Below are 56,414 nucleotides of genomic sequence, written 5' to 3'. Positions count from 1 at the left end.
AGCGCGACGAAGGTGCCGGCGAACGACGCGGGTTTGAAGCGTACGGCCGCGCGGGCGAGGCCGTTGGGGGCGAACCTCCTCACGCCGCGGCCCCTGCCATCGCGCCCGTACGGGAGGTGAGGGCGGCCATGCGCGCCGCGATCTGCTTCGCCGAGCCGCGGTCGAGGCCGCCGGCGAAGACGCCGCCCGCGAGGAACAGCACGCGGTCAGCCCAGGCGGCCGCGGCCGGGTCGTGGGTGACCATGACGACGGTGGCGCCGAGGGTGTCCACCGCGTGCCGGAGCAGGCCGAGGACCTCGGCGGCGGTGCCGGTGTCGAGGGCGCCGGTGGGCTCGTCGGCGAAGACCACGTCCGGGCTGGTGACCAGGGCGCGGGCGATGGCCACACGCTGTTGCTGGCCGCCGGAGAGCTCGCCGGGCCGGCGCTTCGCCTTGTCGACGAGGCCGACCTGCGCGAGCACCGCGTCCGCCCGGCGGCGGTCCTGGCGCTGCCCGGCGAGGCGCATCGGGAGCAGCACGTTCTGCTCCACGGTGAGGGAGGGCAGCAGGTTGAAGGCCTGGAAGACGAAGCCGAGGCGGCTGCGGCGCAGCTCGGTGAGCTGGTTCTCGCGCATACCGGTGATCTCCGTACCGCCGAGGCGCACGGAGCCGGCCGACGGCCGGTCGAGGCCGGCGGCGCACTGCAGGAACGTGGACTTGCCGGAGCCGGACGGGCCCATGACGGCGGTGAATGTGCCGCGCGGCAGGCCGAGATCGATGCCTGCGAGGGCGTGCACGGCGCCGACGCCGCGGCCGTACTGCCGCCGGACGCCGCGCAGTTCGACGGCGATACCGGGTGTGCCCTGGGCCTCCGGTCGGTCGTCCGTCTTCTGTCGTTTGCCGCCGCGCAGCCTCATGTCCGTCCTCTCGCGATCTTTTCGAGCCGATGACTCGAAGCTACGGATCACGGTCATTGCGGACCATGGCGGCTGCTGGCGGATCCGGGGTGGGGATAACCCGAGGCCGGGCGGGCGTTCCATGTGTTCACCGCCGAGCTGCCCCACAGCTGCTCCAGGGCCTCGCCGATCTCGTCGTCGGCGACCGCGGCGAGCGGCCGGGTCTCGCCGGGGCACTTGTACGAGCTGCGGTACGAGTTCACGGCCGAGTGAACGCGTTCGGCATGAAGTGATCTTCGTAGCGCCCGCCCCGTGCCGTCAACGATCGTTCTTGAACCGGGAACGATCGTTCGGAAAACGTGGCGCGGGTCGCCCCCGGCCCGTAGTCTCGGCCCACGAAGCGGCAATGTGACGAGTCAACTACCGGGAGTGCCTTGGTGAGTGGGTTCTTGGTGAGTGAGTCGTCCCTGCCTCCGCTTCACGAGACACTCGCGCGACTCGACACGCAGATCGCCGAGAAGGGCCTCGAGCGCGGCGAAGTCCTCGACGTGGCGGCGCTGTCGAGGGCGACGGCTCTCGCGCAGGACGACGTCCGGGGCCTGCTCGACGGCGGGGCGGCTCGTGAGGAAGGGGTCGGCGACCGGATCCGGGGGCGGGTGCGCGCGCTGTACGAGGCGTATCTCGCCGAGAGCGGGAGGCGGCCCGCGGATGTCTGCCGGGATGTCGCCTCCGGGCTCGGGATCAGCGACAAGTGGGCCCGTAGCCTCCTCAGCGGCGACAAGATGCCGAACGTGCCGGACCTCACCCGGCTCGCGGAGTTCTTCCACATCGAACCGGGCACGAAGTTCTTCACCGACCCGGCCCCCGTCGTCCTGAACGGCGCGCTGCAGGGCGTTCTGAGGGAGCTGGAAGGCGGGCTGGAGGACGGGCCGCTGCTCAGGTTCACGATCAAGCACGGTGTCGTCACGCTCGCCCTGCGGGGCAGGCAGCTGACTCCCCGCAAGCAGGAAGCGCTCGCCCTCATGCTCGAAGGCCTGCTGAGCGGTGAGGAGACGGAACGATGAGGAGGGGAGGGGGAGCGGCGCGGCGGGCCGGCTGGCTGTGGGCCCGTACGGTCGCGTTGTTCTCCCGCCGGGCCGACTCCGAGATGCGCGGCCTCGCCGTGGAGCTCGCCCGCACGTTGCGCAAGCGGCTCGACGCCCCGGTCGACGTACGGGAGTTGGCCCAGGCTCTGTGCCAGGAGATGAGTGCACGCCGCGACGGGCGGCCCATTCAGCTGCGCTTCGAGCGCTTCCCCGACGAGATCGAGGTCACCGGACTGTGGATGGAGTTCCACGACTTCGACCTCGTCGTCGTCGAGGAGCGCGCCGAGACCGTGCAGCAACTCGTCATCCTCGGCCATGAGTTGTGGCACATGGCAGCGGGGCACTCGCACTCGCACCACCACTTCGCCGGTGCGGCCGCCGCCCGCGCCCTCTCCGACGACCCCGGCTGGCAGGAGATCGCGCTCACCGTCGCCGCCCGCAACGGTTCGCACGAGGCCGACGAGGCCGAGGCGGAGGACTTCGGCCTCCATCTCGCGAGTGTGTTCCGGTCCTGGGTGACCGGGTCCCGTACCCAGGGCCCGGTCGACCCGGTCGGACGGGCCATCCAGGCCGCCCTGGGCTACCGCGGACCCCAGGACTGACCGGCGATGAATCCTTCCCGCTTCTTCGCCGGGCTCTACATCTCGTTCTGGATCCCGACGGCGGTCCTCACCGCCGCCCTGGCGATCAAACTGCCCAGCATCGTCAAGCTCTGGAAGGACCCGCTCCTTCGTGCCGTCGGCGGCCTCCTCGTCCTCGCCTGCGCGGTCTTCGTCTTCGCGGCGCCGCAGACCATCGCCTGGACCAACCGTGTCACCGGCGTACCGAACATCGCGGCGCCCCTGGTCTACAGCCTCATCACCGCGTTCTGCGGGTCCTGTCTGCTGCTGATCACCGCCTGGCGCAACGGCATCTCCGACCGTTCGCGCACCACCCGCCGCGCCACCCGCTGGGTGGTCACCGTCTACGCGGGCGTGATCGTCGCGCTGTGGGTGCTGTTCGCGCTCGCCGACGCGCCCGTCGAACGGGTGCGGGACCTCGACACGTACTACGCCCGCACCGCTTTCATGCGCGAAGAGATCGTGCTCTATCTGCTCGCGCACACCGTGGCCTGTGTGATCACGTCCAAGCTGATCTGGAACTGGATCCGCACCGACGGACTCGACGTCTGGCTGCGCAGCGGTCTGAAGTCCCTGGGCGTCGGCTACGCGATGAACCTGATCTACGACAGTGCGAAGATCGCGGCGGTCGTCGCCCGCTGGACCGGCCACGACCTGGACTGGCTGAGCACGGGCCTGGCCCCGCCGGTCGCCGCCGTCTCCGCCATCCTCATCGCGGTCGGCTTCATCCTGCCGCACGCCGGCCAGTACCTGCACCGCCGTGTGCGCACCCGGCTCTCCCACTGGCACCTGCGCCCCCTGTACCGGCTGACGCGGACCGTCACCGGCGGCCGTATCCCGCTCAAGCTCCGGGCCACCCCCGAACTGCGGCTGACGCGCCGCGAGACGTTCATCCGCGACGCGCTGCTCCATCTCGCCCGGTTCATCGACGAGGACCTGTGGCGCAGGGCGTACGACGCGGCCGGCGGCCTGGGATTCGAGGCGGGCCGGGCCCGCTCGCTCGCCCACATCGTGACGATCAAGGACGCCATCGAGACCAGGAAACGAACCCGGGAGGAGGACGCCACCGCTCCCCTCAACAGTCCTGATACGGAGAGCCTGCTGGCGGAGATCGAGGCCGTGTCCCGAACCCTCCGCCGCACCGACGACATCAGGGCGGTCCGCGACGCAGCGGCCGCCGCAGCAGAGAGCGTGCCAGCCCCATGAGTGCCAGCCCCAGCCCCACGAGTGTCCCCGCCCGGCCCCTGAGATCAGCCGTCGTCCTCGGCGGCAGCCTGGCCGGCATGCTTGCGGCCCGCGCCCTGGCCGAGTTCGCGGACGTCGTCACGATCGTCGAGCGCGACGTCCTGCCCGACGGACCCGAGCGGCGCAAGAACCTGCCCCAGGCCCAGCATGTGCACACGCTGTGGTCCGGCGGCGTACAGGCGGTCGAGGAACTCGTGCCGGGCGTCACCGAACTGCTCGCCGCGGCCGGAGCGCACCGCCTGCCGGTGCCGACGGACATGGTGGCACTCTCGTCCCAGGGCTGGTTCCGCCGCTGGACCGAGTCCCACTTCATGATCCTCAGCAGCCGCGATCTGCTCGACGCGACCCTCCGGGCGAAGGTCCTCGAAGACGACCGGATCAAGCTCGTCGAACGCGCCGAGGCGCTCGGCCTCGCCGGCAGTGCCACCGCCGTCACCGGCGTCCGCGTCCGCAGCCACGACGACGCCGAACGCACCCTCCCGGCCGACCTGGTCATCGACGCCACCGGACGCGCCTCCCGCACCCCGGAGTGGCTGACGGCCCTCGGCCTCCCGGCCCCCGGACAACGGGAGGTCAACTCAGGTCTCGCCTACGCCAGTCGGCTCTATCGCGCCCCCGAGAAGGCGCGGCACGGCTTCCCCGTCATCAACGTGCAGCCGGTCCCGCGCGACGGAAAGCCAGGCAAGGGGGGCGTCCTGGTGCCCATCGAGGACGGCCGCTGGCTGGTCACCCTGTCGGGCACCCGCGGTGGCGAGCCGAGCGCCGACGAGAGGCACTTCCAGCGCTTCGCCGGCGAGGAGCTGCGCCACCCTGTCATCGGGGAGCTCATCGCCCACGCCGAACCGCTGACCGGTGTGGCCTTCACCCGGACCACCGCGAACCGCCGCCACTACTACGAGCGCGCCCGGCGCTGGCCCGACGGCTTCGTCGTCCTCGGCGACGCACTCGCCGCGTACAACCCGATCTACGGCCACGGCATGTCGGTCGCGGCCCAGAGCGCGCTGGCGCTGCGCGCCACGATCCGCCGCCGGGGCTGGGGCACCCCCGGGCTGGCCCGCGCCGTGCAGAAGGCGGCGGCCCGCCCGGTCAACGCCGCCTGGGACCTCGCCACCGGCCAGGACGTCTTCTACCCCGGCGCGACGAAGACCGGCCCCACCCTCCGGGACCGCATCCTCGCCGGATACGTCGACCGTCTCCTCTACACCGCCACCGGCAACGGCCGCATCGCCCGCCGCTTCACCGACGTCTCCTCCCTCCAACGCGGCGCCCACGTCCTCCTCACCCCCGGCGTCCTCCTCGCCGCCGTACTCGGCCCCCTCAAGCCCCAGCTCACCGAGCCACCCCTCACCCACGAGGAGTGGAAGGCGGCCGAGGGACCGACCACCGACGGCTGAAGCGCTGATTGTTAGCCTCGCCGGGCATCAGCCGTTACGAGGATGGAGTCCGCCGTGGCCCGCACAGCCGCCCGTGCCCGAGTCGCACTTGCCACCTACCGTCCGGCGGAGGGCGAGGTCGGCGCGGACCGGGACCTGCCCGTGCTGAAGGCGGCTCTGGAGGAGGCCGGGGCGGCGGCCACGGTCGCGTACTGGGACGACCCGGCGACCGACTGGGCGGCTTTCGACCTCGTCGTGATCCGGTCGACCTGGGACTACAGCTGGCGGGTGGCGGAGTTCGTGGCGTGGGCCGAGCGGTGCGGGAAGCTCACGCGGCTGGCGAATCCGGCGGCGGTGGTGCGGTGGAACACCGACAAGCGCTACATCGGGGAGCTGGCGGAGGCGGGGGTGCCGACCGTACCGACCAGGTATCTCGCGCCGGGTGACCCCGCGGGTCTCGCCGATCTTCCCGACGGACACGAGTTCGTCGTGAAGCCCACGTCGGGCGCGGGTGCGCGGTTCGCCGCCCGCTACACGCCCGAGGAGCGGGAGACCGCCGTACGGCAGCTCGCGCGCATGCATGAGGAGGGGCTGACCGCGATGGTCCAGCCCTATCTGACGACCATCGACACCGCCGGGGAACGCGCACTGCAGTTCTTCGGCGGACGTCTCCTGCACGCCAGCCGCAAGGGAGCCGTGCTCGCGCCCGGGACGGCGTACGACGCGGACAAGGTCGCGCATCCCCGGCTGGAGGTGTGGGAGCCGACTCCGGCCGAACTCTCGGTGGCGAACAAGGCGTTGGCATCGGTACCCCAGGGCCCCGACGCACCGGAGCTGCTCTACGCCCGCGTCGATCTCGTCGACGGCGACGACGGGGAGCCGTGTGTCATGGAGCTGGAGCTGGTCGAGCCGAATCTCTTCCTGTGGCTGCATCCGGAGTCGGTACCGAGTGTCGTCGAGGCCATCCTGCGGGCAGCGGACGAGCGGTAGGGACAGCGGTGATACGACCTGCCCGGGGAGCCACTGGGTTCTGGGGCCGTGATGACGAGCCACTCCCGAACACGGATGTGGCGTCCTTTCGGCGTGCCTGCGCCGAAGCCGCACGAGGGAGCCGGGCCCGGGTCGGGGAACTGGTCTCCGCCGAGGTGCACACCTTTCACTCGGTCACGATCGCCCAAGGCCCTGTGTCGCACATCGTGCTGTGTCACGCTCACCTGCCGGTCGCCGCCTTCACCGAGACGCCCCCGGTGCCGGGCAAACCGGTGTCGGGCTTCGTGGACCCGCCGCCGTGGGCGGGCGGGTTCGAGGCCGCGGGCCTGCGGATACTGCCGGTCGAGGAACTGAGTACGCCGATGACCCGGGTGGACCTGAGCGAGCTGTCGACAGCGGAGCTGGCCCAGATCCGTCACTGGCACCCGCAGGTGCTCAGCGACCTGCTGTTCAACTGGTGGGACTGACCCGCTGCAACAGCCCCCACGTGAACTCCGCCGCGCACTCCCGCCGTACCCCCGACGCGTCCGGGCCCGTGAACGCCAGGCCCCAGCGGGTCGGGGCGGTGCCCTCCAGGGGGCGGGCGGGGGCGAAGGCGTGGGCGACCTCGTCGACCGTGCAGGACCAGGGGCGGAGGTCGTCCAGGGTCTTCAGGACGGGGCCTTCGGCTTCTGGCGCGCGGACCAGCCACTCGTTCCAGGCCACGCCGTTCGGGGCGACGAGGACCTCGAAGCGGAGGTCCGGCCAGAGGGGAACGGGCCAGAGGTGGGCCTCGCAGGCGAGGTCGCCGATCCGGCGGGGGGTGACCGACTCCGGGGGGCCGAGGATCGAGCGATAGCGTGCGGTCGCGGCGCGGGAGCGCGGGGCGTGCAGCATCGCCTGCCAGCGGCGGTTGGCCTCGCGCATCTCGGCGATGGAGACGCCCAGCTCGTGGCGGGCGTCCTCGACCAGGTCCGGGTTGTGGTCGGCCATGCGGCGCAGCAGGACGAGTTGGAAGTCGAGCGCGGTGAAGGGGCTAGCGGGTCGCTTGGCGGGCATGGGGTCCATGGTCGCGTATCGGGTGGGTGCCCGGGCGGCGGCCGTCCGGCAGGAACAGGACCGAGTTGACGTAGCGGGGGCCGGGCGGGGGGAGGACCCGGCGTAGCAGGCCTTGCGCGACCACGTGGGACCTGCGGGCCTGGTGGGCCTCCAGGGGGAAGGACGCGAGCGGCAGCCAGGTGGTGTCGGGGAGGACCCATCCCGCGTAGCCGCGCTCCGAGAGGTACGTGATCACGGGGGCGATCGGCTGGATGCGGGACTCCAGTTCGATGAAGAGGGCGGGGCGGTCGCGGGCCAGCAAGGCGTCCGCGCCGCGCAGGACCGCCGGCTCGTTGCCGTCCACGTCGATCTTGATGAAGCCGACGTCGCGGAGGTTCAGGCCGTCGAGGGTCACACAGGGGACTTCGAGGGCGCGGGCGTGGATGTCCCGGCGGACCAGGGACGAGACGCCCCGGTCGCCCGCGTCGCCCGGCGGCAGCCAGAGGCGGGCCGTGCCCGGGTGGTCGGAGGCGGCGGCGCGGACCACGCGGACGTTCGCGGGGGTGCCGGAGGCGAGGAGCCCGGCCAGGTGGGGGACCGGTTCGATGGTCACCACGCGGTGGGCCCGGCGCGACAGACGGTGCGTCCAGGGGCCGTACCAGCCGCCCACGTCCACGGCCGTGCCGCAGCCGGGCGGGCAGAGTTCGGCGAGGCGGGCCAGCTCGGGTTCGAAGCGCGGGTAGAGGAGCCGGGCGGTGGCGGCGACCAGGCGGGTGGGGAGGAAGGGGGCGAGGCGGGCGGCCAGGGTTCTCGTCGCGCGGCTGGTCATGGGGCCATCCGCTTGAGGAGTTCCTCGTGTTCGTCCTCCGTGACCTGCTCCCCGGAGGACGGCAGCAGTTGCGGAATGCCGTCGACGATCGGGTAGCGGCGGTGCAGGCGCGGGTTGTAGAGCGCTTCCTCGGAACTCGGGGCCTCATCCGGGACCAGCAGGTGCAACGGGCCCTTGTCCAGGGGACAGGCCAGGATCTTCAGCAGGGGGTCGTCGGGGTTCATGGGGCATCAACTCCTTGGCCAAGACGGTGGGTTCGGGTGCCGTGTCGTGCCTGGGCATGGCGAGCAGTACGGACACCGCGAGGGCGGTGCCCGCCAGGCGCAGTGCCAGCCGCACCGGATCCTGCGGCAGCGCCTCGCCGAACGCGAGCGTGCCGAGCACCGCCGTGAACAGACACGTCACTGTCGTACAGACCGGCACGATCAGCGAGGCCCGGCAGCGCTGCAACGCCGCCTGCGACATGACCAGGCCGAACGCGCCGGTGAAGAGGAGGAGATAGGGGTACGGAGAGCGGAGAACGGCAACGACCGCCCCCGCCAGGTCGGTTGTCGACAGATAGCTCGACACGCCTTTGATGGCCAGCGAGCTCACCCCGTACAACAGACCCACCGCCACGCCGTATTCGACCCCCGTCGACGGCATCCGGTGCCGGTGTCGCGCGCGGCGCTCGGCGGCCCGGTACAGCCACACGCCCGTCGCCAGCGTCGGCAGGCAGACCGTGAGGACGAGCGGGGCGGGCGCGCCGCGGCCGACCGTGTCCGAGCCCTCGCTCAGGGAGAGGACCACCATCAGCAGGGCCAGGAGGATCGCGCCGAGCGCGTACCGCTCGCGGCCGGTCGTCTCCTCGCCGAGCAGCCGGGAGGAGAGCAGCACCAGCAGGACGAGTCCGGAGACGAAGATGCCCTGGGCGGCGGCGATCGGCAGGGTGCGGTAGACGGCGAGTTGGGCGCCGAAACCGGCGGCGAGGGCGAGCGAGCCGCCGATCCACAGCGGGCTGCCCAGAACGAGCCGCAGCAGGTGGGCGGGGCGGCGGATGTCCACCACGGGGAGAGCGGCGAGCGCGCGCTTCTCCAGGACGAATCCGGTGCTGTACAGGACGTTCGCCAGCAGGGCCGCGGCCACTCCCCACCACATGGGCTACGTCCTTCGGGCGTGCAGCAGGAGGATCGAGGCCGCCGACGGAACCGCGCAGGCCAGCCGGTCCAGGGGGCGCAGCGGGCGCGGTACGCCGTGGAAGGGCGCCCCGCGCAGTTCTACGATCTCGAAGCCCGCCGCCGACACGAACTCCCGTAGCGCACGGGCGGTGTAGAGCCGCAGATGGCCCACGACCTCCCTGCCCGGGCGCCCGTGGATCGCGCGCAGGCTCACCTCGGAGAAGACGGGCTGGACGCCGGCGAGCAGCAGGGCGCGGTTGTACCAGGCGGCGAGGTTCGGCGTGGAGAGCATCAAGTGGCCTCCGGGGCGCAGGACCCGGCGGATCTCGTCGAGGGCGCCGTCCGGGTCCACGAGGTGTTCGATCACCTCGCTGAACAGGACCGCGTCGGCGTTGGCGGACGCGAACGGCAGCCCCCCGTCGGTGAGTTCGCCGCGGATCGCGTACGGCAGTCGGGCATGGGCGCGCCTGAGGGCGTCCTGCGACCAGTCGACGCCGACGAGGCGGTGGCCGACGAGGAGGGGCGCGGCGGTGGCGGCCGCGGTGCCGTCGCCGCAGCCGATGTCCAGGACGGTCCGGGCGCCGTCCGTGGCGGGGCCGAGCGCGGCGGCCAGCATCCGGGCCTGGCGCAGGCTGCGCGGGGTGCCGGAGGCGACGGGGACGGCCGGATCCTCGTAGAAGTCGCGAAGTTCCGTGCGGGCAGGGGTCGTTGTCGTCATCCCGGGTCCTCCTGCGTCCTGTGCAGATAGTGCTCGAAGAGGTCGCGGAGGTGGGCGCCGTCGCCGTGGCTGAGCAGGGTGCGCGACCAGCGCAGGGCGACGTGCAGGCGGCCCGCGGTGGACGCCGTCGTCACGGTCAGACCGCGGGGCATACGGGCGGGCGCCGAGAACCACACCGCGTGCGCGCGGCCCGCCTCCCCGCCGAAGTCCAGCGCGTACGGGATGCGGCCGATGTTGCTCAGCAGCGTGGTGGACGTCCAGGGCGCGGCCGCCCGGCGCAGGCCCCGGGTGAGGGCGGCGCGCCAGGCGACGGGGACCACGGGGGCGGTCAGGACGGCCGCCCCGTGGCCGAGTTGGGGGCGCGGGAGCGACTTGAGCGCGCGGGTCCGGTCCGCCGTACGGCGCAACAGCTCGCCCAGCCGGTTCTGGTCCAACTCCGCGGGGGTGAAGGGGACTTCGACGAGCCGCGTCCCGTTGCCGATGGGCATGTCCGTACCCCGGGGGCGGTCGTCGACCGGCATCGTGATGCGCAGGGGGCGGCGCGAACGGGCGCCGTGTTCCCGGTTCCAGTGGGCGATCATGAGCGCCGTCGCGACCATGAGCTGGTCGTTCACGGTGTACGGGGAGCCCTGGGGGCGGCGCGGGACGGCGAACTCGGTGACGAGCAGGCCGTTGCCCGGGGAAGGTTCGGGGGTGCCGTGGGCGACTCGGGCGGGCGGGGTCCACGTGGAGGGGGTGTCGACCGGTCCGGTCGCCGGCGCCGGGGCGGGCGTACGCAGGGGTGGTGCGGCCGGGGAGTTGTCCTTGCCGCCGTACAGCTCCGCGGCGGTGGCGAGGATGCGGAGGCAGGCGGGGCCGTCGAGGGCGGTGTGGTTGACGGTGAGGAAGAGGACGGTGCCGAGGTGGGTGTGCGGGTGGGGTGCGCGGCTCGGGGTCGACGTGCCGGTCCCGGTGGTACGCAGCCCCACCGAGTCCGTCGCCGCGCTGCCCACCGGCGGGCCCGCGCCCTCGACCACCTCCAGCCGGATGGGAGGCGAGGCGGACAGCGACGGGGCTGTCACCAGGGCTCTGGTCCGCGCGTGCTGGAGGGCGTCGCGGTCCGGGGGCGGGAAGGACACGACCGGCACGTCCGGGTCGGGGGTGAGTTCCCACTCGTAGCGGCGCCGGTACCAGGGGCGCGCGGCCTCGCGCATCAGGACGCGGGGGTGGCGGTGCAGGGCCTCGGTGAAGGCCGTGGTGAGGCGGGCGGGGTCCAGGCGGCCGGGGAGGTGGACCTCGATGTGGACGGTCTCGGGCTCCTCCTCCTGGAGGCAGTGCCGGGCTACTTCGTCGACGACGGGGAACGGGACGCGGGCGGGGGGCAGCGGCGGTCCGTCGTCCGCGTCCCGTGCCGGGTGCTCGATGGCGGTCATGTGGCTTCGCCCTTCCCTGCGACCTTGCCCTTTCCTGTGTCCTCGCCCTTCTCTGCGTCCTTGCCTTTCCCCGCGCCCTCGCCCCTCCCCGTGTCCTCGTCGGCCGGGTTCCCCGTGGCCTTCGGCGGTGTCGCCCGGAACCTCGGCCTGCGGAAGGCGATACGGGCGGTCGGCGGGTCGGCGGCGACCTCGGGTGGAGGGGCTCCAGGGCCCCGCGCGGAGATGGTGGTGCCGGCGACGGGTTTGGTCTCCGAGGCCTGTGCGGTGGGTTCGGCCCCGGTGGTTCGCGGGCCGTGTCCGGACTCCGCGCCCGGTTCCTCCTCGAGGGCCCCGGGTCCGCCGTTCTCCCCTCGTACCCGGCGCGGCAGCGGTCCCGGCGGGGCCGGCGGGAAGGGGAGGGGTGCTCCGGAGGTCCCCGCGCCCAAGTCCCGGGCGCCGGGGTGCGCGGCGCCCTGTCCGGACGGCGCCTCCCCGACGCTCACCAGCGCCGCGAACAGGCCGATCAGCGCCAGCAGTTGAGCGGCGGACCCGAACGCCCCCTCGCCCGAGGCCGGCGCCGACCCGTTACCCGTGGCCGCGGCGATCCCCGCCCCCGCGAGCGCGAGGAACGCGATCGGTACGAGCAGGGCGTGCCGTTTCCAGGCGAGCAGGGCCAGTGCCGGGACCAGCAGGGCGAAGAACCCGCAGATCACCACCCCCACCAGCGTGAGCGCCACCGTGCCGAGCCACAGCCCGGGCCCCGGCACCGCCGGCACCGGCTGCGACGCGTCGGGGTCGGGCTCGCGGCGGCGCCACAGCGCGAGGCCCGCGAGAGCCGCCACGCCGACCCCGCCGCCGATCAGCCCGGCCTCGTACGTCGTCGAGGGCTCGTACGACAGGGTGACCGTGCCGCCCGCGCCCGACGGGATCCGCCAGCCCTGTTGCCAGCCGTCGAGCCGTACCGGCGACAGTTTCTTGCCGCCCAGGGTGGCCTGCCAGCCGTCGTTGTAGTTCTCGTACGTGGTCAGGTACGAGGCGGCGCCCGAGCCGACCGTCACCTCGCGGCGGTCGCCCAGCCAGTCCACGATCCGCAGCTCGCGACCGGCACCGGCGGCCGCCGTGACCGTGCCGCGGGTGAGGGTCACGTCGGTGACGGAGAGCGGCCCGGCGTCGCCCGCCTCGACCCGGTGTGAGCCGGAGCCGAGGTCCAACGCCGTTGCGTTACGCCCGTTCTGGCAGAGCGTCAGATCGACAGCGCGCCGTTCCGTCAGATCCCGTACCGTCCCCCGCGCGCTCGTCTCGTACAGCTTTCCGTCGACCGCGAGCACCGGTCCCTTCCCGCAGGGGAGGGAGAACTCCTGGGTGTCGAGGGCCTGCGGGCTGCGGTACTGGGCGAGGGCGGGGATGTGCGCCTCGGTCAGGCCGACCGGCAGTTGCAGGTCGGCGCCCGCGACCGGGTTGTGGACGGTCAGCGGCGCCGTCTCGGTGACGGTGATGTCGAGGCGGTCGGTGGTGATCGGCTCGAAGCGGGCCCAGCCGTTCTCGTCGACCGCGGCGACGGTGTCCCCGTCCGGGGTGCGGATGTCGATCTTCGTCGGGCGGGTCGACAGCCCGCCCGCCGGGGCCAGCACGATGGACGAGACGGGCTGCTTGTCGGGCCAGCTCAGGTGGATGGTCGGGTTGTCGCCGGCGATCCACGCCGTGGTCAGGTTGCCGTCGGTGAGACTGCGCGCCGACAGGCCGGGGCCGAGCCGCGTCGTCGAGTCCGCCGTGGCGGTGATGCGGCTCTGCTGCTCGGGCGCGACGTCGTAGAGCAGCTTGTCGAGTTCCTCGCCCGTGATCGCGACCGCGCTCGCCTTCACCTCGTACGATCCCGCCGTCGTGGTCGAGAAGGTGCGGTGCAGGCCCGCCTCCGTGCCCGTCGGGGCGAGTCCGGTGGGGTCGGCGGTGCGGTGCAGGGAGATGACCTCGGCGGAGGCGTCCGAGTCGGCGGCGTCGGTCGGGAGCTTCAGCAGGCGGGTCACCTGGACGTCCGGGAGGTCGATCTCGGAGAAGCCGGCGCCGGTCAGCCCGGTGCGCTGCTCGGTCGAGCCGACGATCGTCAGCTTCATCCAACTCGTCGACCCGGCCCGGGCCTTGATGGACTGGGCCATGCCGTTGGGCTGGAGGTAGCTGGTGACGGACCCCTTCTCCGTCTCCACTCGCACCCGTGTCGCCGCGGACCGCACCCCGTCCTGCGGCAGCGGAGTGACCTTGAACGACGACGGTATGTCCACGGACCCCTCGAAGCGGATCCGCAGCCACTGTCCGTTCGCCGAACCGGCCGCGCCCTCCGCCCACGCGGTGTCCGGGTTGCCGTCGAAGGCGTTCACGGGGTCGTACTGCGGGAGATGGAAAAGCCAGTTGCCGGTGGAGGACGCGGTCACCTCGCGGGCGCCGCGCAGTTCGGCCACCGTCTGGTGCTCGATGCCCTTCGTGGGCAGGATCTGGTGCGGCTTCTCGCCCGGGTCCTGGGCGCTGTCGCTGTCATTGCGCTGATCGGGTGTGTACGTGTACGAGGTGTTGGAATTGACCAGCCCGAAGCGGGTGTCGGCGCGTCGCAGCCCGTCGCCCACCACCTGGACCTCGGGGGTGCCGAGGCCCGGATGGTTGTCGCCGGTGAGGACGGTGGCACGGCCCCGTATCGACGGGTCGGCGGCCAGCGGCAGCAGGGCCTCGGGGCCGCCCGAGACGACCGCGGTGTCCGCGATCGCGCTGAGCCCGGCCTGTCCGGGCCGCGGCACGTCCTGGCCCGCCGGTTCGTAGATCTCGACCGCGCGCTGACGCGGGTACAGGCCCTCGACCTGCAAGGGAGTGTCGTTCGGGATGCGTCCGCCGGTCATCACAGGGCCGAACCCGGTGACACGCCGGTAGCCCGACTGCTCCAGGGTCCGTTTCACGGTGGTGGTCGGGGCGTAGCCGAACTGGTCGGGGTCGAGGTCGTTGCGTACGACGACGTAGTAGAGGCCGGAGCGGATCAAATAGTCCGCCAGGCCCGGGACTTCACTCCCCGTCAGCAACGCCTGGTCGACCGCGTCCATGGCCCGGCGGTTGCCCGGGGTGCCGAACGGGACGTAATCCCGTTGTGCCCAGCGGGAGTCGGCGAGCACGTCGAGGGGCTGGTCGATGGGGGAGCCCCAGGTGTAGATGCCGTGCGCGGTGGCGGGGACGACGAGGGCGCGGGAGTCGGGGGAGTACGTCCTGAGCCAGTCGGCCGTGGTCTGCCAGTACTTGGGCAGCTCCTGGAACGAACCCGGGTTCAGGATCGACCCGTTGAGATACGGCCAGGCGAGCCCCGGGAGCACCAGGACGGCGGCGATCAGCGGGGCGAAGCGGCGGCCGCGTACGGGACGGGCCCCGCGTTCCGTGGCGGCGATGCCCACCAGATGGGCCAGCCCGAACACCAGGGCCAGCGCGAGCCCCGGCTGGAACTTGTAGATGTTCCGGAAGGGGACCAGCCAGCCGTTCAGCCAGTCCTGGACCACGCCGTGGAAGGGCGCCCCGAACGAACCGCCGTACCCGGCCAGGGTGATGAGTGCGACCGACAGCACGATCAGGACGAGCCAGCGGCGCTCGGGCATGTCCCGTCGCGCCAGCCCGGCGAGGCCGAGCCCGGCCGCGAGCGCCGAGCAGACGATCACGACGACGGAGGCGGCGACGGTCCAGCCGGCCGGCAGCCAGGCCTCTCCGAAGTGCAGATAAGCGACCCAGTTGCCCGCACCGCGCAGGCTCTCCACCGCGGACATCGTGTCGGTCGTGGTCTGCGAAGTCTCCACGTACGGCAGGAAGTTCTCGCCGTAGATGCCGAGCATCAGCAGCGGGACCACCCACCAGGCCGTCGCCAGGATCACGCCCGGCACCCACCAGACGATCAGCTTGCGCCGCCGGGGCCCACGCGGACGGGAGAGGAGATACAGCCCCACCGGGAGCAGCGACGCCAGGGTCGCCGCCGCGTTCACGCCGCCCATGAAGGGGATGATCAGCGCGGAGCGGAGGGCGGCGACACGGGCGCTGTAGCGCGCGTCGGCCAGCGGCAGCAGCACCCAGGGGAGAAAGGCGCCGGGGAGCGCGGCGGCGGAGGTCGAGCCGATGACGACGGTGAACACCGGCCACAGCGCGTACGCCACGGAGCCGAGCAGACGGGACGCCGGAGTGCCGATCCGCAGCCGCTCGGCCAGCCGCAGCGCGCCCCAGAAGGCGACGGACACGACGAGCGACAGCCACAGCCGCTCCGCCAGCCAAACCGGGAGCTGGATCAGCTTGCACAGGCCGTAGAACGGCAGCATCGGCCACACGTAGCCGACGTACTGGTCCTGGATGCCGCCGAATCCACCCCGATCGTGCCACAACTGGCCCAGATCGGAGAGGAACTGCCATGGATCGAGCACGACGCCGAGCTTGGTGTCGAAGGTGGTCCGCCCGGGGTGCACGGCCAGGAACAGCACGAACACCACGGCCCAGAATCCCAGCAGCCAGCGCCGGGACCGCGGTCCTTCCGGCGGACCGGAGGTGGCCCTGACGGGGCGGGCGGCTGCCGGGGGAGGAGCCTGGACCGTGGTCGTCATGGTGGACACCGCCGGAGGATGAGGAGGAGGTTCCAGGTGGCGAACTCGCGCAGCCCCGGCGTCTTCGTGACGGCGGAGGCGAGGAACGGCCAGTAGCGGGAGCGCGCCGAGACGACCGTGACGTCGTCGCGGGCGCGCACCTGCCGCAGGGTGGTGCCGATGTGCACGGCGAAGAGGTTCTCGCCGAGGGTGTGCTTGGCGGTCTTTCCGGTACGGCGGTGATAGCGGGCCCGCGCCCGCTCGGCGCCGAAGTAGTGCCAGGGCGCCCACTCGTGGCCGCCCCACGGGGAGAGCCAGTTGGTGAACGACACGTAGATCAGCCCGTCGGGCCGGGTGACCCGCGCGAGTTCACTGAGGAACGTCTGCGGATCGGCCACGTGCTCGAGCACGTTGGAGGAGAAGGTGACGTCGGCGACCCCGTCGCCCAGCGGCAGCAGATATCCGTCGGCGACCACGGACGCGACCGGCGGCTTTTGTCCCAACTCCCTTACGTCCGGCTCGAAGAGGTACGCGTGGGCGCCGCGCCGTCGGAACTCCTCGGTGAAGTACCCACTGCCGCCGCCGACGTCCACGACGGTACGGCCGCCGACCGGACCGTCGTAGGCCTCGACCTGATCGGCGGCGTCACGAGCCAGCAGTGAGTAACAGGTCTCCGGGTCGTCCTGCTCACGCCGGAAGGCACGGAAGAGGGTGAGGGAGCGACGTATGGAGGGGTCCTTGAGACGCGTGCCGGTCCCCTCACCATGGGGGGCGGTCATGGCGCCCAGCCCCTCACCGCCTCCCCGGCCACCGCTCTGAACTGGCGGACCGTGTTCTTCCAGTGGTACTGGGCCGCACGCTCGCGAGCGGCCTTGCCCATGAGGGTGCGGCGGTGGGTGGACAGGGTCAGGGCGCACCACGCCGCCGCGAAGGAGGACTCGCCGCGGGCCAGTACGCCCGTATCGCCGTCCACCACCGAGTCGCGCAGCCCGGGTACGTCGAAGGCGACCGCCGGGGTCTCCCGGGCCGCCGCCTCCGTGACCACCAGGCCCCAGCCCTCGACCGCGGAGGGATGCAGCAGCAGCCACGCGGCGCACAGCAGACGGTGCTTCTCGGCCTCGGAGACATGGCCCGCGAACTCGACATCGGCTCCCGCGAGTTGCTCGAGCCGCGCCCGCTCGGGTCCGTCACCGACGATCACCAGCCGGCCGCCGGTGACCGGGCGGACCCGCTCCCACAGCCGCAGCAGCAGATCGATCCGCTTGTACTCGACGAGCCGCCCCACCGCCACGAACAGCGGCTCCGGTGAGCGCTCGGCCCGCGGCCCCGGCTCCTCGACCCCGTTGTGCACGACCCGGATGCGCTCCCGCTCCACCCCGATCGCGCGCAACGCGTGGGCCGTCGACGGCGAGACGGCGACCAGGAGATTGCTGCGCCGCGGGCCCGCCAGCGCCCAGTGTTCGAGTCTTCGGCCGATCCGCGCGGCGGGCGCCAGCGGTCCGCCGAACCGCATCCTCCACATATCCGTGTGGACGTGGTTGACCAGGCACAGCGTGGGGCCGTGGTGCCACATCGGCGCCAGGTACGGCATGCCGTTGCACACCTCGACCAGGAGATCGCAGTCACCGACCTGCCGGTGGAAGGTGGAACGGGCGCGCAGAAAGTGCCCCAGGTCGCCGCCGGCCGAGACGACCCGGTAGGTCCGCTCCCGGTGGTCGGGGCAGGCCGCGGGTCCGCCGCACAGCAGCGTGACCTGGTGACCGAGCCCGGTCAGCCCGTCGGCGAGCCGGTCTACGAGGATCTCGGAGCCGCCCGCGGACGGGTTTCCGAGGTCCCGGTGGGCGAGGAAGACAATGCGGCGCGGCTGTGGGCGAAGAAGCGCCGGGAAGGACTGCACGGACTGCGCGGAGCGCGGGAGCGCGGCGCGCAGCGGGGAGGGCACGTGCTGGGGCATGGGTGCTCCAACTCGTCTCAGGGTGCGGAACTCAGCGTGGGGGGGCGAGGCGTGGACAACTGAAGTGGTAGGTGATCCGGTAGTCGGAATCGGATATCGGATATCGGTTATCTGTTATCTGATATCTGAAATCCGATATCTGCTGGTTGGTATCTGTTGGTTGGTATCCGGTGGTCGGTCGTGCGAGAAAACTGCCGATTGTGGGGGATTCGGGTATCGGCTGTAGCGGTGCTGTGGGTGGGCTGTGCTCAGGTGGGGGTGGATAGTTTTCGCCCGGCGGTTCGATGCGGCTACTCACCGAGGTGACAAATTCGGGGGTTTGTGGAGCTGACGCCGCATCACATCGTGAGCGGTGAAGGGGACGTACCGGACGAACCGGGATCCCGTCGCCCGCGTACCACCAAAACGCCCCCCGTCGCGGCGAGGACGAATCCCAGCACGCCGGCCCCCAGGGGCAACGTCTCCCCCACCATGCGCAGCTGACCGCTCTCCTTCTTCGCCTGCTTCACCGCGAACTTCTGGGTCGCCGTGGTGAAGGCCAGCTTCTCGGCGTCCAGGAGCAGCACCGCGTCGTTCTTGGCCTCCGGGGCGCGCAGCGTCCTGCGGGGTCCGACCTGGGCGTAGAGCACCCGGCCGGTGCGCTGGTCGACGACCAGCTCGATGCCGTGGTTGGAGTACCACTCCTCGGCCAGCACCTGGCTGCGCTCGGGTTGGTCGACGATGCCGCCCGGCACCATCCGGGTGCCGACCTTCGTCGGGGCGACCGTGCCGGTGAAGCGGTAACCCGTGTAACCCTGGATTTTTTTGGTGCCGCGGTAGTCCAGCGTGATGGGCGCGCCGAGGGAGCTGTCCCACCAGCGGTACGCGTGTTTCTGCACGTCGAAGGGGAACTTCAGGTAGGCGTCGCCGGCGAAGTACGGGTTCTCCTGGCAGCAGTGCACCGGCTTGTTGGTCCTCCGGTCGGTGACCCAGCGGTGCGGGGAGAACAGCAGCGCGTCGTGCGGATCCGCCGCGGGCAGCGACTTGTCCGTGTCGACCGTCGTCGTGACGTCCCAGACGGCGCGCCCGCTGCGCTCGCTGTCGGCGACATCGCCCCGGACCCGCTGGGTGACGGTGATGCGCTTGTCGTGCAGGGTCTGGACCTCGGCGGCGTCGAAATAGGCGCCATTGCCGGAGTAGACGGCGGTCGTGTCGATGTCGATGGGGTTCACGGCGGCGCGTGGTGCGACGTACCACTCGAGCATCGGGGCCAGCACGAGCAGGAAGGTGCCGAGGCCCAGTAGGACCAGTGCGAGGGCGACTGGAGGGTGCGGCCCGAAGGGCCTCGATGAGGGGTGGTGGTCGGGTGACGGGTGGGCGTTCTGGCGCATCCGGGCACTCCAGGGGCGTGAGGAGGCTCGACGCACAGGTGATACGGGGTGATACACGGTGATACGGGTGCGTCGACACCGGGAGGGAAAGTGCACGTGCGGTATGGGCGGGAAACCGTAGGCGCACCCTTGACGGAGTGTCAACGCATTGTCGAGACTGAGAACTTGCCGGGCGGGACCGGCGAATCGGTGACGGGTGACGGTGGGGACGACCTCCGACAGAGAGGCTGACCCTGCGATGTCCAGACTGCTCGCCGCCGTACTGACCGTCGCGGCCGCCGCCGCACTCGCCGTGGGCGCCGCGTTCGGCATCGTCGCGCTGCTCGAAGCGAGTCCCGACCAGCCGAACACACCGTTGATCACGTACGAGCATGCCGACCAGGCTCGGTGACCGTGAGCGCCCGCCAGGGAACCGTCGCCATGCGCTCGGCCTGGCATGACGTTCCCCGCCTCAAGGTGCGGCAGTTCGCGGCGATCGCCCTGGCCGAGGCGCCCGCGCTGGCCGAGGAGATCCTGCGCGAGATCCGCCGCGAGTACCCGCAGCTGCCCGTCGTCCTCGACGACTCCGGCGAGCCGATGGCCCTCGTCGGCATCCGCCGGGCCATCGAGGTCTTCGTGCAGCACCTGGAGACGGCCGAGGGCAGACCCCGCGTCCCCCCGGAGGTCTTCCAGGACTTCGGCCGCGGCGAGGGCCTGAACGGGCGCAGCCTCGACTCACTCCAAGCGATCTACCGGCTCGGCGTCCGCCTCGCCTGGCGCCGGTTCGCGGAGATCGGGCAACGGGTCGACATCCCGCCACCGGCGATGTACGAGCTCGTCGACGCGGGATACGAGTATCTGGACGGCCTCGTCAACCAGTCGGTCCGCGGATACGCCGAGGCCGCCGCCCGACAGGCCGGGGAGCGCCTGCGCCTCCAGCGCCGTCTGATGGAGCTGCTGCTCGCCGAGCACCACCAGCGGGGCGACCCCGCCGAGGCGCTCGTCGAACGGGCCGCCCGCATCGGCTGGCCGCTGCCCGACAAGGTCGCCGTCGGGGTACTGCTGCGCCCGGCCCGGGAGGCGGTCGCGCCCGCCGTGGGGCAGGGGGTGCTGCTCGACATGGAGTACGAGCAGCCGCGGATGGTCGTGCCCGAGCCGGACGCCGCGGGGCGCCCGGAGCTGCTGCACCGGGCGCTGACCGGCTGGTCCGGCGCGATCGGGCCACCGGTGCCGCTCGCCGACGCGGCGAAGTCGCTGCGCTGGGCGGTCGCGGCGGTACGGCTCATGGAGCGGCGGCTGCTGCCGTGCGGGGAGGTGCTGCACTGTACGGAGCACACGGAGGCCCTGGTGCTGCTCCAGCCCGAGGAGCTGATCGACGACCTCGCGCTGCGCTGTCTGGCACCGCTGGCCCACTGCGGGCCCACACACGGGCGGCGTCTCGCGGAGACGTTGCTGGCCTGGCTGGAGACACGCGGGGGCGCGCCGGAGGTCGCGGCGCGGCTCGGTGTCCACCCCCAGACCGTCCGTTACCGCCTCCGCCAGATCCGAGAACTGTGGGGTGACGAGATCGACGATCCGGACCGGCGCTTCGAGCTGGAGCTGGTGCTCCGCGCGCAGCGACTCCGAGGTGAACTGGGCGACCCCCGCGCCCGCCGCTGACCCGCCGACGGCGACACCGGACCGTTACCCACCCATTGCCCCCGCAAGACCACTATGACTAGCCTGTGTTCGTCATGCCGATCGCCTGTTGAAATTTCGAACACGGCTGTTGTTCGAACGCAGGCACTGAGACACAAGGGAGGGGGCCGGTTGTGGGACGCCTCGTACCTGCCGTGACCCGAGCTCTGGACATACTGGAGCTTTTCCTCGACGGAGACGGGACTCTCTCCGCCCCCGACATCGTGCGCAGGCTGCAGTTGCCCCGTACGACGGTGCACGAGCTGGTCACCACGCTCGCCGCCCGCTCGTACATCGTGCAGGTGCCGAGCCAGCCGGGACGCTACCGCCTCGGTGTGCGGCCCTACCAGCTCGGCAGCCGGTACGCCGAGCAGCTGGACCTCGCCGCCGAGGGTCAGCAGGTCGCCCGCTCCGTCGCCGAGACCTGCGACGAGACCGTCCATGTGGCGATCCTCGAGGGCACGGACGTCATCTACATCGCGAAGGTCGACTCCACGCACGCCGTGCGCATGGTGTCGGCGGCGGGCCGGCGCCTGCCCGCCCACTGCACCTCCGTCGGCAAGATGCTGCTCGCCGCGCTCCCCGACCCGGAGCTGACCGCCCGCATCCCCGACGACGCCGACCTGGTCGCGATGACGGCCAACAGCATCACCGAGCCGTCCGCCCTGCGTGAGGCCCTCGCGGAGATCCGCAGCCGTGGCGTCGCCGTGGAGAGCCGCGAGTCGAACCCGGACGTCAGCTGCGTCGCCGCCCCGGTGCGCGACCGCACGGGGCAGGTCGTCGCCGCGCTCTCCATCTCCGTACCGATGATCCGCTGGAGCGACGAGCGCCGCGTCGAGCTGGAGCAGCTCGCCGCGAAGGGCGCCGTCGAACTGTCCGAGCGCCTCGGCTACCGGAGCGTGGTGAAGTGACGGCCGTCGACGTCGCGGTCCGCGCCGAAGCCGCCCTCGGTGAGGGTCCCACCTGGGACCCGCGCGAGCAGCGGCTGATCTGGGTCGACATACTCGGCTCCCGGGTGCACACCTACGCCCCCGCCTCCGGCCGCCGTACGGTGCTGGCCACCGAGCAGCACGTGGGCGCGGCGAAGCCCCGCGCGGGCGGCGGACTGGTCGTCAACCTCCGGGACGGCGTGGGGCTCTACGGCCCCAGCGGCTCACCCGACGCCTTCCGCTGGCTGCACCGCGATCCCGTCCCCGGCCGACGGGGCAACGACGCCGCCATCGCCCCCGACGGCACGCTCTGGGCCGGCACGATGCGCTACGACGAGGCGCCGGGTGGCGGCACCCTGTCCCGCTTCGCCCCCGACGGCACCGTCCACACCCTCCTCGACGACGTCACCGTCAGCAACGGCACGGGGTGGAGCCCCGACGGCCGGCTGATGTACTACATCGACACGCCGACGCGCCGGATCGACGTGTTCGATGTCGGGGACGATCAACTACCCGTGAACAGACGCCAGTTGGCTGCGGTCGCAGACGGCGACGGCTTCCCCGACGGCCTCACCGTCGATGCCGACGGCTGCGTCTGGGTGGCCTTCTGGGACGGCGGGGCGGTGCGCCGTTACACACCGGACGGCGTCCTCGACCGCGTGCTCGAACTCCCCGTCCGCCGCCCCACCGCCTGCGCGTTCGGCGGCGCCGACCTGACCGACCTGTACATCACCACGGCCCGTACGGGCCTGGAGGCACCGCACCCGCTCTCCGGCTCGCTGCTGGTGGTACCCGGCGCGGGGAAGGGGCTGGCGCAGCCCGCGTTCGCCGGCTAGCGACTCCGCCTGTCAGAAGTCCCCCGTCCAGCTGCCGGTCGCTGAGCGGGGACTTTTGATTTTTGCGCAAACCATTGACTAGAAAGCGCTTCCTATCTACGGTCCCGTTCGAAGTTACGAGCATTCGACGAAATATCGAACACTCGAGCCTGCGAACAACTCGAACCTCACGACAGTAAGGGCAGGGCATGGGACGACCTGACCTACACGGACACCTGAACCGTCGGCACATCCTGGCCGGGCTGGGCGGATTGACGGTGGCCGGCAGCCTCGGCTTCGCCGCGCTCGGGACCGGGGCCGACGCGCTCGCCTCCGGCGCGGACACCCGCGTCCGCTACTGGAACCTCTTCAGTGGCGGCGACGGCTACAACATGATCGCGATGCTGGACGCCTTCCGTAAGGAGAATCCAGGCATCGACGTGAAGGACTCGACCCTCCAGTGGGGCAGCCCCTTCTACACCAAGCTCGCCATGGCAGCGGCGGGCAACCGCGCCCCGGACCTCGGCGTCATGCACCTCGGCCGCGTCACCGGCTTCTCGCCCGGCCGCCTCCTGGACCCCTGGGACGTCGGCCTGCTCGCCAAGTACGGCGTCAAGGAAGCGGACTTCAACCCGGCACTGTGGAAGCGCGCCGTCATCGACGGCAAGCTCTACGCCCTCCCGCTCGACATCCACGTACAGCTCTGCTTCTACCGCAAGGACGTGCTGAAGAAGGCGGGTCTGCTCGGCGACGACGGCCGGATGGTGCCGGTCACGTCGACCGACGAGTGGTTCGACGTGCTGAAGAAGGCGAAGAAGGCCACGAAGAAGGGGCTGCAGACCCTCGGCCTGCACGCCAACGACCAGAACTTCATGTGGTGGTTCTTCGTCGCCTTCTACACCCAGCTCGGCGGCACCTACTTCAACGCCGCGAACACCGAGGTCACCTTCGACACCGACAAGGCGACCCAGGTCCTGGAGTTCCTGCGGCGGCACGTCACCGACGGCTACGCGATCGCGGGCGCCGCCGACGGCGAACAGTTCCTCAACGGCGCTCCCTTCACCTGGGAAGGCAACTGGTCGGTCCCGGTCTTCTCCGGAGCCGAGCTGGAGTACGGCGCGACCCCGCTGCCCCCCGTCTTCGGCAAACAGGCCACCCATGCCGAGTCGCACTCCTTTGTCCTGCCGCACCAGTCCGACCGCGGCGGCGCCGCCAACGAGGCCGCGCACCAACTCGCCGCCTACGTCGTCAAGCACGCCCAGCAGTGGGCGGCCGGCGGGCACATTCCCGCGTACACCTCGACCCTGTCCACGGCCGCGTACAAAGAGCTGACCCCGCAGAACGAGTACGTCACCGCGATGGACCACCAGGCCACCGAGCCCAAGGTGTGGTTCGCCGGGTCCACCGGCATCCTCGCCCAGCGCGTCGGCCCCATCGTCGTCTCCTCGACGATGGGCTCCGCCCGACCGGAGGCCGCCGCCCGCCGCATGAAGGGCGCGCTCGCCCAACTGCTCGCCATGAAGAACCCGATGGACGGCAAGACCGCCGCGCAGGGAGGTGCGGTCGCATGACGACGACCAGCGCTGAGACCGTCATCGCACCCGCGCGGACGAAGACCGCCGCGCAGAGCGCCACCGTCCGCCGCAAGCAGGGCTTCCAGCACGGCGGCTGGTTCGTCGCCCCGTTCCTCGTGCTGTTCGCGCTGTTCGTGATCTGGCCGCTGCTGCGCGGCCTCTACCTCAGCTTCACCGACGCCAACATCTCCGGCGACGGCGCGAGCTTCATCGGCCTCGACAACTACCGCGAGGCCCTCCAGGACCCGCTGATGTGGGACTCGCTCGGCCACAGCGCGTACTTCACCCTCCTGGTCGTGCCCTGCATCACCGTGCTCGCCTTCCTCCTCGCGATGCTGGCCCACCACATCGAGCGCGGCAAATGGCTGTGGCGGCTCTGCTTCTTCATGCCGTTCCTGCTGCCGTCCACCGTCGCGGGCAACCTGTGGCAGTGGCTGTTCAACCCCGGTACGGGCATGGTGAATTACGTCTTCGGCGTCGACACACCGTGGCTCACCGACAAGTCGTACGCGATGCTCGCCGTCGTCATCACGACCCTGTGGTGGACGGTCGGCTTCAGCTTTCTGCTCTACCTCGCCGCGCTCCAGGGCATCCCCGCACACCTCTACGAGGCCGCCAAGCTGGACGGCGCGAACGCCTGGCACCGCATGGTCCACATCACCCTGCCGATGCTGCGCAACATCACGGGCCTCGTCATCGCACTGCAGATCCTCGCCTCGCTCCAGGTCTTCGACCAGGCCGTCGTGATCCAGGACTTCGGGCCGGGCCCCGAGGGATCGACCCGCACCTTCGTGCAGTACACCCTCGAAGAGGGCTTCACCAGCTACCGCGTGGGCTACGCCTCCGCGATCTCCATCATCTTCTTCGTGATCATCGCGGCCGTCGCCCTCGCGCGGATGTGGCTGCTGCGCAACCGTGAGGAGGGCGGCCGATGACCACCGCCGCAGCGCAGACGCGTACCAAGCCCCGCAGGGCGTGGACGCCCAGCCAGATCGTCCTCACCCTCCTCGGCGTCGCCGTCTCCGTCGTCTTTCTGGCACCGCTCGCCTGGGCCCTGTTCACCTCCCTCAAGTCGGAGACCGAGGCCGTCGAGGTGCCGCCGCACTGGCTGCCCGAGGTGTGGACGGCACAGGGGTGGAAGGCCATCTTCGAGACCGGCAACATCACCAACTGGTTCGTGAACTCGCTCGTCGTCTCGGTCTGCGTCACGGCCATCGTGCTGCTGGTCAGCGCGCTCGCCGGCTACGGCTTCGCGCGCACCGAGTTCCGCTTCAAGGGCGCTCTGATGGGCCTCGTCATGGCCGGGCTCATGGTGTCGCCCGCCGTCCTCGGTGTGCCCCTGTTCACCACGGTCCAGCAGATGGGCATGGTCGACACCTACTGGGGCATGATCCTGCCGCAGTGCGCGCCCGCCGCGATGGTCTACATCCTCTACAAGTTCTTCCAGGGGATCCCGAGGGAACTGGAGGAGGCCGCCTTCATCGACGGTGCGGGCCGCTGGCGGGTCTTCTTCACCATCATCGTCCCGCTGTCGCGCCCGTCCCTCTCCGCGGTCGGCATCTTCACGTTCATCGCGTCCTGGAACAACTTCCTGTGGCCGTACATGGTGACCAACAATCCCGACCTGATGACCATGCCCAACGGCATCGCGACCGTCATGAACTCCTACGGCATCCAGTGGGCCCAGCTCATGGCCGGCGGCCTGATGGCAGGCCTGCCGTTGATCATCGTCTTCGTCTTCTTCCAGCGCCAGATCGTCGCGGGCGTGGCCCACACGGGCCTGGCCGGCCAGTGACGAGCATCGTGACCGAGGTGAAGCGCTTCACTCTTCAGGGTGGAAACATGCGCCGGTCCGGCATCGGCATCCCGTCCAGGGACAGCACCACTGCTACAGTCACCCTGTCCGACAACCTGGTTGGCGGACCTACCGCTGGACGGGCGGGAAGTCAGGCCGGTGGAGGCCCGCGTAAGACCACGCCTAAGAACGTGGCAGTGGCCGGTGAAGCAGGAAACCGCGGATGCGCCACAACCTGGTGCAGGCCGAAATCGTCGGCTCTCGGGCAGACGAGGACGTCAATGGCTCTACTACTCCGCCGTCTCCTCCTGGGTACCAACCAGGAGGCGATCGGCGTCGCATCCTCCAACAGCGGCCTCCCGGGCACCTGGACCGACCACGGCCCCGCCTTCACCTCCGAGACCACCGACTCCTGGAACGTCATCGACCCGGCCCTGATCAGGGCGGACGGCAAGCTGTGGATGGCGTTCGGCTCGTACTGGACGGGCATCCGCATGGTCGAACTGAAGGCAAGCACCGGAAAGGCCGTCGAGGGCGCCACGGTCCACCGCCTGGCGACCCGCCCGGACGCTCCGTACGCCGTCGAGGGCCCGTACATCGTCAAACACGGCAACTACCACTACCTCTTCGCCTCGTACGACGCCTGCTGCGCGGGCGTGAACTCCACCTACAAGATCAAGGTCGGCCGGTCGACGTCGGTGACCGGCCCGTACGTCGACAGCACCGGCACGCCCATGCTCCAAGGCGGCGGCGACCTCCTCCTGGCCGGACACGGCAAGTACTTCGGTACCGGCGGTGAGTCGGTGTTCCGCGACAACGGCCAGGACTGGCTCGCGTACCACTACTACGACAGCGACGACAACGGAACCCCCAAGCTCGGCCTGAACAAGCTGAGTTGGGGCAGCAACGGCTGGCCCGTCCTCAAGTGACCGACCCCTTCGGAAAGGAACCCATGTCCAGCACCACCGCCCGCTTCGCCCTGGACCCCGCCTTCACGGTCGGCGAGGTCGACCCACGACTCTTCGGCTCCTTCGTCGAGCACCTCGGCCGCTGCGTCTACACCGGCATCTTCGAGCCCGGCCACCCCTCGGCCGACGAGGCGGGCCTGCGTACAGACGTGCTGGAGCTGGTCCGCGAACTCGGCGTCACCGCCCTGCGCTACCCCGGCGGCAACTTCGTCTCCGCCTACAACTGGGAGGACTCGGTCGGCCCGGTGGAGGACCGGCCCCGCCGCCTGGACCTCGCCTGGCGCTCGACGGAGACGAACCGCTTCGGCCTGTCCGAGTACATCGCCTTCGTGAACAAGGTCGGCCCACAGGCCGAGCCGATGATGGCCGTCAACCTCGGCACCCGCGGCGTGGCCGAGGCCCTGGAACTCCAGGAGTACGCCAACCACCCCGCCGGAACAGCCCGTTCGGACCTGCGGGTGGCGCACGGCGACAAGGATCCGTTCGGCATCAAGCTGTGGTGCCTCGGGAACGAGATGGACGGCCCCTGGCAGACCGGCCACAAGACCGCCGAGGAGTACGGCCGTCTCGCCGCCGAGACCGCCCGCGCGATGCGCCAGATCGAACCGGACCTCGAACTCGTCGCGTGCGGCTCCTCCGGTCAGAACATGGAGACGTTCGCCGCGTGGGAGGCGACCGTGCTGCAGGAGACGTACGACCTGGTCGACTACATCTCTCTCCACGCCTACTACGAGGAGACAGACGGCGACCGGGACTCCTTCCTCGCCTCCGCCGTCGACACCGAGTCGTTCATCGAGAACGTGGTGGCGACCTGCGACCACGTGGGCGCCCGGCTGAAGTCGAAGAAGAAGATCAACCTCTCCTTCGACGAGTGGAACGTCTGGTACCAGAGCCGCCCCAACCCGCACCCGGTCGAGGACTGGCAGGAGGCCCCGCGCATCCTGGAGGACGTCTACTCCGTCACGGACGCGGTCGTCTTCGGCTCCCTGCTCATCGCGCTGCTGCGGCACGCGGACCGGGTGACCGTCGCCTGCCTGGCCCAGCTCGTCAACGTCATCGCCCCGATCATGACGGAGCCGGGCGGCCCCGCCTGGCGCCAGACGACGTTCTTCCCCTTCTCCCAGGCCTCGAAGTACGGCCGAGGCCAGGTCCTCGACGTACGCGTCGAGTCACCGACGTACGAGACGAAGAAGTACGGCGAGACGGACCTGCTGCACGCCACCGCCGTACGCGCCGACGACGGCTCGGTCACCGTCTTCGCCGTCAACCGCAGCCAGACCGAGCCGCTGCCGCTCGAAGTCGCGCTGAGCCGACTCGGGTTGACGACGGTCGTCGAGCACAGCGCGCTCGCCGACGCCGACCCGGACGCCACCAACACCCTCGACGACCAGGACCGGGTCACCCCGCACCCCGTCGAGGGAACCACCCTCCAGGACGACACCCTGACCGCCGTCCTGGAGCCGCTGTCCTGGAATGTGATCAGGCTCCGCTAAAGAGATCGGCCGGGGGAGGCCACCGCCGTCACCGGTACTCCTCCGGCCGCGCTGCCCATCAGCGTCAGCCGTACCTCGCCCGGACCCGAGGGCGTGGTTCCGTCGGACAGGACGGCGAGAGCGAGCGTGTTGAGCCCCCGTGTGTTCAGGATGCCGTTCGGCAGGGCGAAGGTGTGCTGAGGGCCCACGTCGTTGATGTACTGGCCCATGTTCCAGCCGTTCAGGAAGATCTGGACGCGGTAGGCGCGGTCCGGGTCGTCGGTGAACGTGAGCCCGATCGACGCGTCCACGCCGGGGTCGACGGCGAGCCGGAACCCGGTCCGGTACCAGTCCACGCCCTGCCTCCGTGCCGCCCGCGGGAAGTCGACGGCCTGCCAGCCGCCGTCCGCGAACCCCGGCAGATGCCAGCCGCGGCGCTCCCCGTACAGCCCACCGTGGTTGAGCGGCCCGCGCACGGGATCGGGCGCCGCCGCCCCCTGGATCCGCCAGGTGACCTCGGGGGCGGCGCCGTCGAAGGTCACGGCGGTCAGCCCGCGGGCCGCCTTGTGCGTGTCCCGCACCGCGCCGTCCATGTCGTGCTGCATACGGCGCACGAGGACGGAGAGAACACGCGGCCCGTCCCCCTCCTGCACGGGAAAGGTGGCCGTACCCGTCCACGTCCCCTGCCGGACCGTCTTCTTGTCCGGCACCGGCAACCGGTGCGTGCCCAGCGGCTTCCCGTCCAGCCACGCCATCAGCAGCCCCTGCGTACCCGCGACATACGAGAGGGACACCGACCCGGCGCCGCCCGCGTCCGCGAAGTGCCCCCGGTACCAGACGTCTCCGTAGTGGAAGCCGTAGTCGTCGGCGAAGAGGACGGGCTGCCCGGCCGGTACGGGGGTGGTGCTGTACGAGGACGTCCTGTTCGCGACCTTCCAGGCCGAGTCGTCGAAGTCGGCGGCGGACTCGGGGTTTTCGGCGTGGTGGCGCCAGCTTCCCAGTGCGGGGAGCGGAACGCTCGGTACGCCGGGCAGCCGCTGTTCGGTCCGCAGGCTCCCGGACGCCGTGGCGCGTGTCCTGAACGTCCCCCGGTTCCACACCACTTCACTCATCCCGCGCGGGCCCCAGACCTCCAGGTCCGCCGCCTCGACCGTGTCCCCGGTGAGGTGGACGGCGGTGCCGCGCAAGGCGGCCGTGCGCAGCAGCGCCGGGCCGAACACCAGCACCGGGCCCGACGGGGTGTCGTACCGCCACAGCCGCGCGGAGGTCTCGTCATCGGCGAGCAGCAGCAGAAGGGGTGCGGAGGTGCCCCCGCCCTCGATCAACACCCGTGTCAGTCCGTCGGTCCGGGCCACGACACGCAGCGCCCCACCCTTGTACGTGCACGTTGCGGACCCCTCCAGCACGGTCACCGTCGGCTCGCTCGCGCACTCCAGGGCGGTTTCCGTCGTCGTCCCCGCAGGGCCGGTGAGTACGGCGATGTCCTGGCGCCCCGCGGCCAGCCACAGCATGGGCTGCGCGGTGGAGTGGCGCAGTTTCCGCCGGCCGAGGGCGATCCCCGTGGTGAGCAGCCGGGCGTCGAGGCCGGGGAGCGTGACCGGCAGGCCGGAGAAGGGGAGAGCCGAACTCGCCTGTTGCGTACCGTCGTTGCGGAGCACGTAGACATGCGCGTCGGTGTCCGGGTTGACCAGGTGGTAGACCTTGATGTTCGGGTCCGTCGCCGTCACGTCCTCGGCCCGGTCCAGCTTGGCGAGGTCGGGCACGGAGTGCAGGAGCTGCCCGATCTGGTGCATCGGGACCAGCTTCGGGGTGGGCCTGCGGGCCTCGTCCAGGGCGGCACCGTAGTCGTACGACGTGTAGACGCACGGCGCGGGCAGCCAGCCCCAGGAGGTGCCGCCGTAGGTCATGTAGACGTTGTGGACCTTGATGCCGTTGGCGAGGTTGGTGAGGTAGAAACGCCGCTCGTACGCCGCGTCGCGGGTCCGGGCCGACTCGGCGTACCCCTTCCCGTCGAACTCCACCCCGCCCCACGGGTCGAACCAGCCGCCGCCGAACTCGGGCACGAAGCCCGGGGTGTCGGGACTCGCCGTCGACCCGCCCTTCGTGCCGCCGATGCCGAAGTACCCCCAGTCGGGCGGCGGGGCGAAGGGCGAGGGATAGCCGTCGAAGCCGTACAGATAACGCCCGCTCTCCCCGCCCGTGTCGAAGGTGCCGGGCGCCCAATGCCCGTTCCTGCCCTTGTCGTTGTGGAACAGCGGCACGTCGATGCCGTCGGCGCGGACCTTGGCGTAGAGGTGGGCCATGTAGTCGAGGCCGAGGGGGCTGGTGACGTGGTTGCCGTATTCGTTCTCCAGTTGGTAGAGGACGATCGTGCCGCCGCCGTCGGTGTGGAGGTGCCGGACCGCGATGCGGTTCACGGCGGTCAGCCACTCGTCGACGTACGACAGATAGGTCGGGTCGGAGGTCCGGGCGGTGCCCTTGGTGACGGTCAGCCAGCCGGGGAAGCCGCCCGCGTCGACCTCGGCGTTGATGTACGGGCCGGGACGCAGGATGACGTACAGGCCGGTCTCGGTGGCGGTACGCAGGAACAGGTCGAGGTCGCGGACACCCGTGAAGTCGTACTGCCCGGGGGCGGGGGAGTGGTAGTTCCAGGACGCGTAGATGCTGATCGCGTTGTAGCCGTGGGCGCGCAGCTTCTGCAGCACGTCCCGCCACAGGGAGGGGCTCGGCAGGCGGAAGGGGTGGACCTCGCCGGACCACAGGACGACGCGCTCGCCGTCGATCACCATCGAGTACTTGTCAAAGCCGACGGTGTGCCGTGCGGCGGCGTACGCACTGCCGCTCCCGCCCGCTCCGCCCCCGCTCCTGCCGAGGGAGATGCCGAGCGCGGCGGTGCCGGCGAGTGCGCTGAAGGTACGTCTGCTCAACACCATGCGGGGCTCCCAGGGACAGCGGCGCGGGTGTGGTCATTGTCCACAGCGATACGTTCACCATGGTCGTATGAGGATTTCGGCGCGGGCGGATTACGCGGTACGGGCGGTTCTGGAGCTCGCCTTCAGACAGGACGGGGAGCCCGTGAAGGCGGAGACCATCGCCCTCGCGCAGTCCATTCCGCACAAGTTCCTGGAGGGAATTCTGGGTGATCTACGGCGTGGCGGACTGGTCACCAGCCGACGGGGCGGCAACGGCGGCTATCTGCTCGCGCGGGCGGCCGACACGATCACCGTCGCGGATGTCATCCGTACGGTCGACGGGCCCATCGTCTCGGTCCGCGGCGAGCGGCCCACCCAGCTGACCTACACCGGCCCCGCCGAACCGCTGCTGCCGCTGTGGATCGCGGTGCGCGCCAATGTGCGGCGGATCCTGGAGGGCGTCACGCTCGCGGACATCGCGGCGGACGCGCTGCCGGAGCCGGTACGGGAGCTGGCGGCGGAGCCGGCGTCGTGGGAGAACCCGTAGAGCTTGTCGGAGAGCGGTTCTGTTCGGACGATCTCGCTCCGCCTGTGAACGTTCCTCATCCCCTCCTCAGGCTGCCCTCAGTTTCGGCGCCTACCGTCACCTCCCGTTCATCCCTACCGGACCGGTAGGGAACCCAGGGGCGACGGAACGGATCCCATGCGCACGCTGATACTGCTCGCCCTCGCGGGCCTCGGTGCCCAGCTGGTGGACGGCAGCCTGGGCATGGCCTACGGCGTCACCTCCACCACCCTGCTGCTGGCCATGGGGACCAACCCGGCCATGGCCTCGGCCACGGTCCACCTCGCCGAGATCGGCACCACGCTGATGTCCGGCGCCTCGCACTGGCGCTTCGGGAACGTCGACTGGAAGGTCGTCGCCAAGATCGGCGTACCGGGCGCGGTCGGCTCCTTCCTGGGCGCGACGGTCCTCTCCAAGCTGTCGACGGAGGTCGCGGAGCCCGCGATGTCCCTGATCCTGTTCGGCCTCGGCCTGTACGTCATGTCCCGCTTCACCTTCCGCGGCATGCCCAAGGGCAACCTGGGCAAGCCGCTGCGCAAGCGGTTCCTCGCGCCCCTCGGCCTGGTCGCCGGCTTCCTGGACGCGACCGGCGGAGGCGGCTGGGGCCCGGTCGGCACCCCGGCCCTGCTGGCCAGCGGCCGGATGGAGCCGCGCAAGGTGATCGGCTCCATCGACACCAGCGAGTTCCTGGTCGCCATCGCCGCCAGCCTCGGCTTCCTCTTCTCTCTCGGCTCCCAGGGCCTGAACTGGGGCTGGGTCCTCGCGTTCCTCCTCGGCGGCCTGGTCGCCGCGCCCGTCGCCGCCTGGCTGGTCCGCCTGGTCCCGCCGCGCGTCCTCGGCTCGGCCGTCGGCGGCGTCATCATCGTCACCAACGTCCGTACGCTCCTCAAGAGCGACTGGCTCGACGCGTCCGGGGCGGTCAGCACCCCGGTCTACGTCCTCCTCTACGCCCTGTGGGCCGCCGCCCTGACGTACTCGATCCGCGCGTACCGCAAGGAGCAGGCGGAGGAGCCGAGCGCTGTCGAGGAGCGGGAGCCGGTGGCGGCCTGAGGCGCGGGTCAGGCGGGCTTCGCCGCGGACAGGGCGGTGACGGTCACCTTGTCGTCGCACTCGGCCAGAGTGCCGTCCTTCAGGGCGACCTGGTGTGCTCCGGCACCCGGGACGCCCACCACCAGGGTCGGGTAGGTGACGGGCTCGGAGCCGGATTCGCAGTAGCCGTCGGCCTCACCCTGCACCTGGACGAACGTCAGCTTCGTCCACGCCTTCCCGCCCGGCGCGACCCGCAGCGCGGACGCGGAGCCCTTGCGGGTCACCTTGAGCGGACGGTTGCGCTCCGGGGAACCGTTGCCCGCACCCGCCACGGTCGGATGGCCCTGGACGACGCACGGCGTGCCGGACACGTTGGTGAACTCGACGACCACCGCGCCGGTTCCGGTCCCCGCCGGCCGGACCCTGGCCTGGTACATGGACGCCTCGAGGTCCGCCGGGCCGCACTTCTTCGCGGAGGACTTCGTCGCCTCGGCCGGCACCGCCGGCGCCGAATCGGCCGTCTGCGCCCCGTTCTCGGCGGGCTGACACCCGGTCATGAGCAGTGCGGCCGCCGACGCGGTGACCATCGCGATCGCGGCCCTGCGGTGGGCCCTGCGGATGCCTGTCCGGTACTCGCACTGTTCGTCCTGCATGAAGTCCCCCGAAGTCGAAGTCCGAGTGCCTGACCCTGCCCGACACTCGTCGCTTGAGAGGGCATTGCGGGCTTACGCGGTTTGCCTTGCTCACGTTCTGTGACGCAACGGTACTGTCCGCTTACGTAACGGTGACATGGCGGATCCCGGCCCGCACTTCGAGGCCCGCCTTCGTGCCACTGAACCTGGGGGTACGCCGGTTCACCCGCCCCTGGCCGGGGGCCGGGGACGGGTGGACCGGCGATTGGCGGATCTACGGTTCAGCTCGAGGTGTCCACGCCGACCGTGAGGGTTGCCGCGTAGCCGTCGGAGACGGTGCTGCCAAGGGCGGTCAGGGTCAGGAGGCCCGAGGACGCGCCGCCGTCGTCGTAGATGCTGTCGTCCTCCAGCAGGGTCTCCGACGTGGTGTTGTCCGAGTACGGCGAGATGGCCTGGATCTCCGCGTTGATGTCCTGGTCGAAGAAGAGCTGGCCGGTGTGGATGACCTCGCCGCCGGTGTACGAGTCGTCGGTGAGCGTGACGTCCGTGTGCACCCGCATGTGGACGTGGACGGCGCGGGACACATAGTGGCCGGGCCAGATCGAGGTGATGCCGCACTGACCGCTCTCATCGGTCAGCTGTCCACCGCGCAGGAACGTGCCGTTGTCCTCCTCCTCGTGGCCGTTGCCGCCCACGAAGCCGGAGTACTCGCCGAGGTGGTCGCAGTGCCAGATCTCGACGAGGGCACCCTCCAGCGGGGCGCAGTCGTTCGCGAGGTCGACGACGGTGAACGTGTACTGGACCTCGAAGCCCTCCTTGTCCTCACGGATGTCCTCGCGGACGAGGGCACCGTCGAGGGAGTACGGGCCTTCGGTGACCTCGGCGTTGAGGGTGCAGACGGTGGTGGCGGACGCGGACGCGGACGCGGACGCGGACGCTGACGCCGATGCGGACGTGGATTTCGTGGGCTTCGAGTTGCCCTGCTTGGTGGATGTCGGGTCGGCCGAGGCGATCCCCGCGACCGCGAGCCCGCCCGCGACGGCGACGGTGCCGCCGCCGATGAGGACGCGACGGCGCTGGACGCTCTTGTCGCGGCGGTGGCTCGCGGGGTGGGGATTGTTGTTGTGTTGCTCGGGTTGCTCGGGTTGCTCGTGTTGAGCCGGGTTCTCAGTCATGGGCATGGAAAGTAGGGGGGTAACTGAGGAAGTCCTTGATGCGGGGCTGTGAATGCGCTGGGAATCTGAGCGTCAACTGAGCGTGTCAGTACGGGAGTTGGGGCACACGCGGGGCGACCCTACCGAGCACGGCGGTTGGTGAGGCCGTATGGGGTAGGGCCGCCCCTGTCTCTGTGGGGGGAGGTGTGCGGGGTCAGCTCGTCTCGACGCCGACGGTGAGTGTGGCCGCGTAGCCGGACGACGCCGAGCTGCCCAGGGCTGTCAGGGTGAGGAGGCCGGAGGCGGCGCCTCCTTCGTCGTAGATCGAGTCCTGGGCGAGGGTGGTGCGAGTGACCGTGTTGGTGGAGTACGGGGAGATCTTGGCCACCGCCGTGGTGATCGTCTCGTTGAAGAAGAGCTGGCCCGTGTGCAGCTCCTGGCCGCCGGTGAAGGAGCCGTCGGAGGTGAGGGTGACGCCGGTGTGCACCTTGAGGTGGATGTGGATGCAGCGGCCCCGGTACCAGCCGGGGTAGATGGTGGTCAGCTTCGCCACGCCGTCCGTGCCCGTCAGGACGCCGCCGCGCATGAAGGTGCCGCTGTCCGGCTCGTCGTGGCCGTTGTTGCCGACGAACCCGGAGTACTCGCCGAGCGCGTCGCAGTGCCAGATCTCGACGAGCGCGTTGTTGATGGGGGCGCAGGTGTCGTCGTCGACGACGGTGAGCGTCAACTTGAGGGGGACACCCGCTTTGCCTTCGGTGATGTCGGCGCGGACGAATTGTCCGTCGAGGTAGTAGGGGCCTTCGGTCATCTCCTTCGTGAGGGTGCAGACGGCCGCCGCGGCGACGGGGGCCGTGTCGTCGGTTTTCTCGCGCGCGGCGGCGCCCACGGCCACGGTGGCGGCCGCGGCGCCCGTGGCGATCAGGACGGTGCGGCGCCCGACCGGGTGTGTTGCTCCTGTGGTTTCTGTCATGAACACGGCACCGTAGGGAGGGATGCTGTCGATGGGCTGTCAGTACGGCAAAATGACAGACCGTCAAGTTACTTGTGAGACAGCTTGATGCGCCGCGGCCCGTGGAGCGACGTCCCGGGCGGCCGCGGCGAGTACCGCCGCACGCCCTCGAACGGGTCGGAGGCGGTCAGCGTCGCGCGCTCCGGCATCCAGGACGCCGAGAAGAGCGGGCGAGGAGGGCCGGCCCGATACGGAACGCGGGGTAGACGGCGGTCTGGGCCAGGACCAGGAGCGACGGCATCAGTAGGGCGACCACGAGCAGCTGAGTCAGCTCGATGCCCAGGTTGAAGCCCAGCAGGGTGGTCACGAGTGAACCGCGGTCCAGGCGAGGTCGCATGAGCGAGGCGAACGCCAGGCCGTGGACCAGTCCGAACCCGCCGCGATACCAGGCAAGGCAAGGACACCAAGGCGTGTCAACGAACCCGGAACTCGCAACTCCGAATGAGGTCTGGATTCCTGACGTACGCCGCCAAGTGGCCGTTGGGGCCGCCCGCTTCTTGGTCAGTGTCGTGCTTGCGCGAGCCGAGTCAAGGGCGCTGCACTCCGCTGCGCTGCGTTCCGCGTCGGCTTCGCCGATCGGCCTGCGGCCGACCCTTGACACGGCTCGCTCCAGCACGTGGGAGAAGCGAGCGGGCGGCCCGGAGAGACGGGTGGCCCAGGTCGGTTCGCGTCTTGGGCGGGTTGGGTTGCGGGCCGGGGTGGACGGGAGACGCGGTCGCGCCTCGCCTGCACGCCGGGTGGGCTTAGCGGCGGACGGCCGGTGGGTGGTGCGCACTCCCACCTCGGCGGCACGCCGGGCGGGCTTAGCGGCGAGAGGCTGGTGGGGGCTGCGCGCCGACGGGATGGCGCACGCCGGGCGAGCTTAGCGGCGGACGACCGGTGGGGGATGCGCACCGGCAGGTGGTGGCACGCCGGGCGGGCTAAGCGGCGGACGGCCGGTGGGTGGGCGCGCACACGCGGGGTGGTGGCACGCCGGGTGTGTTCGGTGGGTGCGGCTGGTGGTCGGGGGCGGGGCGGGGCTCCGGACGGCGCGGAGTCCCTTCCGGGGGCAGTGCGCGGGCCATGTCCCCGGCAATTGGTTACTTTGTGCCAGCCTGCCCGAGGAAAACCCCAGGTCGGCAGCCATAGGCGTGGCCCAAAGTAACCAATTACTCCCGGAGGCGTGATCGGTGAGGCCGGTGTGGCGGATGAGGTGTGTCACTGGTGAGGGGGTGCCTCGACCCACCTACCCGCTAACTGCAAGACGCCAAGCCCACCGCCATGCCATCACCCCGTCGGCACGCACCCCCGCCGACCGTCCGCCGCCACTCCCACCCGGCGTGCCGCCACTGCGCGCGTGCGCGCGACCCGCCGCCTGTTCCGCCGCTAAGCCGACCCGGCGTGCCGCCGAGGCGCGAGCGCGCCCGTCAGCGCCGGCCCGCAGCCCAACTCGCAAACCCACCTGGGCCACCCGCTCGCTTCTCCCACGTGCTGGAACGAGCCGTGTCAAGGGTCGGCCGGAGGCCGATCGGCGTAGCCGACGCGGAACGCAGCGCAGCGGAGTGCAGCGCCCTTGACTCGGGTCGTGGAAGCACGACACTGACAAAGAAGCGGGCGGCCCCGACGGTCACTTGGCGGCGTACGTTATGAAGTCGGCCCAGGTGGAGGGGGAGAGGGCGAGCTGGGGGCCCTGGGTGTCCTTGGAGTCGCGGACGTGGATGGTGTGGGGGCAGGTGGCCACCTCGACGCAGTCGCCAGAAGCGCTGCTGCTGTAGCTCGACTTGTGCCAGGACAGGGCGACCTCTACGCAGTCGTCGCCCGAGCCGCTGCTGTAGCTGCTCTTGAACCAGGTCAGTTCGATCGTGTTCATAGGTCTCCTCGCATGCGCTCCAACAGGCTCACGGAGTCCCGGATGGTGAGAGCCTGCGAACGCATCCTGGCATACCGCCTCTGAAGCACGCTGACCACTTTCGGGTCGGAGATCAACTGGCCGCTTTCCTGGCCTTCGTTGTAGGCGAACCACTTGTTCTCAGGGGTTTCCGACAGACGGATGGGGCCGTGCAGCCCGGCGTGAGACTCGCGAACCAACGGCATGATTTGGATCTCGACGTGCCGCAACTGCGCGATCTTCAGCACGTGATCGATGAGTTCACGTGTGACCTGCACTCCGCCGGTGCGCCGAAGGAACAAGTACTCCTCCAGGATGAAGCTGAACGCGGTGTTCGGGCGCTCCCGAAGCAACCGCTGCCGCTCGGCCCGTGCTGCCCACTGGGCCTCGATCTGCGCGTCGTCCAGCGGAGGCAACTCGTCGACGAACAACTGTCGCGCGTACGCCTCCGTCTGCAACAGCCCTGGAATCAACCGGCACTCATACGTGTACAACGCGATCGCAATCGCCTCCAACCGCGCCCACTGCCGAAACCAAGCCGCCAACCCCGGCTGCCGGGCGAGATGCCCCGCCGCCCTCCGTAACGCCCCCGTGTTCCCCAGCGCCTCCTCCGCCCGCTCCACGAACGCCGGATCCGGCATTCTCCGCCCCAACTCCACGGACGCCACCGTGTGCTTGGAGAACCGCACCAGGTCCCCGAACTCCTCGCGGCTCAGGCCCGCGTGTTCCCGTAACGCCTGCACCACCGCACCGAACGTCCGCAGACTGTCGGACGACTCCGGTTCCCCGCCCGTGCCCACCACGCCATCGACCACCACGGTCACCTCCCACCCGCAATGGTCACGCCCAGCGATGAGTACCGTCCACTCCGTTACCGCGTACGCCGCCGCAGCGTACGCGGCGCCGACCTGGTGAAGTCCCGGAGTCGACCGCGAGATTGGGTGCATGATCGCACCACCAACCCCCCAGGGCCCGGTTACCGTACGTACGTTCACCCAGCGCCTCAGCGCCACCCCGCGCGGTGCCCGCCTCGCCCGTCACCTGGCCCTGAATCAGTTGGACGCCTGGGGTATCGCGCACGGCACGGACGCCTCCGACACCGCCGCCGTGATCGTCGCCGAGCTGGCCGCCAACGCGGTGACCCACGGCCGGGTGCCCGGCCGGGATTTCGAGCTGCGGCTCTCTCTCGTCACGGCCAGCGTCCGAATCGAGGTGGCCGACACCCGCAGTGGGCCGCGTCCGCCGGGGCCAGGTGACGTACCGCCTCCGCACCCCCTCGGCGACAGCGGCCGGGGGCTGGTCCTCGTCGAGGCGCTCGCCGATCGTTGGGAGGTGCTGGACCGCGAGCCGCCCGGCAAGACCGTCCGGGCCGAGATCGACCTGCCGGGGTGGCTGTCCCTGGTCAGGCTCGGCCCGCCGCCTGCGCGATCGACGACAGCACCGCCGCCGGATCCCCGCCCAGTGCCACCGACGTGCCGATCTGGGCCGTGAGCGCCTCCGTCGTGCCCGCCGACGTGGTGAAGGTGCAGGCGTGTGACGGGAGTTGGGTGGGAAATGGTTTGCGGTCGAGTACCGCCGTACTCGACCGCAAGTCCTTGTCTCAGCCGACCTGGTTGTACGCCGCGCCCGCCGCCGGCCAGCCCGTGGGCTGGGATGCGGGCGGGGGTTCCGGCTGGGTGCGGCCCCGGACCTGGGCGGCGGTCAGGCCGCCGTTGCGCAGGCCCGGCATGCCGGTCTGGAAGGCCCCGAGTCCGGCGGCCGGGGCGGGGGCGATACCGGGCGGCATGGCCGGTGCCGCTGCCGGCGCCTGGGCGACCGCGGGCATCGGCGCCTGTGGCATGGGCGCCTGCGGCATCTGCGCGGCCGCCGGCATCTGCATGGGTGCCGCGGGCTGCGGCGGCATCATGGGCGGTGCCGCGGCGGCCGGAGCCGGAGCCGGGACCAGACCCGGCATGCCCATGGGGGCCTGGGCCGGGGCGGGACCCGGCCAGGTCTGCGCGGGCGGAAGGCTCTGCATCGCGGCGGCCTGCGCGGCCAGTCCCGGCATGCCCGCCCCGTTCGTCTCGCTGACCAGTCTGTCGACGGCCGCCGTACCCGAGCTGTAGCTGGTCCCGTTGCCCAGTTCGGGTACGGCGGCTCCCCTCCTGGTCCCGTAGAGCACCTGCTCCATGCCGGACACCAGGCGACGCACGTCCGTCTGGGGGCGCACCACGAGTCTCAGGAAGCGACTGGACGAGCCGATCTTGTTGCCGCACTCGCGGACGAGGATCCGGTGCTCGGTGAGCAGCCGGTCCCGGACCACGGTGCCTTCGGCGCCCACGGGAAGGCGTACGAAGAGGAAGTTGCCCTGCGAGGGGTAGACCGTCAGACCGGGCAGCGCGGTGAGCTGTCGGGCCATGTCGAGCCGGTCGCGGCGCACCAGGTGCAGGCTCTCCATGTACTCCTGGCCGTGGTTCTTGAGCATGAACACCACGAACTCGGCGAAGGAGTTGAGGTTCCACTTGGGCAGCATGGAGCGGACCTTGCCGGCGAGCGCGGGGTTGGCGACCATGTAGCCGAAGCGGATGCCGTGCAGCCCGAAGTTCTTGCCGAGGCTGCGCAGGACGATGACGTTGGGCCGCAGTACGGCCTCCTCGACGACGCTCGGGTCGCTCTCCGCGTCGGCGAACTCGAGGAAGGACTCGTCGATGACGATCAGGTCCAGGTCCTGGAGCTGGTCCATGAAGTTGACGAGGGCGCGGCGGGTCAGGAAGCCGCCGTCGGGGTTGTTCGGGTTGCAGATGACGGCGGCACGGGTGCCCCGGGCGCGGATGAACTCGATGTACTGCGCCGGGTCCAGGGCGAAGCCCGCGGACTCCTGGAGCGGGAACATGTCGACGCGCTTGCCGGTCTCCATCGGCTGGTCGGTCCAGCGGCCGAAGGTGGGGACGGGGATGGCGAGGGACTCGCGGACCAGCAAGTGGTCGATCCAGGTGATCAGTTCGGTGGAGCCGTTACCCATCGCCACGCAGCTCGGGGGGAGTTGGAGCAGCGCGCACAGCTCGGCCGTGATGGTGTCGGCGCTGCTCGGGTAGTACGTGATGATCTCGCGCAACCGGCCGGACAGCTCTTCGAACATGCCGGGCGTGGGGAAGTACGGGTTGCACGGGATACAGAAGTCGACCGGGCCGACTCCGTCGCTCTCGCGTGCCAGCGCAGCCATCGAGGGGCTGTGCGCCGCAGTGCCGCGGAACAGCGAGGTGACGTTGTCGGCCATGGAACCTCCGTCTCTGGGTGGCCCGTGCGGGGGAGCACGGGCCGCCCTTACATACGGATACGGAGGTGGCGCTGTTCAACTCGTGTGACTTTAGTAAGAGTTATGTTTCGGTGGGAACCGAACGGGCCTCGGCGGCGTCAGGCGCCGAACGAGTGGACCGTCGTCGACCGGTACGTCCGGCCGGGACGCAGCACCGTCGAGGGGAACGACGGCTGGTTGGGCGAGTCCGGGAAGTGCTGGGTCTCCAGGCACAGTGCGTCGCCCTGGCGGTAGATGGCGCCGCCGGTGCCGACCAGGGTGCCGTCGAGGAAGTTGCCGGAGTAGAACTGCAGGCCCGGCTCGGTCGTCGCCATCTTCAGCGTGCGGCCCGAGGACGGGTCCTTGAGGGTCGCGATGTGCTCGGGCTTCGCCGTGATGCCCTTGTCGAGGGCCCAGTTGTGGTCGATGCCCTTGCCGTACAGGAGCTGCTGGTGGGCGACTCGGATGTCCTCGCCGACGGTCTTCGTGCGGCGGAAGTCGAAGGGGGTGCCCGAGACCTTGGCCAGCTCGCCGGTGGGGATCAGACCGGAGTCGACGGGGGTGTAGCGGGCGGCGGCGATCTTCAGCTCGTGGTCGTAGATCGAGCCGCTGCCTTCGCCGGCCAGGTTCCAGTAGACGTGGCTGGTGAGGTTGACGACGGTGGCCTTGTCGGTGGTGGCCTCGTAGTCGATGCGCCAGTCGCCGGCCTTGGTGAGGGTGTAGGTGACCTTCACCTTGAGGGTGCCGGGGTAGCCCATCTCGCCGTCGACGCTGGTGTAGTACAGGTAGAGGCCGACGTCGGAGCCCTTGGTGAAGGGTTCGATGTCCCAGACGCGCTTGTCGAAGCCCTTGGCGCCGCCGTGCAGGCTGTTGGCGCCGTCGTTGACGGAGAGCTGGTAGCGCTTGCCGTCGAGGGCGAACTGCCCCTTGCCGATGCGGTTGCCGTAGCGGCCGATGAGCGCGCCGAAGTACGGGCTGGAGGCGACGTAGTCATCGATGTTGTCGAAGCCCAGCGACACGTTCTTGTACTTGCCGTGCCGGTCGGGGATCTCCAGGGACTGGACGATTCCGCCGTACGTCAGGACCTTGAGCTTCGTCCCGCCGTTCGCCAGGGACCAGCTGTAGATCTTGGTGCCGTCGGCGAGCTTGCCGAAGAGCGACTTCACCGGCTTCCTGCCTCCTGTGGCGTGTGCGGTGCCGACCGTGGCGGCGGTGAGGCCGGCGGCGGCTGCCGCCGCGATGACCGTGCGTCTGCTCGTTTCCATCTCTAGCGGCTCCAGAAATAGGTACGGGGGCCCGCTCGGGCCCCCGTACAGCTTGGATTTACGAACCGACCTTGCGCTTGTTCCACACGTCGAAGCCGACCGCCGCCAACAGGGCCAGGCCCTTGATGACCTGCTGCCAGTCGGAGCCGACGCTGAGGAGATTCATGCCGTTGTTCAGCACACCGAGGACGAGACCGCCGATGATCGCGCCGAGGACGGTGCCGACACCGCCGCTCATGGACGCGCCACCGATGAACGCCGAGGCGATCGCCTCGAGTTCGTAGTTCAGGCCCGCCTTCGGTGAGGCCGCGTTGAGGCGGGCGGCGATGGCCATACCCGCCAGGGCCGCGAGCGCGCCCATGTTCAGGAAGACCAGGAAGGTGACCTTCTTGTCCCTGACGCCGGACAGCTTCGCCGCCGGAAGGTTGCCGCCGATCGCATAGATGTGGCGGCCGAAGACGGCGTTGCGCATGACGTAGCCGTAGCCGACCACCAGGACACCGAGGACCAGCAGGATGATCGGCGCGCCCTTGTAGCTGGCGAGCAGCATCGTGACGACCAGGATCGCGGCACCGATGGAGACGAGCTTGAGCAGGAAGATGTTCCTGGGCACCACGTCCAGCGAGAACTCCTGCTGGCGCTTTCGGTCGCGGACCTCCTGCAGGACCGCGAAGACGATCAGGGCGAGGCCGAGCAGCAGCGTGATGTTGTGGTAGTTGGTGTCGGGACCCGTCTCCGGCAGGAAGCCGTTGCCGAGATCCTGCAGCCCGCCCGGGAACGGGCCGAGGGTCTGCCCCTCCAGCAGGATCTCCGTCAGACCGCGGAAGATCAGCATGCCGGCGAGGGTGACGATGAACGACGGTATGCCGCCGTACGCGATGAAGAACCCCTGCACCGCGCCCGCCAGCGCGCCCATCAGCAGGCACAGCACCACGGCGACCGGCCACGGCACATCGTGCTGCACCGTCAGTACGGCCGCGAACGCGCCCACGAACGCCGTCAGCGAGCCGACCGACAGGTCGATGTGGCCCGCGATGATCACCAGCATCATGCCGATCGCGAGGATCAGGATGTAGCTGTTCTGCAGGACCAGGTTGGAGACGTTGCGCGGCAGCAGCAGGTCGCCGTCGGTCCAGACCGCGAAGAGGGCGACGATCAGGCCGAGGGCGATCAGCATGCCGTACTGGCGCATGTTGCGGCGCAGGCCGTCCAGCATCAGCTGGAGCAGCCCACCGCCGGTGGCCGAGCCGCCGGACTTCCCGGGCGGCGCCGGGGCCGGGGTCTTGGCGGTCACATCCGTGCTCATCGGGATACCTCTTTGTCCTTTGTCATCTGGCGCATCAGCGCTTCCTGCGTGGCCTCGGCCCGCGGGACCTCGCCCGTGAGCCGCCCGGCGGCCATGGTGTAGATGCGGTCGCACATGCCGAGCAGTTCGGGCAGCTCGGAGGAGATGAAGACGACCGCCTTGCCCTCGGCGGCCAGTTTGTCGATGACCGTGTAGATCTCGAACTTGGCGCCCACGTCGATCCCGCGGGTCGGCTCGTCCAGGATCAGGACCTCCGGCCCCGCGAAGATCCACTTGCTGAGGACGACCTTCTGCTGGTTGCCGCCCGACAGCTTGCCCACCGGTTCGAAGACGGTAGGCGCCTTGATGTTCATGGACTTACGGAAGCCCTCGGAGACCTGCCGCTCCTCGTGCTCGTCGACGACACCGCGCTTGGAGACCTTGCCCAGGGCACTGAGCGAGATGTTGCGGTTGATGGTGTCGATGAGGTTGAGGCCGTAGTGCTTGCGGTCCTCGGTGACGTACGCGATCCCGTGCCCGACCGCCTCGGGCACGGTCTTCGTACGGATCTCCTTGCCGTCCCGGAGGACCGTGCCGCCCGTGTACTGGCCGTAGGTGCGCCCGAAGACACTCATCGCGAGTTCGGTGCGGCCTGCGCCCATCAGGCCCGCGATGCCGACGATCTCGCCGCGTTTGACGTTGATCGACACATCGTCGACCACCTTGCGCTGCTGGTCGATCGGATGGTGCACGGTCCAGTTGCGGACCTCCAGGGCCGGGGCCGTGCCCACTTCCCCCTCGTACGGAGTGCGCTCGGGGAATCGGTGGTCGAGGTCGCGGCCGACCATTCCGCTGATGATCCGGTCCTCGGTGGTCTCCGCCGCCTTCACGTCGAGGGTCTCGATGGACCGCCCGTCGCGCAGGATCGTGACCGAGTCGGCGACCTTGCGGATCTCGTTCAGCTTGTGGGAGATGATGATCGAGGTGATGCCCTGGTTCTTCAACTCCAGGATGAGATCGAGGAGTTTGCCGCTGTCCTCGTCGTTCAGCGCCGCGGTCGGCTCGTCGAGGATGAGCAGCTTCACCCTCTTCGACAGCGCCTTGGCGATCTCCACGAGCTGCTGCTTGCCCACGCCGATGTCGGTGACGCGGGTCTCCGGGTGGTCGTCGAGACCGACCCGGCGCAGCAGCTGGGACGCGTGCCGCAGGGTCTCGTTCCAGTTGATGAGCCCGCGCGTGGCGTGCTCGTTGCCGAGGAAGATGTTCTCCGCGATGGAGAGGTACGGCACCAGGGCCAGCTCCTGGTGGATGATCACGATGCCGTGCTGCTCGCTGGCCCTGATGTCCTTGAAGGAGCAGACCTCTCCCTCGAAGAGGATGTCTCCCTCGTAACTCCCGTGCGGGTGGACGCCGGAGAGGACCTTCATCAAGGTCGACTTGCCGGCGCCGTTCTCCCCGCAGATGGCGTGGACCTCGCCCTGACGGACGGTCAGCGTGACGTCCGACAGCGCCTTGACGCCGGGAAAGGTCTTGACGATCGAGCGCATTTCCAGGACGGGTCCCGCCATGGTCGTGCCTTCCAATCCCTAGAGTGCGGCGGTTACTTGAGGTCGGATTCCTTGAGGTAACCGGAGTCGACGACGACCTTCTGGTAGTTGGCCTTGTCGACGCTCACCGGGGTGAGCAGGTACGCGGGAACGACCTTCGCGCCGTTGTCGTACGTCTTGGTGTCGTTGGTCTCCGGCTTCTTGTCGTTGAGCGCCGCGTCGACCATGTTCGAGGCCACCTTGGCGAGCTCACGGATGTCCTTGTAGACGGTCATCGACTGCTCGTCCGCGATGATCGACTTCACCGAGGCGACCTCGGCGTCCTGGCCGGTGACGATCGGCAGCGGCTTGCTCTTGGAGCCGTAGTTGTCCGACTTCAGCGCCGACAGGATGCCGATGGAGATGCCGTCGTACGGCGAGAGCACCGCGTCGACCTTGCCGCTCTTGTACGACTTGGTGAGGATGTCGTCCATGCGCCGCTGCGCGGTGGCGCCGTCCCAGCGCAGGGTGGTGACCTGGGTCAGCTCGGTCTGGCCGGACTTGACGACGAGCTGCTTCTTGTCGATGTACGGCTGCAGGACCTTCATCGCGCCGCCGAAGAAGTACCGCGTGTTGTTGTCGTCGTTGGAGCCCGCGAACAGCTCGAGGTTGAACGGCCCCTTCTTGCTGCCGTCCTTCAGCCCGAGCTGCTCGACGATGTAGGTGCCCTGGAGCTCGCCGACCTTCTCGTTGTCGAACGACGCGTAGTAGTCGACGTTCTCCGTGCCGAGGATCAAGCGGTCGTACGAGATCACCGGGATCTTGGCGTCCGCGGCCTGCTGGAGCACGTTGTTCAGCGACTTGTTGTCGATCGCGGCGACGATCAGCGCGTCCACGCCCTGCGTGATCATGTTCTCGATCTGCGAGACCTGCTGGTCCGGCTCGTCCTCGCCGAAGACCAGCTTGGTCTTGAAGCCCTTGGACTCCAGGTTCTTGACGACGTTGGCGCCGTCGGCGATCCAGCGCTCGGAGGACTTGGTGGGCATGGAGATGCCGACGGTGGCGTCCTTGGCGCTGTCCGCGCCCGCTTCGCTGCCGCCCTCGCTGCTCTGCCCGCACGCGGTGAGGGTGAGGGCGAGGGAGGCGGCTCCGGCTATGGCGGTGAGTGCTGCTCTGCGGTTGCGCATTGTCATCATCCTTGATGTGTGTGCGAGTTCGGTCTGGCGATGCCAGGACGCTGTGGGGATGGCGTGAAGAGGGCCGAGGAGAAGTGTGTGGGATTGTGTGCGGCGGCGTCTTCTTTTGTTAATGGCTTTGTCCGGAACGTTATGCGGGTGCCTCGAACCGCCTGAGCGAGCCCGGCAACCGCGTCCCGAGCGGCGCCATGTCGCCGTCCGCTCCGTGCCGCGCCAGCAGTTCCAGGGCGAGCCGGCCGCGCCGCACCCGTTCCTTGGCGGTGGCCAGGGTCACGTCCCGCATGTGGTGCCCGTACGGGTAGATCCCGGGGGCCTTCGACAAGCCGAACTTCAGGTACAGCGGTGCGCCGCGCCGGATCAACTCGGCGACCTCGTACATCCGGACGTACCCGCCGAGATCGTCGGGGGCCTCGATATACATGTCCATGGGGGCGGCGGAGATCCGCCGGATCTCGGTGAGGTGATCGAGCGTCAGATCGCTCGGCACGTTGATCGAGTCGCCGCCGAGGTTCTCGTACACGGCGAACGCGGCCGGGTTCACAGGTCCCACCAGCGCCGACACCTTCAGGGTCGTGTCCGCCGGGATGATCCCGGCCAGACGCGCCCGGTGCAGCGTCCACAGCACGCCCTCGTCGGCGACGAGCAGGCATTTGACGCCCAACTCCGTTGCCCGGACGGCGTCTTCGACGCAGCCGGCGACCGCGTCGTGGCCGCGGGCGCGCAGACCGCCGCCGCGCGAGTCGCTGCGCACCGAGCCGCCGATGTCCCAGGTGCCGCGGGGGCCCGTGAACAGGCAGAGCTCGATGTCGCGTTCACCGGTGGCCTCGACCATCTCGGTGATCTCGGCGTCGGTCAGCATCCAGACACCGCTGCCCTGGCTGATCCGGTGGATCGGCACATCGAGCCGCGAGGACTCCTTGAGGACCACGGCAAGGGCCTCGGGCCCCTCGACGGACGGGACCTCGGTGCGCCAGCGGCCGCCCCCCGGGAAGGTGTGCGGCGAGGCGTCGGCGGGAGAGAGAGCGGGCGCGCCCAGGCCGAGCGCGGCGAGCGCCTGCTCACCGGGTCGACGGGCTGCCGTAGGGGCGGCGTCGGTCACTAGCTGTCCTTCGCGTTCGTTGGCGGTGCGATGCAATGCGATGCGTTCGATATCTCGAACGTGGTTCGTGTCGGTGGGTGTACGCCGGTACGGAGTCGTCAGGTACCCCGTACCGGCGTACGGCTCGGGTGAGTTACGGCCTCAGCAGGACCTTTCCGACCTTCGGATCGCCGGACCCCACCAGCTCGATGGCCTGGGGGAACTCGGCGAGCGGCAGCTCATGCGTGACCAGCGGCAACGGACTCAGCAGCCCGGCGCCGAACACCCGCACCGTGTGCGCCCAGGCCTCCGGCGGCGCCCCGAACACGGTGTGCACCTCCAGCTGCCGTACGACGAGATCGGTGGGGTCGAGTCCCTCGGCGCCCGGCGCCGGGATCCCCGTGAGGACCAGGCGCCCGCCGCGCCTGAGCAGGGAGGCGGCCGTGCGCGCGGCGGACGCGGACCCGGCGGTCTCGATCACGACGTCGAAGTCGTCGGGGAGTTCCTGGTCCTTGGTACGGAAGTCGGTGGCGCCGAAGTCCTTGGAGAGCGCCGCCCGGTCCGCGCGGGTGCCGACCACGAGCAGCTCCGCCGGGGTGCCCGCCTTCAGGAACTGAACGGCGAACATCCCGAGGGTGCCCGTGCCCACGACCGCGACCCGCTCGCCGGGCCGTGCGTTCGCCTTGAGCGCGGCGGCCGCGATGCAGGCGGCCGGTTCGAGCAGGGCGGCCGCCGTCAGGTCGGCGTCGTCCGGCAGGACATGCAGGAGACGGGCCGGGAGGGTGAGGGTGGTGGCCATGGCGCCCGGCTGGGTGAAGCCGGTCTCCTCGTACCCCGCCGTGCACAGCGTGGTCTCGCCCGCGTGACAGCGGTCGCAGACCTGGCAGTTGCGGAAGCCCTCCCCGACCACCTTGCGCCCTACAAGAGTTGAAGGCACCCCGGCGCCGACCGCCTCCACCGTCCCGGACCACTCGTGGCCCGGAATGAGCGGGTAACGGACGTAACCTTCGGGCCGGTTGCCCTGGTAGACCTCGCGGTCGCTGCCGCAGATGCCGACCGCGTGGACGCGGACGAGGGCCTCGCCGGCGGTGGGCCGCACGGGCTCGTGATCGGTCAGCCGGTGCTCGCCCGGCGCCTCGATGACGACCGCGCTGCTCACTGCGTGCCCTTCGGCTTCCGCTGCTCCCAGCCGTCCGCCCAGAGGTCGAACCGGGCCTGCTGCTGCGGGAATTCGGCGGCCGCGTCGACGTCCAGCTCGACCCCGAGACCGGGCTCGTGGGACAGCTGGAAGTAGCCGTCGACGACCTGCGGGGCGCCCTTCACGACCTTCTTGATCTCCGCGTCCGCGAAGTCGTTGAAGTGCTCCAGGATCTTGAAGTTCGGCGAGGTGAAGCCGACTTGAAGGGAGGCGGCGGTCAGGACCGGCCCACCGACGTTGTGCGGCGCGACGAGCACGTAGTGCGCCTCGGCGGTCGCGGCCAGCTTCCTGGTCTCCCAGATGCCGCCGATGTGACCGACGTCCGGCTGGATGATGTCGACCGCCTGGCTCTCGAACAGCTCGCGGAACTCGATGCGGTCGTGGATACGCTCACCGGTGGCGACGGGGATGTCCACCTTGGCCGCGACCTTCTCCAGGGCCTTGAGGTTCTCCGGCGGGACCGGCTCCTCCAGCCAGGCGGGCTTGAAGGGGGCCAGCTCGCGGGCGAGCCGGACGGCGGTCGCGGGCGAGAACCGGCCGTGCATCTCCAGCATCAGCTCGGTCTCGGCGCCGATCGCGTCGCGGACGGCCTCGATGAGGGAGACGGAGTAGAGGGTGGCTTCGTGGTCGAGCTCGAAGTGCCCGGTCCCGAACGGGTCGATCTTGAGGGCCTTGTAGCCCCGGGCGACGACCTCCTGCGCGGCCTTGTGGTAGGCCTCGGGGGTCCGCTCGGTGGTGTACCAGCCATTGGCGTAGGCCTTGACCTTGTCGGTGACCTTGCCGCCGAGCAGCTGCCACACCGGTACGCCCAGCGCCTTGCCCTTGATGTCCCAGCAGGCCATTTCGATGACTGCGATGCCCGACATCACGATCTCGCCGGCGCGCCCGTAGTCGCCGTACTTCATCCGGCGCACCAAGTCCTCGACAGCGAACGGGTCGGAGCCGAGAATGTGATTGGCCTCCGCCTCTCGCAGATAGCCGAGCAGCGCGTCGGTGTGGCCCAGCATGCGGGTCTCGCCGACTCCGGTGATGCCCTCGTCGGTGTGCACCTGAACGTACGTCAGGTTCCGCCACGGCGTCCCGACCACGTGCGTGCTGATTCCCGTGATGCGCACGGCAGTTGCCCCCTGTGCTCTTGAGCTCTGTTCGAAATTTCGTCACACGTTCGAAATGCTGGCGTGACAGTAAGGACGTGGCACCGGGGGTGTCAATGGGTCGAACACAACGGTCGGCGACGAATTTCGCCGGTATGCCTCGAGTCGTCGCGCGCGCGATCGTGTGAAGTGCGGCCCCAGCATGCCGGAACAAGCTGTTCAGCACATAACTTTCACAGATGTGACTATGAACGTTACCTGTGAGGAACTTAGTCTTCCGGCGTCATGGACTACTGCGACCCGTGCCGAAGGCACCTCAATGGCGCCCTTGCCTGCCCGGGGTGCGGCACATCAGCCGAAGAGCTCCGCAGGCATGCGGAGCGGACCGACACGCCTCCCGAACCGGACGAGGCCGTCACCGACGCGCCGTACGAGGATGACGACGACGGGGCCGGGGACGAACGACCCGGGCGCTCCCGGCGACGGGAGCGGGGGCGCGGACGGGTACGCGGGAGGGCCGCCGCTGCCGAGGAGCCGGTCGGTCCGGCCGGCCCGAGTGTGGGCCGGCGTGACCGGAAGGCCGCGGCGCACCGTCGGCGCCGGCGCCGGGCGCTGTTCATCGCCGCGGGCTTCGTCCTGGCGGCGGGGGGACTGAGCCTCGCCGAGCTCGGCATGGACGGGCCCGGGCTGCTTCCGAAACCGGCCGCCGCCGGGGGCGAGTCGGCCGACGGCGCGGCGGACTCGGAGGTCAAGGAGACGGGCCGGCCGCTGAGCGACGAGGAGAGCTCGGGCAGCCCGTCCGCCTCCGGCTCTCCCGGCTCTTCCGCATCGCCCTCCGCTTCCGCCTCCGCGTCCCCCTCCGAGGAGGACGACAAGAAGACTCAGGACGCACAGTCCGCGACCACGGGCACAGCGCCGCACACCTCCACGTCGGCCCCCGCGCCCACCTCGGCCCCGGAAACATCCGCGCCCGCCACCACCACGCCGACCACGCCCACGCCGACCGCGGATCCCACGCCGTCGCAGACGTGCAATCGGTTCCTGTGGTGGTGCACCTGAGCCAGGACGGCTGGTGGCGCATCTGAGCCAGGACGGCTGGTGGCGCACCGAGGGGGCCGCCGGCCGGCTCGACAACCCGACGTCGAGCGCCCTGGCCCAGAAGCGGCTGGGCCGGCATCCCGAGCGGCCCGGGCTCATCCCGGACCTCGAAGTGGGCCGTTACTTCAGTGAACAAGCGAACAAGCGAATAGGCGACCGGGGGCCAAGGGGCGTCGATCTCCCCGCCTCCCCGCCTACGTGTCGAGCATCCGCAGCAGCAGCTCCCGCAGGGACAGCCGCTCCTCGTGGGAGAGCCCCGCCAGCGGCTCGCGGGCGAAGCGGAGGGAGTCGCGGAGGGATCGGGCGACGTGCCGCCCCTCCTCCGTCGCGGCGGCGAGCTTGACGCGGCGGTCGGAGGGGTCGGGCCGGCGCTCGACCAGCCCGCGCGCCTCCAGCCGGTCCACGATCCCGGTGACGTTCGACGGCTCACACTTCAGCTTCTGCGCGAGCCGCCGCATCGGCAGCGGCTCCAGCGACAGCAGGCTGAGCAGCCGCGCCTGCGCCCCGGTCAGCGCGTGCTCGGCCGCGGCGCCCTCGTACTCCTCGTGGTAGCGGCCCACCACCGTGCCGATGAGGTCGACGACCTCCAGGGTCAACGGGTCGATGCACGGCGTCTTCCGAGGTGTCCGAGGTGTCTTCTGCGTGGGCATGGACTCCAGGCTACCGCGTTACTTGACATCATGAAATATTAAGGCACATGGTTGTTTCAGGTACTGAAGTATTTTGAGGTATCTGGAAGTATCAGGAGCAGTCCGAGCCGCTCGCCGGTCACCACGAAAGGCGCATCCCTCATGTCCGAGACCCCCCAGCTCCCCGCCGTCAGCCGCGAATGGCACCAGGTCGCCCGCCCGGTCGGCTGGCCCAAGCCGGAGGACTTCGCCCTGGTCGAGGCGGAGATCCCGCAGCCGGGTGAGGGACAGGTCCTGGTGCGGAACAAGTACGTCTCCGTCGACCCGTACATGCGCGGCCGCATGAGCGACGCGAAGTCGTACGTCGCCCCCTTCGAGCTGGGCAAGGTCATGCAGGCCGGCGCGGTCGGCGAGGTCGTCGTCTCCAAGGCCGAGGGGATCGAGGTCGGCGACCACATCCTGCACTTCTTCGGCTGGCGCGAGTACGCCGTCGTGGACGCCAAGCAGGCCGTCAAGGTGGACCCGCAGGCCGCGCCGCTGTCGACGTACCTCGGCGTCCTCGGCATGACGGGCCTGACCGCCTACGCCGGTCTGCTGCGTACCGCCTCCTTCAAGGAGGGCGACTCCGTCTTCGTGTCCGGTGCCGCCGGTGCCGTGGGCAGCCAGGTCGGGCAGATCGCCAAGCTCAAGGGCGCCTCGCGGGTCATCGGGTCGGCCGGCTCGGACGAGAAGGTCAAGCTGCTCGTCGAGGAGTACGGCTTCGACGCCGCGTTCAACTACAAGAACGGCCCGGTGAGCGAGCAGCTGCGCGAGGCCGCCCCCGACGGAGTCGACGTCTACTTCGACAACGTCGGCGGCGACCACCTGGAGGCCGCCATCGGCTCCCTCAACCGGGACGGCCGCATCGCGGTCTGCGGCATGATCTCCGTCTACAACAGCACCGAGCCCGTCCCCGGCCCGAAGAACCTCGCCCGTCTCATCGCGACCCGTGGCCGCATCGAGGGCTTCCTCGTCAGCGACCACTACGACCTGCAGCCGCAGTTCGTCCAGGAGGTCGGCCCCTGGGTCCGCTCCGGCGAGCTCAAGTACCGCGAGACGGTCGTCGAGGGCATCGAGAACAACCTGGAGGCGTTCTTCGGAGTCCTGCGCGGCGACAACATCGGCAAGATGATCGTCAAGCTCTGAGTCCCGACACGACGGTGGCCGCACCCCGGGACCTGGGGTGCGGCCACTGCCCGTATACCGGCCGAGGGATCAGGACACGGTCAGCAACGCCCGTCCCACCTGCGGGAATTCACCCTTCGGGTGATCGCGGAAGAGGGGTTCCGTGCCGAACAGGACGGCATGCGGACCGCTGACGACCGAGGCCTGGCCCCCGGCCGCCGCGGGGCCGCCGGTGCCGTCGTCCAGGGGTCGCCAGTGGCCGGAGACCAGCGGATTGCCCGTCGCGTACGCCTGCTCGACGCGGACCCCGGGACCGAGGTCGGTGAACCAGACGGGCGCGTACACAAAGCTGTGATCGGGAGCGCCCGCGGTCACGGAACCACCCGAATTCACCACGCGCACCACGCCGTTGGCATCCCCGTTGCCCTCGACCGGTGTCGCGGCGAGCAGGCCGACGGCGGAGTTGAGCGCGGCGCCGGTGGCTCCGCGGCCGACGAGACCGTGCGTGCCGAGGAACGCGTCGAGGGCGGCCCGCGCGGTCGCGTTCAAGCGGGCGCGATCCAGTCCCGACGACACGAACAGCACGTCCGCCGTGGACCAGTCGAAGCCCGCGTTGAGGATCGCCGTCGACACCGGGACGACGTCGAAGTTCATCTCACGCAGGGCGAAGAGCTCACCCGGGGTGACGGCCGCGGCGACCCGCACGCGGTGCAGCGAGGTCCCCTGCGACACCTTGGTCGCGTCGAAGGAGACGTCGTATGTGCGGGCGAGGGCGGCGGCCTTGGTACGGGCCGACGCGGGCACGACCACACTGCCGTCCGCCTGCTGCCGTACCAAAACTCCTTGCTGGAGAAGGGAGTTGAGGGCCGCGATCTCCTGCGGGCTGTCGAGCCGCAGACGCAGATCGCCGCGCGGGGCGACATGGCCGACCCGCGTGGCCGCCTCCACCGTACGGGCCCCGGCCGCCGACAGACTGCCGTCCTGTACGCGTACGACCGTCGCGCCCCACAGCCGGCCCAGGCTCCAGCCCGAGATGTCGTACATCACCGACACCTTGTCGCTGATGTCCGTCCCGTCCGCGAGCAGGACATTGGCCAGACCGCGTTTGGGCTGGTGCAGGTCGACGAGGTACGACCCCTTCGGGTACGAGCGTCCGGCGAGCCGGAAGTCGCGGGTCGCGCGGGTGACCCGTACGTCCTGGGCGAGCAGATGGTCGACCAGACGCGCGGCGGCCGTGGCCGAGCGCTGCCCGGCGCCCGCCGGAATCACGTACGCGCGCGGGAAGTCGGTCGTGTAGACGTCCTCCGGGCCGATGCCCGGAACGCCCGGGACCGTCTCGGCGGAGACCGGCACCTGGGCGGCGCCCGTCGCGCCGCGCCGGAAGACCTCGATCTGGTCGGCGATGAGGGAGGTCCGGTGCGTCCGCGTGTAGTCGAGGGTCGCGCTCATGGCCGCGCCGGCCACGTCCACGTTGATGGCGGAGCGGCGGCGGAGCTCGTCGACGGGCAGGGTGTTGTACACCGCGTTGTTCACGGCGAGGGGGATCTCCACGGTGTGCGCGGCGACCGTGCCGTGGAACGCCGCGTACTGGGGTGTGAAGATCGGCGGCCAGTCGTCCCAGCCCTCCTGCTGGTCGCGGAACGGGATCTGGGCCGGCTCGACGCCGTCCTTCGCGGGTGTGTAGCCGAGGCCGTTGACGGCCGCTTCCATGCCCAGCGCGTTGGCGTAGGTGTTCTTGAGGAAGAGGTCGTACTCGTAGTTCTCGCCGTGCGGCGGAGTCGTCGGCTCGATGAGGGTGCCGTTGACATAGCCGTGCAGGTCGAGCATGACGGCCGGCTGCTTGTCGATCATGATCTGCCGCATCGCGCGCACCTCGGGCTGGGAGGCGGTGACGAAGTCGCGGTTCATGTCGAAACCGGCCGCGTTGGCGCGGGTGCCCGCGATACGGCCGTCCGGGTTCGCCGTGATGTTGAAGTAGAGGCGGTTGTGGGCGAGGAGATCGCTGGTCTTCGTGTCCTTCGCGGTCGCGAGCTGTTCGATCAGCTCCAGCGCGGCGTCCGTGCCCTCCCACTCGTTGCCGTGGATGTTGTTGTTGAAGAAGACGGGCGTCTTGTACGTCGCCTTGACGGCCCGGTCCTTGGCCGCCGCGCCGGGCGCGTTCTCGATGAGCTCGCGCATCCGCTCCTGGGCGCGGGTCTGGCCGGTGGACTCCGGCGCGGTGACGGTGACCAGGAACAGACGGTGACCGCCCGCCGAGCGGCCCGCGACCTCCACGCTGACCCGGTCGCCGAGTTGTTGCAGGGCGTTCAGCTTCGGGGCGATCGCGTGATACGGCGTCAGGCCCAGCTTGATCGACTTGTCTGCCGGGTCCTCCGGGTCCGGGGCGAGGACCTGTTTGCGGGGGTAACCGCGGGTGGCCGAGGAAAGGTCGGTGACGGAGGCGTCGAGAGCGTTGCGGGTGGCACTCGCGGGGGTTCTCGCGGCGCCTTGCGTCAGGGCGGATCCTTCGCGGACCGGTGGGTTGCGGTCCGCGGTGGCGCTGTGCGGGGAGAGGAGAAGTGATCCGGTCGCGGTCGCGGTGACGGTGGCGATCAGGACAGGTCTCGGCAGGCGCACGCGTCGTACCTCCAGTGGGGGTGCCTGAGATCGGGTCAGAAATCGGGTCAGAAATCGGGTCGGAACTCGGGTCAGTCATCGGGTCGGTACAGGTCGGTATCGGTACGGCGAGGTGTACCTGTTCGACTCCTCCGCAACAAGAGGGCCTTGGCGGCACGGCCGTCCCTGATGCCCCGAATGGCGCATGCCCGGCGGGCCGGAGGGAGCATGCTGGGGCGGAAAACCTCCCCCCAGCCCCCGGTAGAGTGCCCGCATGCGTGATCTCGGGGTGGGCTTCAACTACCTGATAAAGGGCCAGCGATGGGTGGCCAGGCACGGAAGGCAGTACGGGTTCGGCCTGCTCCCGGGCCTGATCACCCTCGTGCTGTACGCGGCGGCACTCGTCGCCCTGGCCATCTACGGCGACGACTTCGTCACCTGGGCCACCCCCTTCGCCGACGACTGGTCCAGCCCCTGGCTGGGCCTCTTCCGCGGCTTCCTCACCGCCGTCCTGTTCGCCCTCGCCCTCCTCCTCTCCGTCCTCACCTTCACCGCGATCACGCTCCTCATCGGCCAGCCCTTCTACGAGTCCCTCTCGGAGAAGGTCGACCGCGATGTCTCCCCGGACGGCACGGCCCCCGAGTCGGGCCTGCCCCTCTGGCGCGAACTGTTGATCTCGGGGAGGGACAGCCTCCGGATCGTCGTGCGGGCGGTCCTCTGGGGCGTGCTGCTCTTCGCGCTCGGCTTCGTCCCGTTCCTCGGCCAGACGGTCGTACCGGTGATCGGCTTCTTCGTCACCGGGTTCTTCCTCACGGAGGAACTGACGGCGGTGGCCATGCAGCGCCGCCGCGTCGAACTCCGCGACCGCCTCACCCTGCTCCGTTCCCGCAAAATGCTGGTCTGGGGCTTCGGTACCCCCTTGGGCGTCGCCTTCCTGGTTCCCTTCGTCGCCGTGTTCCTGATGCCCGGCGCGGTGGCGGGCGCCACGCTGATGGCGCGTGACCTGCTGGGCGAGGAGACCGCGGAGGACGACGACGCCCGCGAAGAGGCGGAGGTCACCCGGTGACCGAGATACTCGCCGTCGCCGTCTTCTTCTCGCACGACCGGATGCGGACGCTGATGCCGCGCGGCCAGAAGGTCCTGAACAAGTTGAATCCTCCCCTCCCTGAAGGGAGGGGATTCCTGGCTCAAGCTGCCTGGCGGACCCGCGGTCCGTCAGGTCTTCCGCTCTCGGCACCAGCCGGGTTGAGACCAGCCCGGATAAGCATCACGCGTGCGGAGTTCTTGTCCCGGGGGGATGCGACTCCGCACGTGGTGCAGGTGTAGGTACGCTCTCCCAGCGGCAGTGCGTGCTTGGCTCTCGCTCCGCAGTGCGCGCAGTCCATCGTGGTGTGCGCGGGGTGTACGAGGTGCACGGTGCGTCCGTGCT

At 70.2% G+C, this 56,414-nt stretch carries 50 protein-coding genes and 2 pseudogenes (1 of these 52 running past the window's edge); 21 read left to right on the top strand and 31 right to left on the bottom strand.

Features of this window, described 5'->3' with window-relative positions; all coding sequences use genetic code 11:
- The 3 genes and pseudogenes from AB0D57_RS18460 to AB0D57_RS18450 all read right to left on the bottom strand — a co-directional run.
- Positions 1-83, bottom strand: partial view of an FtsX-like permease family protein gene (locus AB0D57_RS18460; protein ID WP_362073307.1) — the 5' end (the start) only. It extends 2,413 nt beyond the left edge of the window; only the first 83 of its 2,496 coding nucleotides appear in the window; the start codon lies at positions 81-83; the stop codon falls past the left edge of the window.
- Positions 80-895, bottom strand: coding sequence for an ABC transporter ATP-binding protein (locus AB0D57_RS18455; protein ID WP_362073303.1), 816 nt, complete (start codon positions 893-895; stop codon positions 80-82). The genes AB0D57_RS18460 and AB0D57_RS18455 overlap by 4 nt, the downstream gene beginning before the upstream one ends.
- 101 nt (positions 896-996) lie before the next feature.
- A pseudogene (locus tag AB0D57_RS18450) lies at positions 997-1,104 on the bottom strand (site-specific integrase); the annotation flags it as partial.
- A gap of 207 nt (positions 1,105-1,311) precedes the next feature.
- On the opposite strand from AB0D57_RS18450, the gene AB0D57_RS18445 reads away from it, so the two are divergent.
- The 6 genes from AB0D57_RS18445 (at position 1,312) to AB0D57_RS18420 (ending at position 6,654) form a co-directional block, all read left to right on the top strand.
- Positions 1,312-1,938, top strand: a complete 627-nt coding sequence (locus AB0D57_RS18445) for a transcriptional regulator (RefSeq protein ID WP_362073300.1) — start codon at positions 1,312-1,314, stop codon at positions 1,936-1,938.
- Positions 1,935-2,561, top strand: coding sequence for a toxin-antitoxin system, toxin component family protein (locus AB0D57_RS18440; protein ID WP_362073297.1), 627 nt, complete (start codon positions 1,935-1,937; stop codon positions 2,559-2,561). Before AB0D57_RS18445 ends, AB0D57_RS18440 begins: the two co-directional genes overlap by 4 nt.
- A 6-nt stretch (positions 2,562-2,567) precedes the next feature.
- Positions 2,568-3,785, top strand: a complete 1,218-nt coding sequence (locus tag AB0D57_RS18435) for an MAB_1171c family putative transporter (RefSeq protein ID WP_362073294.1) — start codon at positions 2,568-2,570, stop codon at positions 3,783-3,785.
- The gene (locus AB0D57_RS18430; protein ID WP_362073291.1) at positions 3,782-5,218 is read left to right on the top strand and encodes an FAD-dependent monooxygenase; all 1,437 of its coding nucleotides are present in this window, start codon (positions 3,782-3,784) and stop codon (positions 5,216-5,218) included. The genes AB0D57_RS18435 and AB0D57_RS18430 overlap by 4 nt, the downstream gene beginning before the upstream one ends.
- 42 nt (positions 5,219-5,260) lie before the next feature.
- Positions 5,261-6,187 (top strand): hypothetical protein, encoded by a 927-nt coding sequence (locus AB0D57_RS18425; protein WP_362073288.1) that lies wholly within the window; start codon positions 5,261-5,263, stop codon positions 6,185-6,187.
- A gap of 155 nt (positions 6,188-6,342) precedes the next feature.
- The gene (locus AB0D57_RS18420) at positions 6,343-6,654 is read left to right on the top strand and encodes a hypothetical protein (protein WP_362073285.1); all 312 of its coding nucleotides are present in this window, start codon (positions 6,343-6,345) and stop codon (positions 6,652-6,654) included.
- Here AB0D57_RS18420 and AB0D57_RS18415 read toward each other — a convergent pair.
- From AB0D57_RS18415 to AB0D57_RS18370, 10 genes are all read right to left on the bottom strand, one after another.
- Entirely contained in the window at positions 6,638-7,234 is a 597-nt protein-coding gene (locus AB0D57_RS18415; RefSeq protein ID WP_362073282.1) for a hypothetical protein, read from the bottom strand. The two genes, AB0D57_RS18420 and AB0D57_RS18415, sit on opposite strands and share 17 nt — an antisense overlap.
- Positions 7,203-8,033: an FkbM family methyltransferase gene (locus tag AB0D57_RS18410; protein WP_362073279.1), complete on the bottom strand. Its 831-nt coding sequence runs from the start codon at positions 8,031-8,033 to the stop codon at positions 7,203-7,205. The genes AB0D57_RS18415 and AB0D57_RS18410 overlap by 32 nt, the downstream gene beginning before the upstream one ends.
- Positions 8,030-8,257 (bottom strand): Trm112 family protein, encoded by a 228-nt coding sequence (locus AB0D57_RS18405; RefSeq protein WP_362073276.1) that lies wholly within the window; start codon positions 8,255-8,257, stop codon positions 8,030-8,032. The genes AB0D57_RS18410 and AB0D57_RS18405 overlap by 4 nt, the downstream gene beginning before the upstream one ends.
- Positions 8,178-9,158 (bottom strand): hypothetical protein, encoded by a 981-nt coding sequence (locus AB0D57_RS18400; protein ID WP_362073392.1) that lies wholly within the window; start codon positions 9,156-9,158, stop codon positions 8,178-8,180. Before AB0D57_RS18400 ends, AB0D57_RS18405 begins: the two co-directional genes overlap by 80 nt.
- A 15-nt stretch (positions 9,159-9,173) precedes the next feature.
- Positions 9,174-9,908, bottom strand: a complete 735-nt coding sequence (locus AB0D57_RS18395; RefSeq protein WP_362073273.1) for a class I SAM-dependent methyltransferase — start codon at positions 9,906-9,908, stop codon at positions 9,174-9,176.
- On the bottom strand, positions 9,905-11,320 hold the full coding sequence (locus AB0D57_RS18390) for a condensation protein (protein WP_362073270.1): 1,416 nt from the start codon (positions 11,318-11,320) through the stop codon (positions 9,905-9,907). Before AB0D57_RS18390 ends, AB0D57_RS18395 begins: the two co-directional genes overlap by 4 nt.
- Positions 11,317-15,903: an alpha-(1->3)-arabinofuranosyltransferase gene (locus AB0D57_RS18385; protein WP_362073389.1), complete on the bottom strand. Its 4,587-nt coding sequence runs from the start codon at positions 15,901-15,903 to the stop codon at positions 11,317-11,319. Before AB0D57_RS18385 ends, AB0D57_RS18390 begins: the two co-directional genes overlap by 4 nt.
- Positions 15,900-16,661 (bottom strand): class I SAM-dependent methyltransferase, encoded by a 762-nt coding sequence (locus tag AB0D57_RS18380; RefSeq protein WP_362073267.1) that lies wholly within the window; start codon positions 16,659-16,661, stop codon positions 15,900-15,902. Before AB0D57_RS18380 ends, AB0D57_RS18385 begins: the two co-directional genes overlap by 4 nt.
- Positions 16,658-17,836 carry a glycosyltransferase family 4 protein gene (locus AB0D57_RS18375; protein ID WP_362073265.1) on the bottom strand — a complete coding sequence of 393 codons (1,179 nt, stop codon included), beginning with the start codon at positions 17,834-17,836 and terminating at the stop codon, positions 16,658-16,660. The genes AB0D57_RS18380 and AB0D57_RS18375 overlap by 4 nt, the downstream gene beginning before the upstream one ends.
- Before the next feature lie 338 nt (positions 17,837-18,174).
- A complete protein-coding gene (locus AB0D57_RS18370; protein ID WP_362073263.1) occupies positions 18,175-19,206 on the bottom strand; it encodes a DUF3068 domain-containing protein in 1,032 nt (343 codons plus the stop codon).
- Between the two features lie 238 nt (positions 19,207-19,444).
- Between AB0D57_RS18370 and AB0D57_RS18365 the strand changes: the two genes are divergently transcribed.
- The 9 genes and pseudogenes from AB0D57_RS18365 to AB0D57_RS18325 all read left to right on the top strand — a co-directional run bounded on the left by AB0D57_RS18365 (position 19,445) and on the right by AB0D57_RS18325 (position 28,436).
- A complete protein-coding gene (locus tag AB0D57_RS18365; protein WP_362073260.1) occupies positions 19,445-19,597 on the top strand; it encodes a hypothetical protein in 153 nt (50 codons plus the stop codon).
- A gap of 29 nt (positions 19,598-19,626) precedes the next feature.
- Positions 19,627-20,844 carry a helix-turn-helix domain-containing protein gene (locus tag AB0D57_RS18360; protein WP_362073386.1) on the top strand — a complete coding sequence of 406 codons (1,218 nt, stop codon included), beginning with the start codon at positions 19,627-19,629 and terminating at the stop codon, positions 20,842-20,844.
- A 152-nt stretch (positions 20,845-20,996) separates the two neighbouring features.
- Positions 20,997-21,773, top strand: coding sequence for an IclR family transcriptional regulator (locus AB0D57_RS18355; RefSeq protein ID WP_362073257.1), 777 nt, complete (start codon positions 20,997-20,999; stop codon positions 21,771-21,773).
- A complete protein-coding gene (locus AB0D57_RS18350) occupies positions 21,770-22,627 on the top strand; it encodes an SMP-30/gluconolactonase/LRE family protein (RefSeq protein WP_362073254.1) in 858 nt (285 codons plus the stop codon). Before AB0D57_RS18355 ends, AB0D57_RS18350 begins: the two co-directional genes overlap by 4 nt.
- A 188-nt stretch (positions 22,628-22,815) precedes the next feature.
- Positions 22,816-24,177, top strand: coding sequence for an extracellular solute-binding protein (locus AB0D57_RS18345; RefSeq protein WP_362073250.1), 1,362 nt, complete (start codon positions 22,816-22,818; stop codon positions 24,175-24,177).
- Positions 24,174-25,115: a sugar ABC transporter permease gene (locus tag AB0D57_RS18340; protein ID WP_362073246.1), complete on the top strand. Its 942-nt coding sequence runs from the start codon at positions 24,174-24,176 to the stop codon at positions 25,113-25,115. Before AB0D57_RS18345 ends, AB0D57_RS18340 begins: the two co-directional genes overlap by 4 nt.
- A complete protein-coding gene (locus tag AB0D57_RS18335; protein WP_362073243.1) occupies positions 25,112-25,975 on the top strand; it encodes a carbohydrate ABC transporter permease in 864 nt (287 codons plus the stop codon). The genes AB0D57_RS18340 and AB0D57_RS18335 overlap by 4 nt, the downstream gene beginning before the upstream one ends.
- Before the next feature lie 258 nt (positions 25,976-26,233).
- Positions 26,234-26,904 (top strand): annotated as a pseudogene (locus tag AB0D57_RS18330) (arabinan endo-1,5-alpha-L-arabinosidase); the annotation flags it as partial.
- A gap of 23 nt (positions 26,905-26,927) precedes the next feature.
- Positions 26,928-28,436 carry an alpha-N-arabinofuranosidase gene (locus AB0D57_RS18325; RefSeq protein WP_362073240.1) on the top strand — a complete coding sequence of 503 codons (1,509 nt, stop codon included), beginning with the start codon at positions 26,928-26,930 and terminating at the stop codon, positions 28,434-28,436.
- On the opposite strand, the gene AB0D57_RS18320 is transcribed toward AB0D57_RS18325, so the two are convergent.
- Positions 28,433-31,348: a beta-galactosidase gene (locus AB0D57_RS18320; protein ID WP_362073237.1), complete on the bottom strand. Its 2,916-nt coding sequence runs from the start codon at positions 31,346-31,348 to the stop codon at positions 28,433-28,435. The two genes, AB0D57_RS18325 and AB0D57_RS18320, sit on opposite strands and share 4 nt — an antisense overlap.
- A 67-nt stretch (positions 31,349-31,415) precedes the next feature.
- Here AB0D57_RS18320 and AB0D57_RS18315 point away from each other — a divergent pair, with 67 nt between their 5' ends.
- Together AB0D57_RS18315 and AB0D57_RS18310 are read left to right on the top strand one after the other, a co-directional pair.
- Complete coding sequence (locus AB0D57_RS18315) at positions 31,416-31,874, top strand: Rrf2 family transcriptional regulator (RefSeq protein ID WP_362073234.1); 459 nt, start codon at positions 31,416-31,418, stop codon at positions 31,872-31,874.
- Positions 31,875-32,030: 156 nt separating this feature from the next.
- Positions 32,031-32,942, top strand: a complete 912-nt coding sequence (locus AB0D57_RS18310; RefSeq protein WP_362073231.1) for a sulfite exporter TauE/SafE family protein — start codon at positions 32,031-32,033, stop codon at positions 32,940-32,942.
- Between the two features lie 8 nt (positions 32,943-32,950).
- Here AB0D57_RS18310 and AB0D57_RS18305 read toward each other — a convergent pair whose 3' ends face one another.
- From AB0D57_RS18305 to AB0D57_RS18280, 6 genes are all read right to left on the bottom strand, one after another.
- Positions 32,951-33,574: a DUF4232 domain-containing protein gene (locus AB0D57_RS18305; protein WP_362073228.1), complete on the bottom strand. Its 624-nt coding sequence runs from the start codon at positions 33,572-33,574 to the stop codon at positions 32,951-32,953.
- Positions 33,575-33,834: 260 nt separating this feature from the next.
- Positions 33,835-34,734 (bottom strand): intradiol ring-cleavage dioxygenase, encoded by a 900-nt coding sequence (locus AB0D57_RS18300; RefSeq protein WP_362073225.1) that lies wholly within the window; start codon positions 34,732-34,734, stop codon positions 33,835-33,837.
- Positions 34,735-34,921: 187 nt separating this feature from the next.
- Positions 34,922-35,677, bottom strand: a complete 756-nt coding sequence (locus AB0D57_RS18295) for an intradiol ring-cleavage dioxygenase (RefSeq protein WP_362073222.1) — start codon at positions 35,675-35,677, stop codon at positions 34,922-34,924.
- A 166-nt stretch (positions 35,678-35,843) separates the two neighbouring features.
- Positions 35,844-36,053 carry a HupE/UreJ family protein gene (locus tag AB0D57_RS18290; RefSeq protein ID WP_362073219.1) on the bottom strand — a complete coding sequence of 70 codons (210 nt, stop codon included), beginning with the start codon at positions 36,051-36,053 and terminating at the stop codon, positions 35,844-35,846.
- A gap of 1,269 nt (positions 36,054-37,322) precedes the next feature.
- Complete coding sequence (locus AB0D57_RS18285; RefSeq protein ID WP_362073216.1) at positions 37,323-37,565, bottom strand: DUF397 domain-containing protein; 243 nt, start codon at positions 37,563-37,565, stop codon at positions 37,323-37,325.
- Positions 37,562-38,398, bottom strand: a complete 837-nt coding sequence (locus AB0D57_RS18280) for a helix-turn-helix transcriptional regulator (RefSeq protein ID WP_362073383.1) — start codon at positions 38,396-38,398, stop codon at positions 37,562-37,564. Before AB0D57_RS18280 ends, AB0D57_RS18285 begins: the two co-directional genes overlap by 4 nt.
- Before the next feature lie 130 nt (positions 38,399-38,528).
- Between AB0D57_RS18280 and AB0D57_RS18275 the strand changes: the two genes are divergently transcribed.
- Complete coding sequence (locus tag AB0D57_RS18275; protein WP_362073213.1) at positions 38,529-39,074, top strand: ATP-binding protein; 546 nt, start codon at positions 38,529-38,531, stop codon at positions 39,072-39,074.
- Positions 39,075-39,183: 109 nt separating this feature from the next.
- Here the strand turns inward: AB0D57_RS18275 and AB0D57_RS18270 are convergent, their stop codons facing one another.
- The 8 genes from AB0D57_RS18270 to AB0D57_RS18235 form a co-directional block, all read right to left on the bottom strand.
- Positions 39,184-40,839, bottom strand: coding sequence for a histidinol-phosphate transaminase (locus AB0D57_RS18270; RefSeq protein WP_362073210.1), 1,656 nt, complete (start codon positions 40,837-40,839; stop codon positions 39,184-39,186).
- A gap of 137 nt (positions 40,840-40,976) precedes the next feature.
- Positions 40,977-42,122, bottom strand: coding sequence for an aldose epimerase family protein (locus AB0D57_RS18265; protein WP_362073207.1), 1,146 nt, complete (start codon positions 42,120-42,122; stop codon positions 40,977-40,979).
- 58 nt (positions 42,123-42,180) lie between these two features.
- Positions 42,181-43,428, bottom strand: coding sequence for a multiple monosaccharide ABC transporter permease (gene mmsB, locus AB0D57_RS18260; protein WP_362073204.1), 1,248 nt, complete (start codon positions 43,426-43,428; stop codon positions 42,181-42,183).
- Complete coding sequence (gene mmsA / locus AB0D57_RS18255) at positions 43,425-44,975, bottom strand: multiple monosaccharide ABC transporter ATP-binding protein (protein WP_362073201.1); 1,551 nt, start codon at positions 44,973-44,975, stop codon at positions 43,425-43,427. Before mmsA ends, mmsB begins: the two co-directional genes overlap by 4 nt.
- 32 nt (positions 44,976-45,007) lie before the next feature.
- Positions 45,008-46,120: a multiple monosaccharide ABC transporter substrate-binding protein gene (gene chvE / locus AB0D57_RS18250; protein ID WP_362073198.1), complete on the bottom strand. Its 1,113-nt coding sequence runs from the start codon at positions 46,118-46,120 to the stop codon at positions 45,008-45,010.
- Between the two features lie 139 nt (positions 46,121-46,259).
- Complete coding sequence (locus AB0D57_RS18245) at positions 46,260-47,228, bottom strand: hypothetical protein (protein ID WP_362073195.1); 969 nt, start codon at positions 47,226-47,228, stop codon at positions 46,260-46,262.
- 133 nt (positions 47,229-47,361) lie between these two features.
- Positions 47,362-48,366: an alcohol dehydrogenase catalytic domain-containing protein gene (locus AB0D57_RS18240; RefSeq protein WP_362073192.1), complete on the bottom strand. Its 1,005-nt coding sequence runs from the start codon at positions 48,364-48,366 to the stop codon at positions 47,362-47,364.
- Positions 48,363-49,520: a mandelate racemase/muconate lactonizing enzyme family protein gene (locus AB0D57_RS18235; protein ID WP_362073189.1), complete on the bottom strand. Its 1,158-nt coding sequence runs from the start codon at positions 49,518-49,520 to the stop codon at positions 48,363-48,365. Before AB0D57_RS18235 ends, AB0D57_RS18240 begins: the two co-directional genes overlap by 4 nt.
- A gap of 264 nt (positions 49,521-49,784) precedes the next feature.
- On the opposite strand from AB0D57_RS18235, the gene AB0D57_RS18230 reads away from it, so the two are divergent.
- On the top strand, positions 49,785-50,558 hold the full coding sequence (locus tag AB0D57_RS18230; RefSeq protein ID WP_362073186.1) for a hypothetical protein: 774 nt from the start codon (positions 49,785-49,787) through the stop codon (positions 50,556-50,558).
- A 233-nt stretch (positions 50,559-50,791) separates the two neighbouring features.
- On the opposite strand, the gene AB0D57_RS18225 is transcribed toward AB0D57_RS18230, so the two are convergent.
- Positions 50,792-51,247: a MarR family transcriptional regulator gene (locus AB0D57_RS18225; RefSeq protein ID WP_362073183.1), complete on the bottom strand. Its 456-nt coding sequence runs from the start codon at positions 51,245-51,247 to the stop codon at positions 50,792-50,794.
- A gap of 141 nt (positions 51,248-51,388) precedes the next feature.
- On the opposite strand from AB0D57_RS18225, the gene AB0D57_RS18220 reads away from it, so the two are divergent.
- On the top strand, positions 51,389-52,411 hold the full coding sequence (locus AB0D57_RS18220) for an NADP-dependent oxidoreductase (protein WP_362073180.1): 1,023 nt from the start codon (positions 51,389-51,391) through the stop codon (positions 52,409-52,411).
- A gap of 69 nt (positions 52,412-52,480) precedes the next feature.
- On the opposite strand, the gene AB0D57_RS18215 is transcribed toward AB0D57_RS18220, so the two are convergent.
- Complete coding sequence (locus AB0D57_RS18215; protein ID WP_362073177.1) at positions 52,481-55,006, bottom strand: M14 family zinc carboxypeptidase; 2,526 nt, start codon at positions 55,004-55,006, stop codon at positions 52,481-52,483.
- Positions 55,007-55,259: 253 nt separating this feature from the next.
- Here AB0D57_RS18215 and AB0D57_RS18210 point away from each other — a divergent pair, with 253 nt between their 5' ends.
- Positions 55,260-56,051, top strand: a complete 792-nt coding sequence (locus tag AB0D57_RS18210; protein ID WP_362073174.1) for an EI24 domain-containing protein — start codon at positions 55,260-55,262, stop codon at positions 56,049-56,051.
- 121 nt (positions 56,052-56,172) lie between these two features.
- On the opposite strand, the gene AB0D57_RS18205 is transcribed toward AB0D57_RS18210, so the two are convergent.
- Positions 56,173-56,414, bottom strand: a 242-nt coding sequence (locus AB0D57_RS18205) for a zinc ribbon domain-containing protein (RefSeq protein ID WP_362073171.1), incomplete at its 5' end; no start/stop codon positions are given.

This window comes from Streptomyces sp. NPDC048275, assembly GCF_040652275.1.
Lineage (GTDB): Bacteria > Actinomycetota > Actinomycetes > Streptomycetales > Streptomycetaceae > Streptomyces.
Note: the sequence above shows the minus strand (reverse complement) of the source record. Positions and strands in the feature narration are given on the sequence as shown.

Excerpts from the sequence above, each read along its gene's own strand:
- AB0D57_RS18345 (WP_362073250.1), top strand. The coding sequence starts at position 22,816 with ATGGGACGACCTGACCTACACGGACACCTGAACCGTCGGCACATCCTG.
- AB0D57_RS18335 (WP_362073243.1), top strand. The coding sequence starts at position 25,112 with ATGACCACCGCCGCAGCGCAGACGCGTACCAAGCCCCGCAGGGCGTGG.
- AB0D57_RS18315 (WP_362073234.1), top strand. The coding sequence starts at position 31,416 with ATGAGGATTTCGGCGCGGGCGGATTACGCGGTACGGGCGGTTCTGGAG.
- mmsA (WP_362073201.1), bottom strand. The coding sequence starts at position 44,975 with ATGGCGGGACCCGTCCTGGAAATGCGCTCGATCGTCAAGACCTTTCCC.
- AB0D57_RS18430 (WP_362073291.1), top strand. The coding sequence starts at position 3,782 with ATGAGTGCCAGCCCCAGCCCCACGAGTGTCCCCGCCCGGCCCCTGAGA.
- AB0D57_RS18300 (WP_362073225.1), bottom strand. The coding sequence starts at position 34,734 with ATGCCCATGACTGAGAACCCGGCTCAACACGAGCAACCCGAGCAACCC.
- AB0D57_RS18370 (WP_362073263.1), bottom strand. The coding sequence starts at position 19,206 with ATGCGCCAGAACGCCCACCCGTCACCCGACCACCACCCCTCATCGAGG.
- AB0D57_RS18425 (WP_362073288.1), top strand. The coding sequence starts at position 5,261 with ATGGAGTCCGCCGTGGCCCGCACAGCCGCCCGTGCCCGAGTCGCACTT.
- AB0D57_RS18275 (WP_362073213.1), top strand. The coding sequence starts at position 38,529 with ATGATCGCACCACCAACCCCCCAGGGCCCGGTTACCGTACGTACGTTC.
- AB0D57_RS18435 (WP_362073294.1), top strand. The coding sequence starts at position 2,568 with ATGAATCCTTCCCGCTTCTTCGCCGGGCTCTACATCTCGTTCTGGATC.
- AB0D57_RS18410 (WP_362073279.1), bottom strand. The coding sequence starts at position 8,033 with ATGACCAGCCGCGCGACGAGAACCCTGGCCGCCCGCCTCGCCCCCTTC.
- AB0D57_RS18220 (WP_362073180.1), top strand. The coding sequence starts at position 51,389 with ATGTCCGAGACCCCCCAGCTCCCCGCCGTCAGCCGCGAATGGCACCAG.
- AB0D57_RS18375 (WP_362073265.1), bottom strand. The coding sequence starts at position 17,836 with ATGCCCCAGCACGTGCCCTCCCCGCTGCGCGCCGCGCTCCCGCGCTCC.
- AB0D57_RS18265 (WP_362073207.1), bottom strand. The coding sequence starts at position 42,122 with ATGGAAACGAGCAGACGCACGGTCATCGCGGCGGCAGCCGCCGCCGGC.
- AB0D57_RS18270 (WP_362073210.1), bottom strand. The coding sequence starts at position 40,839 with ATGGCCGACAACGTCACCTCGCTGTTCCGCGGCACTGCGGCGCACAGC.
- AB0D57_RS18405 (WP_362073276.1), bottom strand. The coding sequence starts at position 8,257 with ATGAACCCCGACGACCCCCTGCTGAAGATCCTGGCCTGTCCCCTGGAC.
- AB0D57_RS18210 (WP_362073174.1), top strand. The coding sequence starts at position 55,260 with ATGCGTGATCTCGGGGTGGGCTTCAACTACCTGATAAAGGGCCAGCGA.
- AB0D57_RS18290 (WP_362073219.1), bottom strand. The coding sequence starts at position 36,053 with ATGCGACCTCGCCTGGACCGCGGTTCACTCGTGACCACCCTGCTGGGC.
- AB0D57_RS18380 (WP_362073267.1), bottom strand. The coding sequence starts at position 16,661 with ATGACCGCCCCCCATGGTGAGGGGACCGGCACGCGTCTCAAGGACCCC.
- AB0D57_RS18440 (WP_362073297.1), top strand. The coding sequence starts at position 1,935 with ATGAGGAGGGGAGGGGGAGCGGCGCGGCGGGCCGGCTGGCTGTGGGCC.
- AB0D57_RS18455 (WP_362073303.1), bottom strand. The coding sequence starts at position 895 with ATGAGGCTGCGCGGCGGCAAACGACAGAAGACGGACGACCGACCGGAG.
- AB0D57_RS18385 (WP_362073389.1), bottom strand. The coding sequence starts at position 15,903 with ATGACGACCACGGTCCAGGCTCCTCCCCCGGCAGCCGCCCGCCCCGTC.
- chvE (WP_362073198.1), bottom strand. The coding sequence starts at position 46,120 with ATGCGCAACCGCAGAGCAGCACTCACCGCCATAGCCGGAGCCGCCTCC.
- AB0D57_RS18360 (WP_362073386.1), top strand. The coding sequence starts at position 19,627 with ATGCGCTCGGCCTGGCATGACGTTCCCCGCCTCAAGGTGCGGCAGTTC.
- AB0D57_RS18230 (WP_362073186.1), top strand. The coding sequence starts at position 49,785 with ATGGACTACTGCGACCCGTGCCGAAGGCACCTCAATGGCGCCCTTGCC.
- AB0D57_RS18285 (WP_362073216.1), bottom strand. The coding sequence starts at position 37,565 with ATGAACACGATCGAACTGACCTGGTTCAAGAGCAGCTACAGCAGCGGC.
- AB0D57_RS18320 (WP_362073237.1), bottom strand. The coding sequence starts at position 31,348 with ATGGTGTTGAGCAGACGTACCTTCAGCGCACTCGCCGGCACCGCCGCG.
- AB0D57_RS18365 (WP_362073260.1), top strand. The coding sequence starts at position 19,445 with ATGTCCAGACTGCTCGCCGCCGTACTGACCGTCGCGGCCGCCGCCGCA.
- AB0D57_RS18390 (WP_362073270.1), bottom strand. The coding sequence starts at position 11,320 with ATGACCGCCATCGAGCACCCGGCACGGGACGCGGACGACGGACCGCCG.
- mmsB (WP_362073204.1), bottom strand. The coding sequence starts at position 43,428 with ATGAGCACGGATGTGACCGCCAAGACCCCGGCCCCGGCGCCGCCCGGG.
- AB0D57_RS18310 (WP_362073231.1), top strand. The coding sequence starts at position 32,031 with ATGCGCACGCTGATACTGCTCGCCCTCGCGGGCCTCGGTGCCCAGCTG.
- AB0D57_RS18325 (WP_362073240.1), top strand. The coding sequence starts at position 26,928 with ATGTCCAGCACCACCGCCCGCTTCGCCCTGGACCCCGCCTTCACGGTC.
- AB0D57_RS18415 (WP_362073282.1), bottom strand. The coding sequence starts at position 7,234 with ATGGACCCCATGCCCGCCAAGCGACCCGCTAGCCCCTTCACCGCGCTC.
- AB0D57_RS18295 (WP_362073222.1), bottom strand. The coding sequence starts at position 35,677 with ATGACAGAAACCACAGGAGCAACACACCCGGTCGGGCGCCGCACCGTC.
- AB0D57_RS18305 (WP_362073228.1), bottom strand. The coding sequence starts at position 33,574 with ATGCAGGACGAACAGTGCGAGTACCGGACAGGCATCCGCAGGGCCCAC.
- AB0D57_RS18340 (WP_362073246.1), top strand. The coding sequence starts at position 24,174 with ATGACGACGACCAGCGCTGAGACCGTCATCGCACCCGCGCGGACGAAG.
- AB0D57_RS18395 (WP_362073273.1), bottom strand. The coding sequence starts at position 9,908 with ATGACGACAACGACCCCTGCCCGCACGGAACTTCGCGACTTCTACGAG.
- AB0D57_RS18225 (WP_362073183.1), bottom strand. The coding sequence starts at position 51,247 with ATGCCCACGCAGAAGACACCTCGGACACCTCGGAAGACGCCGTGCATC.